The sequence below is a fragment of the Thiohalobacter thiocyanaticus genome, assembly GCF_003932505.1.
GTDB lineage: Bacteria > Pseudomonadota > Gammaproteobacteria > Thiohalobacterales > Thiohalobacteraceae > Thiohalobacter > Thiohalobacter thiocyanaticus.
In genome coordinates this window covers 1,029,630-1,084,191 of record NZ_QZMU01000001.1, presented here as the reverse complement: position 1 = coordinate 1,084,191, position 54,562 = coordinate 1,029,630, and the positions used below count along the sequence as shown (strand labels likewise).

Sequence of the window (54,562 nt, the reverse complement as noted above, 5' to 3'; positions counted from 1 at the left end):
GAAATGGCTGCCAAGCAAAAAGCAACGGCCGGCCCGCGCGGCGCGGGCCGGCCGTGCAGGGCCGGGGCTGTGGCCGTCAGGCCGCGGAGCGGTGCAGGTTGCTGAACGGGCTCTTGGGCACGGTGGTGATGCGCGGCGCGTCCTTGGTGGTCGCGACCTCGGCCAGGCTGACGTTGTCCAGATAGTCGTAGATCTGGTGGCTCAGCCGGTCCCACAGGCGCAGGCTCACCGGGCGGGCCTCGTCTTCCGGCATCAGCGGCTTGGAGGCGGTGGCCGCCACCGAGTCGTCAACCGCGCGCAGGATATCGGCGATGCTGACTTCGCTGGCCGGGCGCCGCAGGCAGTAGCCGCCGCCGGGCCCGCGCAGGCCGGTGACCAGGCCGTGCTTGCGCAGCTGGGCGAACAGCTGTTCCAGATAGGACACCGAGATCGACTGCTCCACGGAGATGTCGGCCAGGGTCACCGGACCCTGCTTGTGGCGCATGGCCAGCTCGATCATGGCGGTGATGGCGTAACGTCCCTTGGTTGAAATCTTCATGGCATACCTCTCAGCTTATCCAGTACGTTTTGTGTCTCGTTGCAATTGAAAGTCCGACTAACCTTGTCAGGAATCCTACTAATAACCTACTTGGATAGTCAAGAATTATAGCAAAAAAATTCCCTGTTGCGAGTGATAAATCTCTGTAACCTTTCTGTATAATGTGTCAATCAACTGAAAAATAAAAAGAAAATATATCGGCGGCGAGGCCGGGACGGAACCGGCGGGAATGTCGGCAGCAATGGCCGGACACAGGGTCGTTGACACAGAAAATCAAAAGGTTATAGATTCACCCCAACGGGGAGGAGAGTGAGCACACATGTCGAAGAATAAGGAAGCCGAGGATCTCAAGCCGGGCGAGGACCGGCGTCAGCGACGGCGCGAGCGTCTGCACGCCCTGGTCAATGCCCGTAATCAGACCCTGGTCGAGTATTCCAGCCTGGCGGGGATTCGTCCCTATACGCCCGAACACCGCACCGAGGACGCCCTGAAGCGTTTCTGTCAGACCCTGGTGGACTATGCCGCCACGGCGCACTTTCAGCTCTATCGCTATATCGCCGACGGCAAGGAACGGCGCCAGGCCGTGCGTGCCATCGCCGAGCAGATCTATCCCCAGATCGTTTCCAGCACCGATGCCATTCTGGATTTCAACGACCGCTACGATGTCGCTTCGCTCGACGACGGCCGGGTCGAACATCTGGCCGATGACCTGTCCCAGCTGGGCGAGATCCTCGCCGACCGGATTCAGCTGGAGGACCGGATCATCGAGGCTCTGGACGGCGGTCGTTCCGACGGGAAATAGCCGCCGTACATATATCCACCCGGTGTATCAGCCGCGCATGAACGCGAATTAACGCAACTGTATTCATTACCGGGCGCGTTGCGTCACAGCGGTGATGTAAATGAGTTATTCGCGTGTGTGTGCGTTCATTCGCGCGCGGCTTTCAGAATCAATCCCCGGCGCGACCCGGATCAGTGGGCAGGATCGCTCAACCGCCGGGCCGCCTCTGCCGTCAGCCGCCGCCAGGGCCGCGGAATAAGCGCCGGCACCCGCTGCCGGTATTCCCGGTAGCGCTGGCCGAATTCCGCCACCAGCTTGCGTTCCTCCAGCCGGATCCCCACCAGCAGATAGATCGTGATGCAGGCCGTCGTGACCAGCAGGGCCGGTGGCATGTCGCGCGTCCACAGGATCACCAGCCCCAGGCTGTACCAGGGGTGGCGCACGTAACGGTGCAGGAACGAGATCCGGAACCCCGTGACATTGGCGCTGCCGCTCTCGGTTTTCAGGCCCAGAAAGGCGGCCATGTCATAGGCACGCGTGGCATACAGAAATCCGGCCACGGCCAGCAGGGCCAGGGCGTCGGCCAGCCAGCCGGCCGCGCCGTGCCAGGCCCAGAGCGGCTCGCCGTGGCCGTACCAGAGCACCAGCAGGGCCAGCGGCGGCAGAATCAGAACCGTGGACTGCAGGGTGTAGAACAGGCGATAGCGCCGGCCCAGGCGCGGCCAGCGGGCCTGAATCCGCGCCCGCACCCCCGCGTCGGCCAGCAGTGAATGCAGGGCCAGGTACAGGGCCCAGGCCAGGGCGAGCAGGGTGGCATGCATCGGGCTGAAGGCGGGAGACGGCATGGGGCGGCTCGGTTAAATATTCATTAAATCAGTATATTCTGATATAATTGGAATATTTTGACTCTCCGGGCGTCCTCTCATGGGGCGAGAACAGATTAATCAGACACACAGCACGAGGTTCGATCATGGAACACGGCACCACCCTAACCCAGTTCATCATCGAGGAACAGCGCCAGGTCCCGGGCGCGACCGGTGATTTCACCTCCCTGCTCAACGACACCCTGACCGCCTGCAAGAAGATTGCCTGCGCGGTCAACCGCGGCGGCCTGATCGGCATCCTCGGTTCGGCCGAGACCGAGAACGTCCAGGGCGAGACCCAGAAGAAGCTGGACGTCATCTCCAACGACGTCATGGTCGATGCGCTGGAATGGACGGGTCACCTGGCCGGCATGGCCTCCGAGGAGATGGACGATCCGCTGCCCATCCCGACCCAGTACCCGAAGGGCAAGTACCTGATGCTGTTCGACCCGCTGGACGGTTCCAGCAACATCGACGTCAACGTTTCGGTCGGCACCATCTTCTCCATCCTGCGCGCCCCGGAAGGCTGCGAGAACCCCGCGGTGGAGGATTTCCTGCAGCCCGGCACGCAGCAGGTCTGCGCCGGCTATGCCATCTACGGCCCGGCCACCATGCTGGTACTGACCACCGGCCACGGCGTGAACGGCTTCACCCTGGACCGTTCCATCGGCGAGTTCATCCTGTCGCATCCGGACATGACCATCCCCGAGGAAACCGGCGAGTTCGCCATCAACATGTCCAACCAGCGCTTCTGGGAGGCGCCGGTCAAGCGTTACGTGGACGAGTGCATCGCCGGCAGCGAAGGCCCGCGCGGGCGTGACTTCAACATGCGCTGGATCGCCTCCATGGTCGCCGAGGTGCACCGCATCCTGACCCGCGGCGGTGTCTTCATGTACCCGCTCGACGAGAAGCTCAAGGCCAGGGGCCAGGACGGCAAGCTGCGTCTGATGTACGAGGCCAATCCCATGGGCTTCATCGTGGAGCAGGCCGGCGGTGCCGCCAGCACCGGGCGCGAGCGCATCATGGAGATCAAGCCGGACGATCTGCACCAGCGGGTGCCGGTGGTGCTGGGCTCGAAGCAGGAAGTCGAACGTGTGGTCGAGTACCACCGCGAGGCCGACGGCAAGCAGGCAGTGGCGTAAATCAGGTTCCAGGACCGAGGAAAAACCTGCTACCTGGATCCTTGAGGAACCTCTGATTTATTCGTCATTGCGAGGCGCATAGCGCCGTGGCAATCTCCAACCGGTTGATTCTGTAGTACGAGATTGCTTTGCCCCGTTTATGCTCTCTGGGTACTCGCAATGACAAGGGTGAGTGAATCAATCAGAGAAGCCTTGATTCAGAATTCGATATAGAAGCCGGCGCCGATTTCGAGCAGGTTTTCCAGCCTGGAGATCTCGCCGGCTTTCTTCTTCTCCAGCAGGTAGCGCCCCACCGGCAGGAACAGGGTCTCACCCGTGTCCGGGCCGGCCGGCTCGAAGCGTATGATCAGCGAACGGAAATACTCCGGCGGATCGGCGAACACCTCATCGAGGATCCCGATGGCCTCGGCCTGGTCCATGCCGCTGAGGTCGATGGCGGCGTCGGCGCTGTACTTGTCGCCGGCGTAACGCATGGCTTCGTCGATGTCGAAATGGGGCATGGTTCACTCCTTGCCGAAAGACTATAGCCACGGAAGACACGGAAAGCACGGACAATGATTATCGCAAAAAAAACTACAGCCCTGTAAGTCAGGTTAGCCCGATACGGACGGTAACCCGACGTTGCCGCCGCAAGTGTCGGGTTACGCTGCGCTAACCCGAGCTACGATGCTGCAATATTATGGGATTGTTCCGGTCCGTGCTTTCCGTGTTTTCCGTGGCCATCTCAATCATATTCAGTGTCCTTCCACCGCCGCAGGGTGATGAAGGTATCCTGCTCATTGCGCATGGCGCGTCCCGCATGGCGCTCGGCCATGGCGATCACCCCGGTATCATCGGTGCGCAGGAAGGGGTTGGTGGCCAGTTCCTCCCCGAGTTCCGCCGGCACGGTGGGCCGGTCGGCTTCGCGCATGCGGACGGCGTCCCGTTCGCGCGCCCGCAGCTGCGGATTGTCGGGTTCGACCCACTTGGCGAAACCGATGTTCTCCAGGGTATATTCATGCGCGCAATAGATGCGGGTATCCGCCGGCAGCCGTTTCAGGCGCTGCAGTGAGGCATGCAACTGCTCCACACTGCCGTCGAACACCCGGCCGCAGCCGCAGGTGAAGAGGGTGTCGCCGCAGAACAGGGCGGAGTCGGTGTAATAGGCGATATGCCCGGCGGTGTGGCCCGGGACCTCCAGCACCTCGAACTCGGCATCCAGGGCCTCCAGCCGCACCCGGTCCCCATCGATCAGTCGCCGGGTGATGTGCGGGATACGTTCTCCCCGCGGCCCGTAGACCGGCAGCGCCGGGTAGCGTTCAAGCAGGCGCCGGATGCCGCCGACGTGATCGCCATGATGGTGCGTGATCAGGATGGCAGCCGGTTCCAGGCCCTCGCGCTCCAGCGCCGCCAGCACCGGCGCGGCGTCGCCCGGATCGACAATGGCCACCTGCGGCCGCTCATCCCGGCGGATGAACCAGATATAGTTGTCGCTGAAAGCGGGAACGGGCGTTATCGTGAGCATGATTCAGTGCCGTGTGATGCTAGTGGTCCATGCGGGAAGTTCGGTAACGCTCAGAGTCTCGCAAATGGGCCAGGACAAGGCGCACTTCGCAGGGAATGGCGCGCCCTTTCCAAGAAGTGCAACGCTGGATTGGCCCATTTGCGAGGCTCCCTTCGGGCCGGCCCACAAGCCGGTTTGGCTGTGTTGCGCTCACTTGAATTGGCTACGGCCAGTCCTGCGCTCGCGCGCCTTGCCAAACCGGCTTGTGGGCCGGCTGAGCATTACCGAACTTCCCGCATGGACCACTAGCCGCATGATACCGCCTATGAACCGGCCAAAGCCACAGGGAGGAGCCCGATTGACTGCCGCCACCGGCGAGACACCGCTGCAGCGCTATCATGCCGAACTGGCCCGGCTGGGCTGGCGCGAGGACGCCGGCCAGGCGGCGGTCATGCAGCAACTGCAGCGCCTGCACCAGGCACTGCAGCGCGGGCGGCCGCGCCAGACCTGGTATGAGCGTCTGCGGCGGCGTCCCGTGCAGCCGGTGCGGGGCCTGTACCTGTGGGGCGGTACCGGCCGCGGGAAGACCTGGCTGATGGACATCTTCTTCGACTGCCTGCCGTTGGCGGAAAAGTCCCGGCTGCATTTCCATGCCTTCATGCAGGAGGTACACAGCCGTCTGCAGCAGCTGCCGAAGACGCCCGATCCCCTGCCGGTCATCGCCCGGGAGTGGTCGCGGCGGCTGCGGCTGCTGTGCCTGGACGAGTTTCATGTCGGCGACATCGGTGACGCCATGCTGCTGGGTGGCCTGCTCCAGGCGCTGTTCGACCGCGGCATCACCCTGGTGGCGACTTCGAACCTGCCGCCGGACGAACTCTACCTGGACGGGCTGCAGCGCGATCGCTTCCTGTTCGCCGTGGACCTGCTCAAGCGTCACACCGAGCCGGTGCATCTGCAGGGTGAGGCGGATTACCGCTGCGCCCACCTGGACAGCGCCGGAAGCTATCACATCGACGGCGACGACGGCGGTGCCGAGGCCCGCATGCACGAGCATCTGGCGCGGCTGACGCCGGAGCCGGCCGCAGAGGCGGTCGAGCTCGAACTCAACCGGCGCCGGGTGCGGGCGCGGGCGCTGGCAGGCGATCTGGCCTGGTTCGATTTCGCCGAGCTGTGCGAACGGCCGTTATGGGCGGCGGATTACCTGGAACTGGCACGGCGCTTCCACACCCTGCTGCTGTCCGGTGTGCCGGTCATGGACGAGACCCGGGACGATGCAGCCAAGCGCTTCATGCACCTGATCGACGCCCTCTACGATCACAACGTCAAGCTGGTGATCAGTGCCGCCGCAGCACCGGCGCAGCTCTATACCGGCCGCTATCTGCAGTTCGCCTTCCAGCGCACCGCCAGCCGGCTGACCGAGATGGCCGGGCACCGCTATCTGGCCCGCGCGCACCGGATCTGAAACCGCTGTAAGGGCCCCGGGGCCGGTTTGCGACAGTCCAGTGGATTTTGCCCGGTCCGGTCCGGATTAATTTACCCGCCAATACCAGTGCCCGCGGCCGGAACTCCCTTGCGGGCTTAGCGTGCAAACTGCGCACATGCGCGCGCAAACCCGGCCCGTCCGGCGCTGGCTCTGGCTCTGGCTGAACCCGGTATTGTTGGTTGCCGGGTTGATGAACCCTCCGGGTCAGACGCAGCCGGTGGGCTTGGGCAGACCGCCCCACTTGCAGATCAGCTTCATCGGTCCCTTCTTGAATACGTCATACAGGTGCTTGGTGCTGACGTCGGTGGACTTGGCGAACTTGCGGATCGGCGGCACCACGCCGTCGGCGTCGTACATGCTGCGGGCTTCCTTGATGTAGCCCATGATCTCGTCCGTCATTTCATAGCCTTCTGAACTGGCCAGCTCGCGTGCGACCTCTTCGTTCCAGTCGTCGCGGTTGATCAGAAAGCCCTCGTTGTCCAACTGCAGATTCATACGTGTGTTGCCTCGCCTGTTCTTGCTGTGAGTGTTACAGCCCCTGAACCTGCCAAAGCCGCATTCAGCGTGGCAGGTTCAGGGGCTGTATATCCTGACTAATTTTATCAGGAATAGGGCCGGGCTGCACAACACCCGTGGCGGGAAAAACCCTGGAATGGAGAAGGAATCTGGTGTCTGGCCGCCGGCAGGCGGCCGGGGACGGGATCAGTGCAGGAGGTCGGTGATCGCCTGTTGCCAGCCGGTGATGACCGTGCCCGGGCTGACCTGGGACTGGCTGAGCAGGTAGCTCAGGCCGGCGCCGGCCAGGGCGCTGATCAGCACCAGCGTCAGCAACCGGCCGCGGCTGCCGGAGCGTGACTGTGACTCGCGTCTGCCTGCGCGGCGCCGGGGTGCGGACTGGGCGGGCCTGGGTGTTTTCCGGTGCGCCGTGTCCGGAGACCGGCCCGGGCCGCGCCCGGGGCTGCCGCTTTCGATACTGAAATCACTGGTGCTGGCCTGCCAGCGCGAACTGCGGGTACCCAGCATCACGGACAGTTCGAAATCGCCCGGGGCGGCTGCGGCCGGTGCGGCCGTCTCCGCCGCCGGTGCGGGGCGCGGCTTGCGTCCCACCGGATCGCCCGGGGTCCAGACCTGGTTCACTTCCGGGTGTTCGCCGGCCAGCTCTGAACGCAGCTTGAGCAGTTCGCGTTCGACCTTGCGCTGCATGCGCGCGGCCGCGTCGCGGCGCTGTTCGGCCCGTTCCAGATTGCGGCCTTCCCGCAGCTCGGTTTCGGCCAGGCGTCGCACCTGGCAGGCGGTGGCGAGCAGCTGCTCCAGCTCGCGCAGACGCGCCATCCCGTCGCTGCCGGTATCCGCCAGCGGTCGGTTCGCGTCGTCCGGTGTAGAGGCCGGTATCCTTGCCATCTCTGCCTGTGCCCGTGATTGGTTCATGTCGGTGGTCTGTCTGTGACGGTTGCCGTCTCTGCGAGTATCGTCGTTCCGGGGCGTGGCGGCCCTGAACCCTGTCACATGTCGGCTCCGCCGGGTGGGCCGGCTGAGCGGCACGGGACATTGCCACGCTCGTCAGGTTTAGCGCCGCCGGCGGATCAATCTTGAGCCTAAGCCGCTGTTTTCGGGCGAAAGTGTGATGCATTTACGAAATGCGCGGGAATCGCCAGAGTATCCGGCCTGATTCGGGGATTCCCGCAACCCATCCGGAGTCGTGACATGGCATCGACGGTAGATGATCTGAGTATCGAGTACGAGGAAGACGGCATCACGCTGGTCAAGCAGCTGGACAAGGAGGTTCTGTCCAAGGGGGCCTGGTCCACCGTGATCTTCCGCTACCAGGACTGGGACCGGCAGAAGGAGCAGTACAGCAAGGACAAGTACACCATCCGCCGCTACCAGAAGCGCAATGGCGAGTATTTCCAGAAATCCAAGTTCAACATCTCCAGCCCCGACCAGGCCCGCAGCCTGATCGCCGCCCTGCAGCAGTGGCTCGACGAATAGTATTGGCAGGCTATATGCATCTGTGCGGGGCCTGTTAACACTACCGACGCGGCTGCTGCCGGCGCCGCGTTTTGTGCCTCCGCAAGGCGCCGTGAGCGCCGTGTAGCCCAGCTACATAAGCGAGCGGCAACGCCGCGGGACGCAAAACGCGGCCCGGCCCTGCGGGTTGGGTCTGAGAAGCCGTCACTCGGCGTTGCTCGTCGCTCGTTTGGAGCGACCAATCTTCGCTCCTCGCGCCTGGATTGACGGCTTCTCAGACCCAACAGCAGCCGCGTCGGTAGTGTTAACAGGCCCTGGTTCATGACGCCATTCCGGCGTGGAGGGGGCAGAGATGCGCAGCTATATCCGCCACCCGTGCGACATACCCATCGAGTTCAGCGAGGACACGGCCAGCTATCCCAGCCGTGAACGGCTGAACAATATCAGCCATGGCGGCCTGGCCTTCAGCGCCGCCCGACCGCAGCGCCGCGGTCATATCCTGTGGCTGCGCATTCCCGATGTGCATCCCCCGTTCGAGGCGCCGGCCCGGGTGAGCTGGTGCAACCGCGTCGGCGAAGGCTATGAAGTGGGCGTGGAATTCGTTATGCCGGAGGACGAGTACCGGGTGCGGATGGTGGAGCAGGTGTGCTACATCGAGCACTACAAGCGGCGGGTGCAGGCGCTGGAAGGGCGGGAGCTCACCGGTGAGCAGGCCGCGCGGGAGTGGATCGAGAAATACGCCGGCGGCTTTCCCGGCCTGGAGGACGAGTCCTGACAGCCATTCTGCCCGGAGCTGAGCCCTTGTTGTTCAGCCGCGAATGAACGCAAATTAACGCAAATGTTTTTTCATCGCCGTGGCGCTTTGCGCCCGGCAATGGCATGCATGATTTGTTCCCGTGTATTCGCATTCATTCTTAAACTCCCCGGCATTACCCGCCAGCCTGTGCATCAGCCAGCCAGTTACGCCAGGCGGCGAACAGTGCCGGGTCGGACGCCGAGACCACCGAGCGCGGCGCCAGGCGCGGGGCGAACACGGCCTCGCCTTCGAGGGTGCGGCAGGTGCCGCCGGCCTCGGTCAGGATCAGGCTGCCCGCGGCCAGATCCCACAGCTTCTGGCCGCCATGCAGGTACACATGGCCGCGTCCGGCCGCCATCCAGCCCCACTCCAGGGCGCAGGAGCCGAAGTTGCGCTGCGAGCTGTAGGGGGCGTTGTCCACCAGGCACTGGCGCAGCGGGGATCCCAGGCGCTTGAAATCCACCAGGGCCACGGCCTTGTCCAGCACGACGCCGGTGGCCCGGGCCTGCAGGCGCTGGTCGTTGAGCCGGGCCCCGGCGCCGCGCCGGGCGCTGAAGCACTCGTCGCGCAGCGGATCGTAGATGATCCCCAGTTCCACTTCGCCACCGCGGATCAGCGCCAGCGAGATCCCGAAGCAGGGAATGCCGGCGGCGAAGTTGCTGGTGCCATCCAGCGGGTCCAGGCACCACAGGGGCGTTCCGCTGTCGGCCAGCAGGGTTGCCTGCTCAGCCGTGGGCATCTCCTCGCTGAGAAAGGCGACATCAGGATGCAGCGCGTGGAGCTGTTCGCGCAGCCGGGCATCCACCGCCAGGTCGGCCTCGGTCAGCACGCTGCCGTCGGCCTTGTATTCATGGCCGATGCGCTGGAAGCGGGGGATGAGTTCCTCCTGACCGACCTGGCGGATCAGGGTGTTCAGTTGATTGATGTCCATAAAGTCAGGTTCTAGGTGCTAGGTACCAGGGCCGAGGAAAATCAAATCTCTCTTATCGTGGTTGCGTAGGTCGGGTTACGCTGTGGCTGACCCGGCCTACGATAGCATGAAGCTCTTATCTCCGACCCTAGAACCTGGAACCTTGTTTTATGATGAACAGCTTACCGTAATCGAGCGGGCCCAGTCCGGCGGTTCGGCGGCGTAGGCCTCATGTTCCGGCTGTTCGTCGAAGGGCCGCTGCAGGATGGCGTGCAGGCGCTCGAGCTCGCCGTAGCTGCCCGCCTCGGCCTGCTCGATGGCCTGCTGGGCCAGGTGATTGCGCAGGACATATTTGGGGTTGACCCGGTTCATCGCCGCCCGGCGTTCCGCGTCGTCGCTGCCTTCCCGGCGCAGCCGATCGCGGTAGCGTCGGGCCCAGACGTCGAAGGCCTCGCGGTTGATGAACTGGTCGCGCAGTCCGCTGTTGTCGGCATTCTCGCCGCTGTCGAACCCGGCCAGACGGCGGAAGCTCAGGGTGTAGTCGCGGGCGTCGGCGGCGAGCAGGGCGAGGAAGTCCTCTGCCAGCGCCCGGTCCCCGGCCTTCGTCTCGCGCAGCCCCAGCTTGGCGCGCAGTCCGGCTTCATAACATTGATTGAAGATTTCGTGATAATCCTCGAACCGGGCCGTGGCCAGCTCGGCGGCGGCCCCGGGGTCCTCGTCCAGCAGCGGCAGCAGGGCCTGGCCCAGGCAGCTCAGGTTCCACAGGCCGATGTCGGGCTGGCGCTCGAAGGCATAGCGGCCGGCGTGATCCGAATGGTTGCAGACGAAGCCCGGCTCGAAGGTGTCCATGAAGCCGAAGGGCCCATAGTCCAGGGTAAGTCCCAGGATGGACATGTTGTCGGTGTTCATCACGCCGTGGGCGAAGCCGACCAGCTGCCACTGCGCCAGCAGCCGGGCGGTGCGCTCGACCACTTCGCGGTATAGTGCCAGGCAGGGATTGTCGGCCTGCTGCAGCTCGGGATAGTGATGGGCGATGACATAATCGGCCAGACGCTGCAGCTGTGTGAACTGCCCGCGGTAGTAAAAGACCTCGAAGGAGCCGAAACGCACATGGCTGGGTGCGGCGCGCAGCAGCAGGGCGCCGGTTTCGATGCGCTCACGGTAGACCTCCTCACCGGACCCGGCCAGGCACAGGGCACGGGTGGTGGGCACGCCGAGGGCGTGCATGGCCTCGGAACACAGGTATTCGCGGATGCTGGAACGCAGTACGGCGCGGCCGTCGCCGTTGCGGGAGTAGGGCGTGGGGCCGGCGCCCTTGGACTGGAGCTCCCAGCGCCGGCCGTCCGCGTCCAGCACCTCGCCCAGGATGATGGCCCGACCGTCGCCCAGCTGCGGGACGAAGTGCCCGAACTGATGCCCGGCATAGAGCATGGCCACCGGCTCGCCGGCCGGCAGCCGGTATTCGCCGTTGAGCCAGGCGAGGAATTCCGGCCGCGCGGCCTCAGCGGGGTCCAGGCCGATCTGCCCGGCCAGCGCCGTATTGAAACTGATCAGGTGCGGCTCGCTCAGCGGCGTGGGTTCGACCGGGGTATGGAAGGCCGGCCCCAGGCGGGCGTAGCTGTTGGTGAAATCCAGGGATTCCAGCGAACGGAGCCTGGTCACGGATGCGGGAGAGGTGCTCATGACGGGATTCTGTCCGACCGGGTCGGATACCGCAACCCGCAGAATTGCAAGGATTTCCTTTATTGTCACTGCGGCGGGTGCAGGGCGGGCGCCGGATACGCTTGCATTGAACCGCCATGAAAATGATAATTGTTAACGTTTCCTTTTGTTGATGCTGTCGTACAGGGGTGATGAACATGTCCGTTGTCTCGTTCAAACATTGGTTGCTTCCGATGCTGTCCGCCTGGCTGCTGGCCGGGCCCGTGCTCGCCGCCGAGGTCAATCTCTACTCCGCGCGCCAGGAAAATCTGATCAAGCCCCTGCTGGAACGCTTTTCCGAGCAGACCGGGATCGAGGTCAATCTGGTCACCGGCAAGGCCGACGCCCTGCTGCAGCGGCTGAAGAGCGAGGGCCGCAACAGCCCCGCGGACCTGCTGCTGACCACGGATGCCGGCCGGTTGCACCGGGCCAGGGAAGCCGGCGTGCTGGCTCCGGTCGAATCAGACACCCTGCACGAGCGTATCCCCGCGCAATACCGCGATCCCGAGGGCTACTGGTTCGGCCTGTCGGTGCGGGCGCGCCCCATTGTCTATGTCACCGATCGGGTCGAGCCCGGGGAACTCTCGACCTACGAGGCGCTGGCCGATCCCAAGTGGAAAGGCCGTGTCTGCATCCGCTCCTCCAGCAATATCTACAATCAGTCGCTGGTCGCCTCCATGATTGCCCATCATGGGGTCGAGGCGACCGAGGCCTGGGCCCGGGATTTTGTCGCCAACTTCGCCCGTCCGCCCATCGGCGGCGACCGTGACCAGGTGCTGGCAGCTGCGGCCGGCCAGTGTGATGTCGCCGTGATCAATACCTACTACCTGGGCGTGATGATCAATGAGGACGATCAGGAGCAGCGTGAAGCCGCCGGGCGGGTGGCCGTGTTCTGGCCCAACCAGGAAGGGAGTGGAGACGGCCGCGGCACCCACGTCAACGTCAGCGGCATCGGCCTGACCGCCGCCGCCGGAAACCGGGACAACGCCGTGCAGTTGATGGAATTCCTCTCCAGTGACGAGTCCCAGGCCTGGTATGCCCAGGTCAATCACGAATACCCGGTGCGTGAGTCGGTGCCGGTCAGCGACACCCTCAAGGCCTGGGGCGGCTTCAAGGCCGATGATTTGGACCTGCATCTTCTGGGGAAATATAATGCCGAGGCAGTACGGCTGATGGACCGGGCGGGCTGGAAGTAGGGCCTGCCCCGAATGGTGCTTACTTAGCCGTCATTGCGAGCACCCGAAAGGGCATGAACGCAGCGTGGCAATCTCGTACTGCAGAATCGACCGGTTGGAGATTGCCGCGTCACTTCGTTCCTCGCAATGACGAGCGTTGTTCGGCTGAAGTAAGTGCGCCATTTGGTCCTGACCCAGGTTCTCATGGGTAAGCTTACCTCGATCCTCATCCGGGGATTTCTCCAAGGCGGGGTGCACGGCACCCCGCCGTTGTTTGCGGGCCACGCATTTGACTAGGGCCTGTTAACACTAATCTAATCGCCTCTGCTGGGGCTGATTTTTCGTCCAGCAAGGCAGAATGAGCGAGGTGTAGTCATTCTACATGAGCGAATGATAACGCCGCTGGGCGGAAAATCAGCCCCAGCCCGATGGGTTGCGCCTGAAAAAGCGCCACTCGGCGTTGCTCGTCGCTTATTTGGAGTGACCAAACTGCGCTCCTCGCGCCTCGATTGGCGCTTTTTCAGGCACAACAGAGACGATTAGATTAGTGTTAACAGGCCCTGGCACGACGACGCAGACTGTCCCGGCGACACCCTCCCGCCAGCACTGGCTGAGCAGCGGCTGGCGCGCGGGCGTGCTGCTGGTGGCGCTGATCGTCGCCCTGCCGGTGCTCACCGTGTTCAGCTTCGTGTTCGAGCCGGCCGGTGAGGTCTGGCGCCACCTGGCGGCCACCGTGCTGCAGGACTATGTGGTCAATTCCCTGCTGCTGATGCTCGGCGTCGGCGCCGGCACCCTGCTGCTGGGAGTATCCACGGCCTGGGTGACCACCACCTGCGAGTTTCCCGGGCGCAGAGTCTTCGAATGGGCGTTGCTGCTGCCCATGGCCATTCCGGCCTACATCATCGCCTACACCTACACCGGCCTGCTGGATTTCGCCGGGCCGGTACAGGGCACCCTGCGCGAGCTGACCGGCTGGGGCTACGGCGATTACTGGTTCCCCCAGGTGCGTTCGCTGGGCGGAGCGGTGGTGATGCTGTCGCTGGTGCTCTACCCCTATGTCTATCTGCTCACCCGGGCCGCCTTCCTGGAGCAGTCGGTGTGCGTGCTCGAGGTCAGCCGCACCCTCGGAGCCAGTCCCTGGCGCACCTTCAGCCGGGTGGCCCTGCCGCTGGCCCGCCCCGCGGTCATCACCGGTCTGTCGCTGGCACTGATGGAAACCCTGGCCGACTATGGCACGGTGCAGTATTTCGGCGTCAACACCTTCACCACCGGTATCTTCCGCACCTGGTTCGGGCTGGGGGATCCGGGCGCTGCGGCCCAGCTGTCGGCGCTGTTGATGAGTTTCGTTTTCATGCTGATTCTGCTCGAGCGCTGGTCGCGGCGTCAGGCCCGTTATCATCACACCACCAGCCGCTATCGCCGCTTGCCGCGCCACCGGCTGCAGGGCTGGCAGCTGCCGGTGGGACTGGCGGTGTGCCTGGTGCCGCTGCTGTTCGGTTTCCTGGTGCCGGCCTGGCAGCTGCTGGTCTGGGCGCTGCGCACCGCGCCCGAAATGCTCGGGACGGAATTCCTGCAACTGACCTGGCACAGCCTGATGCTGGCCGGCAGCGCGGCCCTCATCGCCCTGCTGCTGGGCCTGTTCATGGCCTACGGCAAACGCCTGCACGGCAATTGGCTGGTGCAGGGCGCGGTACGCGTCGCCGGCATGGGCTATGCCGTTCCCGGCACCGTGATCGCGGTGGGCGTGATGATCCCCTTCGCCGCCTTCGACAATACCCTGGACGGCTGGATGCGGGCGCGCTTCGGCGTTTCCACCGGCCTGCTGCTGTCCGGCACCCTGGCCGCGCTGCTGTTTGCCTACACGGTGCGCTTCCTGGCGGTATCGCTGCAGACGGTCGAGGCGGGGCTGGGCAAGATCCGGCTCAGCATGGACGATGCCGCCCGCTCCATGGGTTACCGCCCGGGCGAGGTGCTGCGCCGGGTGCACATGCCCATCATGCGCGGCAGCCTGCTCACCGCCCTGCTGCTGGTATTCGTCGATGTGCTCAAGGAGCTGCCGGCCACCCTGATCCTGCGCCCGTTCAACTTCAATACTCTGGCGGTGCGTGCCTATGAACTGGCCTCGGACGAGCGCCTGGCCGATGCCGCCAGCGCTTCCCTGGCCATCGTGCTGGCCGGTATCATTCCGGTCATCCTGCTCAGTCGCAGCATCGCTCACTCCCGACCCGGTCATGCCTGAACTGCTCGAAGTCGAAAACTGTGTCCTGGCCTATGACGACATCCCGGTCGTCAAGCAGGTCTCGTTTGCGCTGGAGACGGGCAGCATCGGCTGTCTGCTCGGCCCCAGCGGCTGCGGCAAGACCACGCTGCTGCGTGCCGTTGCCGGCTTCGAGCTGCTGAGCTCCGGCGAGATCCGGTTGCGCGGCCAGGTGGTCAGTCACAGCGGCTGGGCATTGCCGCCGGAACAGCGCCGGGTGGGCATGGTATTCCAGGACTTCGCCCTGTTCCCGCATCTGACCGTGGCCGGCAACATCGCCTTCGGCCTGCGGCACCTGTCCGAGCGCGAACGACGGACGCGGGTGCGCGAACTGCTGGAACTGGTCGGCATGCCCGGCTATGCCTCGGCCTGGCCGCACCAGTTATCGGGCGGGCAGCAGCAGCGCATCGCCGTGGCCCGGGCCATCGCCCCGCGGCCCGAACTGCTGCTGCTGGACGAGCCCTTCTCCAGCATGGACGCCGAACTGCGCGAGCAGCTGGCGCGCGAGGTGCGCGGCATTCTCAAGCAGGAGGCGATCACCGCGATCCTGGTCACCCATGACCAGTACGAGGCCTTCGCCATGGCCGACGAGATCGGGGTGATCAACCAGGGCCGGCTGATGCAGTGGGACAGCGGTTACAATCTCTATCACCGCCCGGCCAACCGTTTCGTGGCCGATTTCATCGGCCAGGGCGCGATTCTCACCGGTGAGGTGCTCAACGAGCAGCACGTGAACTCCGAGCTGGGCATCATTCCCGGGCGTATCCCCGAGGGCTGCGCGCCGGGCTGCAAGGTGGACCTGCTGGTGCGTCCCGACGACATCCAGCACGACGACGACAGCGAGCTGCGGGCGCGGGTGGTGGAGAAGGCCTTTCGTGGCGCCGAGTTTCTCTACACCCTGGAGCTGCATACCGGCACCCGGATACTGTGTTTCGCACCCAGTCATCACGATCACGCCATCGGCGAGGCCATCGGCATCCGGCTGGAGATCGATCATCTGGTCATGTTCCGACAGGAAAGGCAGACAACATGAGTGAGGATTCCAAGACCCTGCATTTCGTCAAGCGGCGTAACTACCAGAGTGTGGTGAAGGACAAGGTGGTGCGGCTGCGCTATGCGGTATTCGAGCAGGACTCGGAGCAGGCGCTGGCCTACGACGACGACCTCTATTACCTGCACGGCGGCTACGGCGGCGCCTTCCCGAAGGTGGAACAGGCGCTGGAAGGCCTCGGCGTGGATGCCAAGATGGAGGTGGAACTGACGGCCGACGAGGCCTACGGCCGCTACGACCCGGCCCTGTGCCTGGCCGTGCCGGCGACGGAAATCCCCGAGGAGGCGCGTTACGTCGGCGCGCGGCTGGAGGGCGAATCCCCCGAGGGCGGCAGCCTGGATTTCACCGTCACCGCAATGGAGGGCGACACCGTCACGGTCGAGGGCAATCACCCCCTGGCCGGACGCGACCTGCGCTTCGTGCTGGAGATACTGGATATCCGTGATGCCACGCCGGAGGAGCTGGAGGCCGGCTATGCCTTCCCGCCGGCGGAGGGGGACTGGTCAGGACGGTGATGGGAACGCAGAGGACAGAGGCGCAAAGATTCTGTAGGTTGGGTTAGGTGCGTGGCACCGTAACCCAACATGCCGCGGGCTGTCGGGTTACGCTACGCTAACCCGACCTACATTATACATCTCTGCGTCCTCTGCGTTAATTGCCGCAATGTCGAACTCAGCCGCCGCGCGGGCTGAAATCCAGCGAGGCAGAATTGATGCAGTAGCGCAGCCCCGTCGGCGGCGGGCCGTCGGGGAAGACATGGCCCAGGTGGGCCTGGCAGTTGCCGCAACGCACCTCGGTGCGGGCCATGCCGTGGCTGGTGTCGGTCAGTTCGGCGATGTCGGCGCCCTCGGCCGGCTGCCAGAAACTGGGCCAGCCGCTGCCCGAGTCGTACTTGTGGCGGGAATCGAACAGGGGGGCGCGGCAGCATACGCACACATAGGTGCCGTCGCCCTTGTGGTCCCAGTACTTGCCGGTGAAGGGGCGCTCGGTGCCGCCGCAGCGTGCCACCCGGTACTGCTCCTCATCCAGCTGTTGCCATTGGTCGCGGTTGGTCATGATCGGATTGCGGCGTGCGCTCAGGTTCCTGGTCTCTACACCGTCGAGTGTGCCGCGAAGCCGGACCGAATTCCAGTTTCAGAAAGCCCGGCAGGGGCCGATCAACCCATTGTCGGTGGGGTATTCCGGGACGAACCCGGCCACCCCGTCCGGCGCCGCTGGGGCAATGGGACAGGCATGAGATCGGAATGAAACGCGAACAGGGGCTGGTACGCACGTTGCGTATCTTCGTGTTGCTGGTGGTCCTGGCCGCCGTGGCCGGCGAGGCCTGGCTGGTCAGGCTGCGTACCACGGACTGGGATGCCCCCCTGTGGGTGGCGGTATATCCGATCAATGCCGATGGCCGACAACAGACTGCGGCTTACATCGCCGGGCTGGATGACGCCGCCTTTGCCGATATCGAGGCCTATTTCCGGCAGCAGGCGCAGCAACATGGTGTGAGGCTGCAACAGCCTTTCGTGGTGCGGCTGGCCGGCGCAATCGACGCGGTTCCGCCGCTGCCGCCGCAGGCGGAACAGCCCCTGCGGGTGATGTGGTGGAGCCTGCGGCTGCGGTTCTGGGCCTGGCGCGCGGCAGACAATCCCGCGGATCCACCGGCCGATATCCGTATGTTCGTCAACTATCACGATCCCGGCACGACACCGCGTCTGAGGCATTCCCTGGGACTGCAGAAGGGGTTGATCGGCGTGGTCAATGCCTATGCCGACCGAGATTACGCCGGACAGAACAATGTGGTGATCGCCCACGAGATGCTGCATACCCTGGGCGCGACCGACAAGTACGACCTGGCGACCAATCAGCCCCTGTTCCCCGCCGGCTATGCCGAACCGGAACGGGAACCGCGCTATCCCCAGCGCCTGGCCGAACTGATGGCGGGCCGCATCCCCGTTGCCCCCGCCGCGTCGCAGCCGCCGGGCGGGCTGCACCGCACCCTGATCGGCGAATTGACCGCCCGGGAAATCAACTGGCCGGGCGCCGCTGACTGACTGTCCGGCGCCGGCGCAGGATCAGGTAGAATGTCCGCTTTCCAAGGCGGACGAGTGACCCCCACCAGCCATGACCCAGCCAGTCCTGTTGTCCATCATCGAGCTTGGCGGCTACCCGAATTTCGCGCCCCTGTACCAGCGCCTGGGCTGCGAGGTGGTCGTGGAGGGCTCCATGCGCAAGGCGCTGGCCGCGGCGCGCAAGCGTCAGCCGCGGGTGATCGTGGCGGAGTTCAACTTCCAGTCCGATTTCCGCGACCGTACCAGCAGCCTGGAGACCCTGCTGGCCGTGGTACAACGGCTGCCGGATACGCGCGTGATTGTGTTCTATGAACAGGAATACGCCCATCAGCTGGCACGGGTGGAGGCGCGCTTTCCCATCTTCCGCACCCTGGCCTTTCCCATCGACGCGACCGAACTGGAAGCCGCAGTCAGCGCGGCGCTGGCTTCTGATTGATATTCAAAAGCGCCACGGAATACACGGAAAGCACGGACAAAGATAAACTGTCCCAGCATATGTAGGTCGGGTTAGCCCGAAGGGCTAACCCGACCTACGAGGTTCTGACCAGGCAATATGAAATTTTCCGTGCTTTCCGTGTATTCCGTGGCGTTCTTTATTTCTTATCTCCCCGCCGGCGGCTGCGGCCCTGGAACTGCTTGATGTCTTTCATGATCTCGTTGAAGGGGATGGCGTCGACGGCGCCGTAGCGCTGCTCGGCGCGGTTGATCACGTCGAAGGCGTTGTCCACCTTTCCGGCGCCGTCGCGTTCCGGTTGCACCAATGACTGGATGCCCAGCAGGCCGCCGACCTGGACCCGGATCTCCTTGTTGTGCGGCAGCGGGCCGCCGATATGGGTGAGTTGCAGGGCGAAGCGGGCATCACGCCGCATCCGCTCCAGCAGGGCAATGCAACGCTGGTTGGCGGCCTCGGACTGGCAGCCCACCCCCTCGCGGTCGGCCAGGTAGAAACGATGCATCTGGCCGCAGCCGACGTGGCGGGCATTGATGGCCTTCTCGAAGACACAGCGCCGCTGGTTGACGGCGTCGTAGGTGGAGCGGTATTCGTCCTCTTCCATAACGGCGGGTCGATCCCGGAAACCGTGATCGAAGCCGGTTTTCCCGGCTTATTTCTCCCATTCCATGACAACGGTCTTCTCGCGCTTCTCCATCAGCCGTTCCTCGGCCTCGAGCTGGTTCGGCGCGAACATGACCTTGACCATGATGTCCGTGTCCCGGCCCAGCTCGGCGCGGCGGTTGCGGGCGTATTTCTTCGCCTCCTGGAAGGAGTCGAATTCAGTCTGGTATTCCAGGTTCCTGGTGATCCCCGTCGTATCCTGGGTGATGTCATAGATGTAGTACGGCATCGGTCTCGCCCTCCCGGGTTGATCGTTTCTGGCTCTGCTCTGAAGTGTAACCCACGCTCCGGGCGTGCGCATTAACCCCGATAATGAAGCAGGTATTTGGGGTTCGTCGCCGCCGGGCATCCGTTACAATGATAGTCAGGCAATCAAGGGTGCATGAAGCATGGACAACAAACCCGACATCAAGACCGCCATTCCCCGGCAGCGCTATCAGCTGGGCCAGTTTTCGGTGACCATCCTGGGCGACATCGAGACCGGGGATGCCAACGACTATCGCTATATCCTGGCCGTGGTGCACGAGGGCAATCCCGAGCCGGGTCTGTACCTGACCTGCGAGCCGGCCCCGCAGGAGGCCCGTGACAAGGGCCACTGGGCCATGCGCCTGATTCTGCCCGACGGGGCGCAGGTGTTCGCCGCCAACGACGCCTGGGACGATATCGATGCCTTCGCCCGCGACGGCCTGGCCGCCGTCCAGCAGCTGCTGCAGCTGACCGACGAAGAACCCTTCCGGCTGTTGTGAGCGGCTGAGGCATCATGAGTCACCGGGTCGAGCTGCTGCCTTCCGGAAACGTCTTTCAGGCCGAGGTCGAAGAGACCCTGCTGGAGGCCGCGCTGCGCTCCGGGCTCAATCTCAAGTACAACTGCAACAGCGGCAGCTGCGGAGACTGCCAGGCGCGGCTGGTTTCCGGCGAGCTGGGACAGAGCAGGTATCACGACTATGTCTTCAGCCGCGAGGAGAAGGCCAACAACCACTTCCTGATGTGTCGAACCCATACCGCCGGCGACCTGGTCATCGAGGCGGTGGAGGCGCGCACGGCCGAGGACATTCCGCATCATCGCATCACCACCACGGTGGCACGGCTCAATCCGTTGTCGGAGACCGTGATGGAACTGCAGCTGCGTACGCCGCGCAGCCAGACCCTGTGGTTTCTGGCCGGCCAGTACGTGACGCTCAGCGGCGAAGGCCTGCCGGCGCGCAACAAGTCCATCGCCAGCTGCCCCTGCAACGGCATGGTGCTGCAGTTTCATGTCCAGTATGTCGATGGCGACCCCTTCGCCGAGTATGTGTTCAAGCAGATGAAGCCGCGCGAGAAGGTCGAGGTGGAAGGGCCCTACGGCCAGTTCATCCTGGACGAGGATTCGGGCCGTCCCTGCCTGTTCCTGGCCTGCGAGACCGGTTTCGCGCCGGTCAAGAGCCTGATCGAGCATGCCATTTCGCTGGAGTTCGATCAGCCGCTGCGGCTGTACTGGGCGGTGCCGCGGCCGGAGGATCTGTATCTGGCCAACTACTGCCGTTCCTGGCAGGACGCGCTGGATGACTTCCAGTTCATTCCGGTGGTGGGGCAGGGCGACAATCCGGACTGGACGTTTTCGGGGCTGCCGGATCTGACCGATATTCCCTCGCTGTCTCCCCGGGGCCGGCGTCTGCTGCACGCGGGTCTGCGCATCACGGGCGATTACCCGGACCTGTCCGGCTACGATGTCTATGTCAATGGTCCGGACGCGGACCTGGTGGCGCTGATCGAACTGCTGGTCCGGCACGGCCTGCCGCCCGAGAGGCTGTTCGTCGACCGCATCGCCCATATTGATTAAGCAAAGATGAAGAGCGCCACGGAATACACGGAAAGCACGGAAATATGCTCGAGTATTCCTTCCGCAGTCCGGCCTGACCCAGCCTGAGACGGGCTCCAGCAGGGGCTCGTTGACTGTGGCAGCTTATCTCTGGATCCCGGCCTGCGCCGGGATGAAAAATCTGGATGCAGGCCATGTAACGAGTCCTTGCCGAGCGCAAAGCGCCTCGGCAAGGACCATGAAACCTTTCGTGTTTTCCGTGTATTCCGTGGCGCTCTTTGAATTTTGTTGTCAGGCGATATCGTCAGCCAGCCCGATGGTCTCGATCCGGTGGCCGCGTAGCCGGATGAAGCCGGTCTGGCGGGTGGTGCCGTCGCGGCTGTATTCGAAGCGGTAGGTGCGGGCCAGGGTGGCATGGCCGCGCGGCGCCCGGGTCAGGCCCAGGCGGGTGAGGGTGACGGTGGCATCCAGCAGCTGCAGGCCCTGACGCTGGCAGGTATCGCGGGCAAAGGCGGCGGCCAGGTCGCGGGCCTTCATGCTGTCGAGCCAGAAGACGACCAGTACGGCCAGCAGGATGAGCAGTACCGGGGTCACGGGACCGGTCAGGCGTCCAGGTCGGGGATCAGGGCGCTTTCCAGGCGGTGGATCATGTCCTTGAGCAACAGCTTGCGCTTTTTCATCCGCTGCAGCGTCAACTGGTTCATGGCCGGATCCTGGTTCAGGCGCAGGATGGCTTCGTCCAGATCCCGATGCTCCAGGCGCAGGGCCTCCAGACGCTGACGCAGGCTTTCGTTGTCGGTGTGCTCCATGACCGGCCCGGGCCCTCGGCAAGCGGTTGAAAGATTATAAAAAAAAGGGTTTTGGCGCCGCGCCGTCCCGGCAAAGATGCTACAATTGTTTAATTCCGCCCGGTCCGGCCCGGGTATTGTCGATCCAAGTCCCGTCAATCTCAAGTACTAGTACTCTTCCCATGCACAGCGCCCCCGACATCTTCGCCTATCGGCCCTACTGGGCCAAACGCCTGGGCCCGGCCCCGGTGCTTCCCATGTCGCGCGCCGAGATGGACGACCTGGGCTGGGATGCCTGTGACATCATCCTGGTCACGGGCGATGCCTATGTCGATCATCCCAGCTTCGGCATGGCCGTGATCGGCCGGGTGCTGGAAGCGCAGGGTTTCCGGGTCGGGATCATCGCCCAGCCGGACTGGACCGGGGTCGACGATTTCATGCGTCTGGGCCGACCGAAACTCTTCTTCGGCGTGACCGGCGGCAACATGGATTCCATGGTCAACCGCTATACCGCCGACCGCAAGGTCCGCAGCAACGACGCCTATACCCCCGACGGCGCCGGCGGTCTGCGTCCGGATCGCGCCGTGCTGGTCTATTCCCAGCGTTGTCGCGAGGCCTACAGGGACGTGCCCCTGGTCATCGGTGGCATCGAGGCCAGCCTGCGCCGCATCGCCCATTTCGATTACTGGTCGGAGAAGCTCCGCCGCTCCATCCTGTTCGACGCCAAGGCCGACCTGCTGGTATACGGCAACGGCGAACGCCAGATCGTGGAAATCGCCCACCGCCTGGCGGAGGGGGCCTCGCTGCGCGAGCTGCGTGATATCCGCGGCACCGGCTATGTCTGCAAGCGCTTGCCGGAGGACTGGGAGGCGCTGGACTCCTCGCATGTGGACACGCCCGGCCGGCCGGCGATTCCCGAGGATCCCTATGCCGAGGCACCGGCCTGCGATAAACAGGCGGCCATTCCGGGTGCCGGGCAGAACGAAAAGGTGGTGCAGTTCCATCCGCGGCACCGGCGTCCGAAGTCCGACCGGGTCTACATCCGGCTGCCGTCCTATGAGGCGGTCAAGGACGACCGGGTGCTCTATGCCCACGCCTCGCGGGTGCTGCATCAGGAGACCAACCCCGGCAACGCCCGGCCGCTGGTGCAGCGCCATGGCGAGCGCGAACTGTGGCTGAATCCGCCGCCCATCCCGCTGACCACGCCGGAACTGGACGCGGTGTTCGAGCTGCCCTACACCCGCCGGCCGCACCCGGCCTACGGCAAGGCCAATATCCCGGCCTACGAGATGATCCGCTTCTCGGTGAACATCATGCGCGGCTGCTTCGGCGGTTGCACATTCTGCTCCATTACCGAGCACGAGGGGCGCATCATCCAGAACCGCTCGGAAGACTCCATCATCCGCGAGCTGGAAACCATCCGCGACACGGTGCCCGGTTTCACCGGCGCCATCTCCGATCTGGGCGGGCCGACCGCCAACATGTACCGCCTGGCCTGCAAGGACGAGGCGACCGAGGCGGCGTGCCGGCGGCTGTCCTGCGTCTATCCGAAGATCTGCAGCAACCTCAATACCAGTCACGATCCGCTGATCCGGCTGTATCGGCGGGCGCGGGCGCTGCCCGGCATCAAGCGCATCTCCATCGCCTCCGGCCTGCGCTACGACCTGGCGGTGGAATCGCCCGAGTACATCAGGGAACTGGTGACCCACCATGTCGGTGGCTATCTCAAGATCGCCCCGGAGCATACCGAGGCAGGACCGCTGTCGAAGATGATGAAGCCCGGCATGGGCAGCTACTATCGCTTCAAGAAGCTGTTCGAGCGCTATTCGAAGGCGGCCGGTAAGGAGCAGTATCTGATCCCCTATTTCATCGCCGCCCATCCCGGCACCATCGATGAGGACATGCTCAACCTGGCCCTGTGGTTGAAACAGAACGGTTTCCGCGCCGATCAGGTGCAGACCTTCCTGCCCTCGCCCATGGCCACGGCCACGGCCATGTACCACAGCGGCAGAAACCCGCTGCACCGGGTACGCCATGACAGTGAGACGCTGAGCATTCCGAAGGGGTTGAAGGTGCGTCGCCTGCACAAGGCCTTCCTGCGCTATCACGATCCGGACAACTGGCCGCTGCTGCGCGAGGCCTTGAAGCGCATGGGCCGGGAGGATCTGATCGGCAACGGCAAGCGCCACCTGGTGCCGCGCTGGCAGCCGGCCGGGACCGGCCGGACGGCGAAGGGAAGCGGTGCGGCAGGCAACAAGCCGGGCCGGGGCAAATCCTTTCTCACCCAGCACACCGGCCTGCCGCCGCAGGGAGCGGGCACACCGCCGCGGGGAGAAAAACGGAAAGGGCCGGCACGCCGTCGACGTGCCGACCGGAGCTAGGGTCAGTGTATGGCGGCGCCCGGATCGCCGGTCAGGCGGGCATCGATCTCCTGCTCCGCGGCGAGCCAGTCATGCACCGGGTCGCCTGGTGTGAAACCGCGCGCCTCGGCCCGCAGGTAGGCCGCTTCGGCAATCAGGTGGCGGCGTTGTTCGGGCGTGATTTCGGGAGTGGCGGTCTTGTTGCTGCGCTTGCCGCTGGCGGCTCGGGATGAGGGTTTTGCCGCGGCCTTGTCGGCCTTGGCGGAACTGGCTGGAGACTTGCGGCGGCTGGTGGACTTGCTGGCAGTCGTCATGTCGGTGTTCACTCCTTGGAACTGTGAGGCATTGAGGGGGTCTCCTGGGGCATGCATCCCCATTAAGCTCAAAGTCTAGTCCAGTCCCGACCCGCCGCAAGAAAAAACGCCTCCCGGCGGGAGGCGTTCAATGACCCGAACAGGCCACAAGTCCGCGACCGGTGCCCTCAGGCCGCTTCGGTGTCCTTCTTTCCCGTGATCATGACCTGACGGTCGTAGATGCTCTGGGTCTCGAACGGCCAGCTGCGGATACCGCCGTCCAGCGACAGCACCTCGAACTGGTTCTGGGCCAGGATCAGCGCGGCGACGGCGCTGCGGCTGCCGCCATGGCAATAGACGATGTACTGCCTGTTCTTGTCCAGCTCTTCCATGCGGTTGCGCAGCTCGAACAGTGGGATCAGGCGGGCGCCGGGGATGTGGTGGTCGTCGAACTCCTCCGGATAGCGCACGTCGATCAGTTCATGGCCGGTCTCGGCCATGGTGCGGGCGACACTCGGGTTGACCGTCTTGATCAGCGGATTGCTGATCAGTTCCTCGAAGGCGGCCTTGTCCAGCACCAGGACCTCGCCGTCCTCGGTCATCAGCACCGATTCATTGCGAATGCTGCCGGAGATCAGGGCTTCGCAGCCGAAGGCGTCGCCCTCGCCGATATCGGCGATCTTGTGTGGCTGGTCATCATAGATGCCGCGCTGGTAGACCTCGGCCCTGCCGTTGAGGATGATGTAATAGGCATCGCCTTCCTCTCCCTGCTGGATGACGTATTCGCCGGCCCTGACGGCCTGGGTCTGCATCTTCTGGAAGGCCAGCTCGACGGTCTCCAGTGGCAGCCGCCGGAACACCAGCGAGTTGCGCACCTTCTCCAGCAGTCGGGCGGACTCGGCGCCCGAGTCCTCCATCATGTGCACGACTTCGTCCCAGGAGATCAGGTTGTCCAGCATCTCGCGGTCGGCATGACAGATGATACTGTCGGCGCGTGCCACCAGGGTGCAGGTCGCCGGGGCCGACGGCAGCACCACGGGGCGCTTGCGGGTGTCGTCGGGGCCAGCGAGTGATGTGATGGTCCCGCTGCAGATGATCTCCAGCCGGCCCTCGACCACGAACAGGTAGTCATGGTCCTGGCCGCCGGCGATCTGGAATATCTCGCCCTCGCGCAGTTCGATGAAGCGGACGATGTTGACGACTTCGCGCAGGCGTTCCTCTGAGAGCAGGTTGAAGGGCTGGTAGTGCCGCGACAGCCGGTCGAGCACATGCTCCATCTTGATGCTGAACATGGGTGGGGGCCTCCCTTGGAGTTGTTCTTAAGGGCTGTGAACAGGATAACGGCGGCGGTCAGGCCGACTTGAGTGTTCACAGGGGGGGCAGGAAGAATTCCTGATGCACCGATGGAGACATAAAAAAACCCCGCAAAAGCGGGGTTTCTGCCGTCGGTATGGAACCGGCTCAGGAGGCCTGGCTGGTCGAGCCGGAGGTGTCCCAGGCGAAGGTGCAGTCCAGGTGGGTGCGCACCCGGACCATGCCGCTGAGGCCGTCCTCGATCATGCAGCTCATGGGCGTGCGCCGGCGCAGGTGCTTGTTGCGGCGCTGCATCCAGAGCGGGGCCATCTGCGGGTTGGAGGGGAAGGTGGTGCGCAGGGCATCGGCAATCCCGAGGATGTGTTCGACCGATTTGTTCACCCGCGGCTCATCCGGCAGCGGCTCGCCCATGTCACGATAGCGGTTGATCTTGCGCGAGGGGGTGCCGTCGGGCAGGCACAGGATCCTGACCTGGTCGGAGTTCTGCGCTCCCCAGTTGTCCAGCAGGTTGATCACCGCGCGGGTCAGCGCGATGCGTTCTTCGTTGGTGAGATCCATGGGTCGACTCCTGGTCTCCCCGGTGTCCGGGAGACGGTCGCAGGGTGAATTCAGTGGTCGCTGCCCGAAGGCTTGTTGCCGCGCAGGCTGGCGCTGTCCAGCGGTACGACCACCTCGCGCCGGGGTTCGTCGACGAAGCGCGGCCGCATGTTCATGGCACGGCCGAACTCCTCGGCCAGTTCCTGCTCGCGGGCGGCGATCAGTGCCAGGCAGTCGCGGATGCCCTCGATGGTATTGTCGGACAGCGGATGCCGGAAGCCGGGCTTGGCATGGGTGTCCTTGGCGACGTCGGTCAGCACCCGCTTCATCATGCGCAGGATGCGTTCTTCCTTGGACAGTTCGGGTTCGGTGGACATATCAACTACCTGCGGTGTCAGAAGGCACGCGGACGTACCTGATCGATTTGGTCGGACATTGTGCCATATCCCGGGCCGGGTTTCATCCGTCGCCGGCATTCAGGCCTGGGTATGGAAAAAGGACCAGGGGCAATCCGTAATAATTTCAAGACTATGCATAAACCCTTCAACGGGAGCGGCTTCTCCCGGATGGATGCCCCAGATTTCGATGAACAGGTTGCCGCAGCCGGCGTTGCCCTGCCAGTTCCAGTCCGTCACTGGTGCGGCATGGCCGCAGCGGGCGCAGGCGTGCACCGTGTCGGGCGGACCCGCCAGCAGCGCGGCGGCGACCGACTGCCGGCAGACCGGGCAGCGCACCCGGGCCTGCGGATTGGCCCGGAAGTGAGCCTGCGGCAGGGCAGGCGTCACATGGATGTGGCAGAAACCGCCGCGCTGCGCCGCGTCCTCGCATGCCCCGGGATCGGCCGGCGGCTCGGTCTCGATGAAGGGCGAGCAGCCCAGAAAGCTCAGCTGGTCGAGAAAGTGCTCACCGGTGGTGAAGTGTTCGCGCCCCTTCAGCGTGAAAGCCGTGCCCAGGAAGCCGGCTTCCTGCAACCGGGTCAGCAGTTGGTCGCGCTGGGTGTCGGTGATGGCGTCGTGTTGCGGGTACAGAATGAGCTGGTAGACGGGCATGCGGGGTGACGGTCGGCTTCAGGGTGTATTTCCGCCCTTGCCCAGCAGCAGGGCGGCGGCTTCGTTGATGGCCTGCAGGGTGGCGGTATCCCCGCCCCGGTCCGGGTGGTGGCGCATGGCCAGTCGCCGGTACTGGCTGCGGATGGCGGTCTCGTCGGCACCGGCATCGAGTTCGAGGATGCGCAGGGCCTCGCCCCGGCGGTCCTGGCGCACATAACGCTGCCAGAAGCGGCCCAGCATGGCCTCGACATCGGCGGCCGAGGTCCGTTCCAGGTTGGACCAGTCCAGGTAATAGTCGCGCAGCGGGTCGTGCGTCCCCAGGGCCTGGGTATCCTGTTCCCGCTGCGGCAGCAACTGGATCTTCAGTACATGGATCCGGAGCGTTTCATCCTTACCGGCCAGCAGGGTCTCGCGCAGCCGGTACAGGCCATGAAACAGGATGAAGTGGGTCTGAAACAGGTTGAGGCTGTCGTCGAGCCGGGCCTCGCCCACGGCCACGTCCTGCTGCTCGCGCAGTCGCTGCAGCAGTTCGTGTTCGCTCAGGCCCTGCGGATGTTGCTGCAGCAGGCCATGGAGCCGCTGGCCGAATTGGTCGATTGCCTGGGTGTCCATGTCCGCTCAGACCTGTGTAGCCCAGCCGGAAATCAAAAGCGCCACGGAAAACACGGACAATTGCATGTTGCTTGCTGCGGCATCCGTAGGTCGGGTTAGCGAAGCGTAACCCGGCGCTGGCCGCGGTTCTTGTGTCGGGTTACGCACTACGGGCTAACCCGACCTACATATCATTGAATTCATATTTTCCGTGCTTTCCGTGTATTCCGTGGCTATCGATTTGTAAATTGTAACCCCTCGAACCGGAGATAGACAGATTCCATCTCCCGGCTGCGAAACGCGGTGTTGACCCCGGCCGGCTTTGGGTTATGCTCTTTGGCCATGTCGAACCTGCGCCGTCATCTTGCAACCTCCCGGGGACGCCGTGTCCTGGCGGCGCTGTTGCTGCTGTTCGCCGGCATGCAGTTCGCGAGCCTGGCACACGCGGCCGAGCATGCCTTTACCGCGCACGAGCACTTCGGTCAGGCCTGCGATGTGCTGCACTTTGCCAAGCACGGCGGCGACGGCGTTGCCGCTGCGCTGCCTGCCGGCGCCTGCGACCTCATGCTGCAGGTCGCGCCGGCCCATGTACCCGCTGACGTTCATTCCGCAAGCCCCTTTTCGCCGGCACAGCCCCGCGCGCCGCCCCGTCTCCCGTTCGTCTGACAGCCCTTGAACGCGCCGCCGCCGTGTCTGTGTGCCGGTGGCAGTGAAACTGTACATAACGGGAGAATCTTCAATGCATACCTTCAAGCGTGCAGCGCTGGGCGCTGCAGCCATGATCGTGGTGACGCCGGCCGCCGCCACGGATGTCGAACAGGATGAACTGGCCGCCGTGCGGGCCGAGATCCGGGCCATGCGCCAGGCCTACGAGGCGCGTATCGCCGAGCTGGAAGGCAAGCTGGAACGACTGGAGACACGGTCGGAACAGCCGCCGGCTGCCGTCGCCGAACCCGCCGCGGCGGCCGGTGCGCCGGCCGCTCAGCGGCGCAGGGTCTACGGCAACGAGTTCAACCCCTCCATCGGTGTGATCCTCAACGGCCGCTTCTCGGCTTTTTCCGAGAGTGATAGTGAAATTGCCGGTTTCGGCACGGGCGAGGAGGGCGAGCGCGGCCGCGAGGGCCTGGCCGTTGACGAGTCCGAACTCAATGTCGCCGCCAGCGTCGATGACAAATTCTACGGCTCCATGACGGCAGCGATCGTGCGCGAGGAAGGCGAGGACAAGGTCGAACTCGAGGCGGCCTATTTCCAGACGCTGGGCGGTGCCGGCCTGCCGACCGGATTGAGCCTGAAGGCGGGCCGTGCCTTCTGGACCCTCGGCTATCTCAACGAACATCACTCACATGCGGACGACTTCGCCGACCGGCCCCTGCCGAACCGGGTGTTTCTCGACAATACCTATAATGACGACGGCGTGGAATTTTCCTATGTGTTGCCGACCGCGCTGTATTCGGAGATCGGCGGCGGCCTGTTCCGCGGCGACGATCTGCCCTTCGGCGAGACCGGCGGCAGCGGTCCGGAGGCCTGGTCGCTGTTCGGCCGCCTGGGCGGGGACATCGGTTTCAACCAGAGTTGGCGCATCGGGGCCTATGTGCTGTCGGGCGAGGCCGCCGGCCGGGTGACCAACGAAGGCGATGTCAGTTTCAGCGGTGACACCGATCTGTATGTGGCCGATCTGCGCTATACCTGGGCACCGACCGGCAATGCGCGCAACCAGGAACTGACCCTGCAGGGCGAGTTCTTCCGCCGGGACGAGGACGGCAGCTATGACGTCGGTGCCGGCCCCGTGCGCTTCGACGACGCGGTCAACGGGGGCTATGTCCAGGCGGTCTACAAATTCCGGCCGCAATGGCGCGTGGGTGCGCGTTACAGCCGGTTGCAGGCGCCGGAGGTGCCCGCCGGACTGGTCGGTAGCGCGCTGGACGGCGGTGGTCATGACCCCGAAGCCTATGCCCTGATGCTGGACTGGACCCACAGCGAGTTCAGTCGGGTCCGGCTGCAGTACAACCGCGAGGAGTTGAGCGATGGGCTGCAGGATGACCAGTTCATTCTGCAGTACATCATGAGCCTGGGGGCGCACGGGGCACATAAATATTGATTGGTCGGCGGCAAAAACGCAGAGAACGCGGAGACCAAAGATCTTTGAGGGCTGCACCGAAAGGCACTTATGCTGCGTCATCCCCGCGGAGGCGGGGATCCAGAGACCTCCGCGGTCACTGGATTCCCGCCTCCGCGTCTCTGTACCCACAGGGCATAAATGTCCTCTGCGTTGCTGTCGCGCTGTAAGGGAGAGTCTCAATGCGATATGTGTTCACAGTCGCAGCGGTATTGCTGCTCATGTCGGGCATGGCCCGTGCAGCGGACCCGGTGCAGGTGTTCGCCTGCGAGCCCGAATGGGCCGCGCTGGCGGAGGAGATCGGCGGCGAGGCGGTGACGGTCTTCGCCGCCACCCACGCCCGTCAGGACCCGCACTACATCCGTGCCCGACCCAGCCTGATCGCCGCCCTGCGCCGGGCCGATCTGCTGGTGTGCAGTGGCGGCGGGCTGGAGACGGGCTGGCTGCCGGTGCTGTTGCAGAAGGCGGGCAACCGCGCCATCAGTCCCGGAACAGACGGCTATCTGCTGGCGGCTTCGGTGATCGAGCTGCGTGATGTGCCTGAACGTGTCGACCGCAGCCAGGGTGATGTGCATCCCGAGGGCAATCCCCATCTGCATCTGGATCCACATAACATCGATCAGGTCGCCGGGGAGCTGGCTGCGCGGCTGCAGGCTGTCGACTCCACCCGGGCCGGCCTTTACCAGGACCGTCTGGAAGATTTCCGCCGACGCTGGCAGGTGGCCGTGGCGGATTGGGAGACGCGTGGCGCGCGGCTGCAGGGGCTGCCCGTGATCGTGCATCACCAGGCCTGGCACTATCTCATCGGCTGGCTGGGCCTGCGCGAGGTGGCGGCGCTGGAGCCGCGACCGGGCATCCCCCCCACCGGGGCGCATCTGGAGGGGCTGCTGCAGACAGTGCGCAGCCAGCCGGTGGCGGTGATCCTGCGCACGCCCTATGCGCCGCCGGACGCCGCCGACTGGCTGGCTGAAAGGACCGGACTGCCGGTGCGGGTGCTGCCCTACACGGTCGGTGGGGCCGAAGGGGTGGACGACCTGTTCACCCTGTTCGAACACACCCTGCAGCAGCTGGAGTCGGTGCGTGTTACTGAGACAATCACAAACTAAGCCTCATTCAGAGCCACACAAATGGCGTAGATCAAGGCGCAGTGCGCAGGCAATGGCCAGGCCCTTGGCAAGCGCTGTAACGCGGAGCTACGCCATTTGTGTGGCTCCCTGTGGGCGGGTCTCCGGGCGGCCATCCGCGGCGTTGCGCCGGCTTGACATAGAATGGCTATGCCGGCGCCGTCGCGCCTTGCGGGCTGACCGCCCAGAGACCCGCTGAAGGAGGCTTTGTTTGTGATTGTCTCAGTAAGCCCTGAAATGCTGGAGATCCTGCTGCCGGCACTGGTCGCGGGCCTGGCGATCGCCGTCACCCATGCCCCGCTGGGGCTGGAAGTGCTGCGCCGCGGCATCATCTTCATCGACCTGGCCATCGCCCAGATCGCCGGTCTGGGGCTGGTGGTGATGGAGCTGTACTGGCCGGGCGCGGCGGGCTGGATGCTGCAGGCGGTGGCGCTCGGCTGCGCGCTGGGCGCGTCGCTGCTGTTCCACTGGACCGAGCGCCGGCTGCCGGCACAGCAGGAGGCGTTGATCGGCAGCAGCTTCGTGCTGGCGGCCTCGCTGGCCCTGTTGCTGCTGGCCGACCACCCCCACGGCGGCGAGGCGATCCAGCACCTGCTGTCCGGCCAGTTGCTGTTCGTGGGCTGGAATGAGCTGGGCCTGGCCTTACCTGTGTATGGCCTGGTGCTGCTGGCCTGGTTCGCCCGGCCGCGCTGGCGCGGCGGCATGGGTTTCTATCTGCTGTTCGCCCTGGCCGTGACCGCCTCGGTGCAACTGGCCGGGGTCTATGTGGTCTTCGCCAGCCTGATCCTGCCGGCGCTGGCGGCGGCGGCCTGGCCCGGCCGCGCCCTGGCCGTGGCCTGGACCAGCGCGGCGGTGGCGATACTGGCCGGGTTGATGGCGGCGCTGTGGTACGACTGGCCGGCCGGGCCGGTATTGGTGGTCAGCTATGCACTGGTCGCACTGCTGGCGACGGTCCCGCGCTGGCGGCGAACCCGGCCGGCGCCATCCGCCCGCGCCCGTTGACGGGAACGACCACAACCTGTGAAATCGATCACAGTTCTCCAGTCGGTGCGTCATGATTTCGTCGCGGCGGAGCCGAACTGCGAGCCGGATCACGGTCCGTGACTGTGCTCCGGGCAAGGATGGCCGCAACACTTCAGGGAGGTGATCACGCCATGTACACAAGTCACCACGACAATCTCTACCGGGAACCGACCCTGTTCGATCTGGCCTTCGCCGCCCTGGCGCAGCGCCTGCAGGCCTGGCTGCCGGCCGGGGCTGAACAGCGCTGGAGGCTGGCATTTCGCTGCCAGGCCGCTGTGTTCGCGCTGCTCGGGCTCGGCGTGCTGCTGCATGGCCTGCAGGGCGGGACTGCCGGTGCCCAACTGGCGGCGGTGCTCGGCTCGGCGGGCCTGATGGCCACGGCGCATTTTCTGTTCAATATCGCCCGGCGCCCGCCGGCATCGGCGGTGTTCGCGCAGCCGGTTCCCGCTGTTACCGTGTCACCGGCGCCTGCGCGGCCCGCTGCGCCGCAGGCACGGCCGCAACCGCGGGTGTCACCCCGAGCATTCCTCAATGAGCTGCGCCAGGCCGGGGTGAACGTGCGCATCGCCCGGGCCCTTTACACCGCCGGCGTGCGCAGTCCGGACATCGTGCGCAACAGCGCCGATGAAACCCTGCTGGCCATCCGCGGTGTCGGCCCGGCCACCGTGCGGCGGCTGCGGGAGACGTTTGGAGAGTGAGGAGGCCGTAGGCCGGAATAAGGGCCATATGGCCCGTTTCCGGTGTTGACGACGATTGCCGGGAACGCTTCGCTTATCCCGGCCTACCATCTCTTGACCTGAAAAAGGCCACCCACCTCTCCCTTCCGTCATCCCGGCGAAAGCCGGGATGACGGATTAAGTCAGAGGCCCTCACTCCCTAGTCCCGGAATTTGTCCCGTCCTCCAGCTTGTTGCACACTGTCCGGCCGCGGAAATCACCGGAGCTGGAAATGTCATCCTCCCCCAATATCGAAACCGGCCGCCGCAAGCTGGCCTGGGCCCGGGCGCACATGCCGGTGCACGCCGAGCTGCGCCGTCGTTATGGCGGGACACGGCCCTTTGCCGGGCTGACCATCGCTGTCTGTTCCCATATCGAAGCCAAGACCGGCGTGTTTGTGGAGACCCTGGCGGCGGCCGGGGCGGGCGTGGTCTTTACCGGCAGCGAGCCCGGTTCGAGCCAGGACGACGTGGTCGCCGCGCTCAACGAACAGGACGGCATCAGCGGCTATGCCGAACGCGGGGTGAGCGAGGAACGGTTGCTGGAGCTGCATCTGGCCGCGCTGGAACACGGGCCCGACCTGATCCTGGACGACGCCGCCGAGCTGACGGCCTGCCTGGTGCACCGGCGTCCGGAGCTGCTGCCGGGGCTGCGCGGCATGTGTGAGCAGACCACCACCGGCGTGCAGCGCATGCAGGCCATGGCGCGCGAGGGGGCGGTGAGCTTTCCCGCCTATGCCGTCAACGACACGCCGATGAAACACGAGTTCGACAACATCCACGGCACCGGTGAATCCTCCCTGACCAACCTGCTGCTGACCACCAATCTGCTGCTGGCCGGCAAACAGCTGGTGGTGGCCGGCTACGGCGACTGCGGCCAGGGCATCGCCCACAAGGCCCGCGCCCTGGGCGCGCAGGTCACGGTGACCGAGATCGAGCCGCGCCAGGCCCTGCGCGCACACATGGCCGGCTTCCGGGTGGCCACCATGGCCGAGGCTGCGGCATGGGGCGAGATCTTCATCACCACCACCGGCAACCGCGAGGTGATCCGGCGCGAACATTTCGAGCGTATGCGCGACGGTGCCCTGCTGGCCAATGCCGGGCATTTCAACGTCGAGATCGATGCCCGCGCCCTGGCGGAACTGGCCGTGACACGGGAGGAGGTCCGGCCCGGCATCGAGGCCTTCCGCCTGGCCGACGGCCGTGAGCTGAACCTGGTCGCCGAGGGCCGGCTGGTGAACCTGGCCACCCCGACCGCCATGGGGCATCCGGTGGAAGTGATGGACCAGACCTTTGCCATGCAGTTCATGGCCGCGCTGCATCTGCACCAGCACGCCGACGAGCTGACGCCCGGTGTGCATGCGGTGCCGGACCTGGTGGATCGGCAGGTGGCGGAGATCAAGCTGCAGACGCTGGGCATCGGGATCGACGCGTTGACCGAGTCCCAGCAGCGCTTCCTGGATACCTGGCGGGTGGAGGAGATCAAGGGGTAGGGCGTGAGGAGGAATCCCGCGGAGTGGTCGTCATTTCCTCCTGGCCGTCATTCCCGCGCAGGCGGGAATCCACATACCTGCGCGGTCACTGGATCTCCGCCTGCGCGGGGATGACGGCTTCGTGGTTTGTGGGATAGTCGTTACCTTGACAGGTGTTGTTGCACGGACACACTTGTTCACGCTTCACGCTTCACGCTTCACGCTTCACGCTTCACGCTTCACGCTTCATGCTTCACGCCGTAATTCCGCTCCACATACGCCTCGATCAACGCCTGGAAGTCCTGCGCCAGGGTCTCGCCCTTGAGGGTGACGGTCTTCTCGCCGTCGACATAGACCGGGGCGACCGGGCGCTCGCCGGTGCCGGGCAGGCTGATGCCGATATTGGCCTGCCTGGATTCGCCGGGACCGTTGACCACGCAGCCCATCACCGCCACGGTCATGGCTTCCACGCCCGGGTACTGCTCGCGCCAGACCGGCATCTGTTCGCGCAGGTATGACTGGATGTCCTGCGACAGTTCCTGGAAGTAGGTGCTGGTGGTGCGGCCGCAGCCGGGGCAGGACACCACCTGCGGCAGGAAGCTGCGCAGGCCCATGGACTGCAGGATGGACTGGGCCACCTGTACCTCCCGGGTGCGGGAGGCGCCCGGCTCGGGGGTGAGGGAGATGCGGATGGTGTCGCCGATGCCCTCCTGCAGCAGCACGGCCAGCGCAGCGGTGGAGGAGACGATGCCCTTCACACCCATGCCGGCCTCGGTCAGGCCCAGGTGCAGCGGGTAGTCGCAGCGCCCGGCCAGGTCCCGGTAGACGGCGATCAGGTCCTGCACCCCGCTCATCTTCACCGACAGGATGATGCGGTCGTGGCCCAGCCCCAGGGCCTCGGCCTGCCGGGCGCTGTCCAGGGCGGAGACGATCAGCGCCTCGCGGGTGACCTCCTCGACCTCGCGCGGCTGCGGCAGGCGGGCGTTCTCGTCCATCATGCGCACCACCAGGGCCTGGTCCAGGCTGCCCCAGTTCACGCCGATGCGCACCGGCTTGTCGTATTTGCAGGCCAGCTCGATGATGGTGGCGAACTGCTCATCCTTTTTGCTGCCGTGGCCGACATTGCCGGGATTGATGCGGTACTTGGCCAGGGCCTCGGCGCACTCCGGGTACCTGCTCAGCAGCTTGTGGCCGTTGAAGTGGAAATCCCCGATCAGGGGCGTGGCCAGGCCCTGGCGATCCAGGCGCTCCCGGATCGCCGGTACGGCGGCCGCGGCGGCCTCGGAATTGACCGTGATGCGTACCAGTTCCGAGCCGGCGCGCGCCAGCTCCGCGACCTGGACCGCGGTGGCCTCGATGTCGGCGGTGTCGGTGTTGGTCATGGACTGGACCGCCACCGGCGCTTCGCCGCCGACCGTCACGGGGCCGACCTGGACGGGGATGCTGTGGCGGCGCTGGGGGATGGCTGGGTTCACTGGGATCGACCGGGCTGTTCGGGGCGGAACATTATGACAGGATTCGCGGTCGGATGAGAGACCCACGCCCGCCTCCGGCCGTGTAGAATATGCGGTTTTCCCGCGCCAGTCAGCGGCCGGACAGCCCCAAACCCTGATCCGGGTCAATGGCTGCCGGCACCGGCCGGGATAAGCTGGCAGCCACCCGTGAGCAGGAATATTCGATGCGTTTGACCACTTTCAGCGACTACACCCTGCGGGTGTTGATCTATCTCGCCGTGCAGGACCAGGCCGTCACCACCATCGCCGGGATCGCCGAGGCCTACGGCATCTCCAAGAATCACCTGATGAAGGTGGTCCATCAACTGGCCGGCGAAGGCTATGTGGAGACCACGCGCGGCAAGGGCGGCGGCGTGCGCCTGAAACGGGCGCCCGAGGATATCTCCATCGGCGCTGTGCTGCGCCGCACCGAGTCCGATTCGGCCCTGGTGGAGTGTTTCCGGCCGGAAGGATCGGAGTGCCGGATCGAGACCGCCTGCATGCTGCGGGGGGTGTTCCACCAGGCCGAAGAGGCCTTCTACGGGGTGCTGGACGACATCACCCTGGCGCAGGTGGTGGAGGACCGCGCGCGGCTGCAGGCGCTGCTGCCCGGCACGGCAGACTGAGTCCCGCCGCAGTCCGTCGGGTTACGCTACGCTAACCCGACCTGCGTCACTAGTGCTCGCCCTTCACCCGCAGCAGCCCTGCCAGCCGGTTGCCCTGTTTCTGCGGGCCACCGCGCGGGAACAGGTCGTGCAGGTAGCGGTTGCTGCTCCTGTCCTTGCCCCAGCGCTTGCGGAACTCCTTGATGATCTCGCGCACGTTGGCCTGCAGATGGTGCTGTTCATAGAAGTCCCGCAGATAACGGATGATCTCCCAGTGCTCCGGGGTCAGTTCCAGCCCTTCATAGGCGGCCTCGGCGCGCACGAAGCCTTCCGACCAGTCGTCCAGGTTGACCAGGTAGCCTTCGCTGTCGGTGACGATCTCCTGGCCGTCCACCTCCAGGGTGCGGGTCTTCATGTTGGGATAGGCGGTGCTGCCGCCCTTGGTGCCGCCCGGCGCGCCGCGGGTGTGGACGCTGTCGCCGTCGGTGGGCGACCAGATGCTGATCTCCACCCGGCCGTCCAGATGTCCGTGGTAGCGCACCGCACCCATGACGCTGATCTTGCCGCTGGCGGGCGGGATGTCGAACACCGCGACCCCCTCGCGGTCGGTGTTGGCGACCTGCGGGGCGTCCGGCTCATGGTCCAGATAGAGGGTGACCGGCGTGCGTTTCAGCGGCTGATTGCGAATCCGCATGGAGACATGAACTTCGAGCATGTGTCACTCCTGTTGCGACCGAGGATATATTAGATGTATTTAATATATATCTGATTAAATATCAGAACCAGTGGCTCGACAGGGGCTTTGGCGGGAAAATTTCGATACCAGATAACGGGCTTTCTGATAGGTTCAATCGCTGCCGCCGATTTCGACCGGCCGGGCGGGGTCGCGGATCCATTCGCTCCAGGAGCCGGGATAGAGGCGCGTGCCGGACAGCCCGGCCTGTTCCAGGGCGATCAGTGTCTGGCAGGCGGTCACGCCCGAGCCGCACATGACCACACAGTCCTTGGGAGGGTGATTGGCCAGGATGCGCTCGTACATCTTGCGCAGCGCCTCGGGCGGCAGGTAGCAGCCGGAAACGTCCAGGTTCTTGCCGAAGGGCAGATTGATCGCACCGGGAATATGCCCGGCCACCGGATCGATGGGTTCCTCCTCGCCGCTGAAACGGGTCTCGCCGCGGACATCGAGCAGGCACAGTTCGCCGTCGTCCAGGTCGTCGAAGATCTCGGCCGCGCTCGCGGTCATGGTCTCCTCCGGTTCACCCTGGAACGGGACCGGTGTCGGCGCCGGGGGCAGTGCCTCATCCAGCGGACGCTCCTCGGACTGCCATTTCTCCAGGCCACCGTCGAGCACGGCGACCCGTTCGTGTCCGAGCCAGCGCAGCAGCCACCACAGGCGGCCGGCATAGGCGTTGGTGCGGTGGTCGTAGCAGACGACCCGGGTGGTGGACGTAATGCCCCAGTCGGAGAAGGTGGCGCGCAGGACGGCCGGATCGGGCAGGGGATGGCGGCCGCTGGTCCCGGTGGCCGGACCGGACAGGTCCTGCTCCAGGTGGGCATAGAGGGCGCCGGGTATATGGCCTTCGCGGTAGGCCTCCAGGCCGGCATCGGGCTGGCCGAGGTCGAAACGGCAGTCGAAGATCCGCCAGTCGGGGTCGTCGAGATGTTCGGCGAGTTCCGCGGTGGAGACGATCGGGCTGGTCATGCTGCTCCCGGCTGGGTTCCAAACCTCCTAATTAACACCGAAGTGAGCGGGTATCAAGCGAAAGGCCGCCCTGCAGCCCCGATTGGCAGTTGTGGCCTTTCCGGCGGACCCCTACAATCCCGGAACTGAAACAGCTGCATTTCACGGACCCAGGTGGCTTCAATTATGGCGCAACAACACAAGATCTACCCCGGCATCGACAAGGATCACTGGGGCGGCATGACCGATATCGGCAAGATCATCCGCGACGCCTGGGTGTTCGGGCTGCTGCCCGAGGATCAGACCTGTGAGGGCTGGAACTACGGCCAGGTGGAAATGCTGTATGACCAGGTCTACCAGGCCTGGGAACCCTACGGCCACCTGGTCAGCAGGCTGCCGGACGAGTTGCGCGAGCGGCACGAGCGCATCCACGGCGAGGCCTTCCGGCGCGCGCGCGACCTGGGCTGGGACCCGTCGCTGGAAAACGAAAGCTGAAACCAATAAAAAGGAAGATGCATGGGCGTGGGTGATGTGATTCTGATCGTGCTGCTGGTGGCGGTGATCCTGCTGATCGTCTACGCCATCGTCATTTACAACCACCTGGTCGCGCTCAAGCACAATGTCGCCAAGGCCTGGTCCAATATCGACGTATTGTTGAAACAACGCCATGACGAGCTACCCAAGCTGGTCGAGGTGTGCAAGCAGTACATGGGTTACGAGCAGGAGACTTCTGGAGAAGGTCAGGCACGCGCGCAGGTCGCCGCCGCCCGCGAGGGTGGGGACGTGCCCGCCCTGGGGCAGGCCGAGACCCAGTTGCGCCTGGGCCTGGGCAACCTGTTCGCCCTGGCCGAGGCCTATCCCGACCTCAAGGCCAATACCAACTTCCAGCACCTGGCCGACCGGGTCACGGCGCTGGAGAACAGCATCGCCGACCGGCGCGAGTACTACAACGAAAGCGTGAACCTCAACAATGTGCGCATCGAGCAGTTCCCCGACGTGATCGTCGCCCGTAAATTCGGCTTCGGGCCCTTCGACCTGCTGGAATTCGCCGACGAGGAGAAGGCGGACGTGGACCTGAAAGGCCTGTTTGCCGGGTAATGTTTATTACGTGGGAATTGAGCCACGGATGAACACGGATCAACGCGACTAAAGACTGCTTCGTCATTGCGAGGCGCATAGCGCCACGGCAATCTCCTGATGCCTGCTTTGCTTCATGAGATTGCCACGCTACGCTCGCAATGACGTTGTATTATCCGTGTGCATCGGTGGCTGTAAACCGCCCAGCCTGATTCCCCGCCGGAGACCAACCTGTCATGCTCACCGACCTCGTCGCCGACATCCAGCGCATGTCCACCGGCGGTTTCGTGGTGGTCAGCATTATTGTCGGCGTCATCGTGCTGGTCGCCTTCCTTGCCATCTGGCGCAACTGGTCACGGGCGCGGCTGATCGAGGACATCCCCACGGCACGCATCCGTTCCGCTCCCCAGGGCTATGTGGAACTGGAGGGCGAGGCCGGGTTGCTGCCGGGACCGCCCATTGTCGCGCCGCTCACCGGGCGCCAGTGCGTCTGGTACCGCTACCGCATCGAGCATGAGGAATACAGCCACGACAGCAAGGGACGCGCACGCAGCCACTGGCGCACGCTGGATTCCGGAACCAGCGAGGGGCTGTTCGAGATCGATGACGGGACCGGACGCTGCGTGATCGACCCCGACGGGGCCGAGGTGCACCCGGACGACAAGGACGTCTGGCGCGGCCACAGCCGCTGGCCGTCGGCAGGCCCGCCACGCCGCCGTGGCGGACTGCGCTTCTCGGCCGGCGACTACCGTTACACCGAGGAGCGTCTGCTGCCCGGGCCGCTCTATGCCGTCGGCTGGTTCGAATCCATCCGCAGTGCCGACGGTGATCTCAGGGAGGCCACCGCTGCGCTGCTGCGCCACTGGAAGCAGGACCAGGCAACCCTGCGGGCGCGCTTCGACGCCGACGGTGACGGCCACATCGATGCCGCAGAATGGGGCCGGGCCCGGGACGCCGCACAGCAGGAGGTTATCCGGGAGCGCGCTCACAAGGCCAGCGAGCCCGCGGTCAACCTGCTGCGCCGCCCGGCGTCACGACAGCAACCCTACATCCTGTCCGCCCATCCCCAGGACCACCTCAGCCGCCGTTACCGACGCCGCGCCCTCGGCGGCCTCGCGGCGACCTTCATCGGGGTACTCGCGCTGGCCTTCCTGCTTGCTTCACGGTTCGGTAGCCAGCTTTACTAGCCCGCATTTCTCACCGCACATCTACTGCGGCCGCCGATGAGCCTGCATCTGCAGTGCGTACTCGCTACAGCCGGCTTGACGTAGTGTCGGCTACGCCGACGCCGTCTTGCACTGCGTGCGCCCTGCATCTACAGCCTCCTCGACGCCCTCGCGACGATCCGCGGTGAGAAATGCGGGCTGGCGCAGATTCTCAGGCTGCTGGTTTTTCATGCAACTGAGCTACTCCTCCAGATCCCGACGCAATTCCTGTTCCAGTCTTTTGGTCTCGGTGATGTCGACAAAGGTGATCACCACGCCATCTATGACATTATCCAGCCTGCGGTAAGGCATAATACGAACACTGAACCAACGGCCGTCGTTGGCTTGAATCTGCTTCTCGGAAAATGACAGGGTGCGCAGGGTTTCGAGCGCATCCTCGTGCAACTCCGGATATTGCAGATTGGTTGTAAGGTCGCTCAACGGCCGCCCAACATCGCTTTCCCGGATATTGACGATTTTTGTCGCCCGGTCGGTGTAGCGCCTGACATTCAGCCCCTGATCCAGAAACAGAATGGCGATATCGGTACTGTTGAGCAGGTTGCTCATATCGCTCTGGGCCAGAGCGAGGTCGTCCAGCTTGCTATGCAATTCCGCGTTGATGGTCTGCAGCTCCTCGTTCATCGACTGCATTTCCTCCTTGGAGGTCGTCAGCTCTTCATTGGTCGACTGCAGCTCCTCGTTGGTGGACTGAAGCTCTTCGTTGGCGGACTGCAATTCCTCCTTGGAGGCTCGCGCTTCCTCCCGCAGGGTCTGAATTTCATCGCGGTACTGCTGCAGCTCGGCCTCATGCGATGCTTCGACCGTGGTCTTGCCCTTGCGCTTGCCTCCGCCGGCCGGATCCGGTGCGATATCGCGAAATACGATCATGGTCGCGCCGCGCAGAGCGGCCGGCTCGCGAAGTGCCTGTACCGTGACATCGACGCGCTGCACGCCGCCGCCCGGCAGCTGCACTTTCAGCCCGTGCAAATGCTGCGGTTCGCTCTCGATTGTGGATTTCTTCAGGGCGGCACTGATCGGTACTCGCAGACCTTCACGCACCATGGCGTGGATATTCCAGTTGGCCTTGCCCGCGGCCGGCTCCAGGTACTTCCCTGTGCGCCCGCTGATATAGAGTATGTCACCGTCGCTATTGATCACGACCGCGGCGGGTGCATAGACCTGCAGCAAGACCTGGTCGGCGGCTGCCTGCAGGTTGTCGCTGGGGGTATGATCGGTGGTGGACACGGAATTCTCCCTGGCTACCTTCGATAGGGGTGGAAAGGATTTCATCATAAACTCAGCCCCGCCGCTGGGGGCGTCATCCCGGCGCTGATAAAGCCGCAGACTGGACTGAATGGGCGTGAACAGGTTGTTGAATCGACCCACCGTCTCCGCACTGCCCAGTAACAGCACACCACCTTCGCGCAGGCTGTAGTGAAACAGCGGTATCAACCTGCGCTGCAGGGTGGCGTCGTAGTAGATCAGCAGATTACGGCAGGCAATCAGGTCGAGTTTGGTAAAGGGGGGATCGAGTATCACATCCTGCTGGGCGAATAGCACCATGTCGCGGATTTCGGTGTTGATTTCGTAGCCACCGCCCTCCCGGGCCCTGAAAAAGCGTGCCAGACGCTCCGCGGAGACAGCTTCCTCGATTGACGCAGGGTAGCGACCGCGACGCGCCGTATCTATCGCCTCGGGGCTCAGGTCGGTGGCAAAGATCTGCAGGGTGACATCGCGGTATTCCCGTCGCTGATGGATCACCTCGTTGAAGACCATCGCCAGCGAGTAGGCCTCCTCGCCGGTGGAGCAGCCGACCACCCAGCCTCGCAGCATGCGCTCTGTCGTTCGCCGGGCCAGCAATTCCGGCAGCGTGACATTCGCCAAATGCTCCCAGACGGCGGGGTCGCGGAAGAAATTGGTCACCCCGATCAGCAGTTCCTTGAACAGCAGATCGATTTCGTGGGTATTGTCCTGCAGGAAATCCGCGTACTGAGCCAGTGTTGTAATATCGTGGATCGCCATGCGCCGCTCCACGCGCCGATGGAGGGTGCTGGGCTTGTAGAGGGAAAAATCGTGGCGGGTTCTCTTCTGAAGCAGATCGAGAATGCGCTGTAGCGGCTCGGGTTCCAGCGTCGGCTCCAGGTCGTCGCCGGCGGGAACGCCCGGGTCCGGGACCTGGGCGACGTAAGCCAGAATGCGCGCCGGCAACTCCGCCGGCGGTGCAATAATATCGGCACACTCCGCGGCGATGGCGCTTCTGGGCATCGCGTCGAACTGGGCCGTGTCCGGTTGCTGCACCGCCGTCAACCCACCCACGGCCTTGACCGCCTGCAGGCCCAGCGTGCCATCGGAGCCCATGCCGGAAAGCACCACGGCGATGGCGCGCTCCCCCTGAGTCCCGGCCAGCGAAGAGAACAGAACATTGATGGGCAGTCGCATGCCCCGCGGCTCGGCCGGGCTGGCCAGATGCAGCGTTGCGTTGACGATGCTGAGCTCGGTATTGGGAGGGATTACGTACACGCAGTCGGGTTCGATGCGCATATTCTGCTGCGCCTCGCGCACCGGCATGGCCGTGACGCGCTGCAGTAATTCCGACAGCAGCGCCTTGTGTGTGGGGTCGAGATGCTGCACCACGACATAGGCCATACCGCTGTGTGGCGGGATATTGCCAAGAAATTCTTCCAGCGGGGCAAGGCCGCCGGCCGAGGCGCCAATGCCCACGATACGTGTGGTAACCGCTGGTGTTGCGGGAGAGTTGGCGGCTGTCAGGGAAACCATCGGACAAAACGCTCTTTCTGAGTGTTATGTGAACTCGCAGCAGATTAACAGTGCACGGCGCTTGTCTGGAGAAGTTTTGGCAACCACCCGTAATGGTCGAGAAGTATTCGCTTCGCCATCTATGGTTACTTCACAGGTCAGTGTGGCACCGTCCTCTCCCACCCTTTTCAGCAGGCTCAGCAGTGCCGATCGGCTATCGGTGGTCAGGAAACGATCGATACGGTCGCCTGTCAATTCGTCCTGTCCCGCACCGAGCAGCTTGGCGGCGGCCCGGTTGCTTTCGATGATCTCGCCCTGAAGATTGACGAGGAAGTGGCCGAGTGGCGCGAACTCGTACAGCTCCTTGTAACGGGCAACCTCTTCGACAAGACGCTGCTCATTGGCGTGCATTTCCTCGTTTTGCAGATCCAGTTCCACCTGGTGGACCTGCAGTTCATGCAACAGCTTGAGTGCGTCGGCAGCGGTCTGGGGGTTGCTGGATAGCCGGTGGAGCAGGTGCAGGGCATCCGCGCCCAGGGACCAGTTGCTATTGGCCGCGGCGGTACCCGCTTCGAGCCGGGTTTCGGCTTCGCTTCGCAATTGCAGATAGATATTCGGTTCAGCTGTGGGCGTGTACATAGGGACTCCGGTTTTCCTGATCCTGGGGCTGCCACTCATCATAGCATGCCTGTAGCGATGTGGGGTTACTTGTCAGTATCGAGCCTCCCGACTCAAGTAAGTGTCCTTCGGAGAGCGCTCGGGGGAGCATTATGGTCCTGTTCGCGCCGGTAGCGGCCCGGATTTACGCCGGCCCCCTGGTGAAGGCGATGGCATTCGTCATGGGTTTCGACGTGGCCGATCAAAGAATCGTTGTCAGGCCTGAGTTGTCAGGGTGGCGTCGGCTTGAATGAAGGTCTGTCGTGTGTGCGCTGGCGTACAGATGCAATACTCGCAAGGTCCTACAGTTAGACAATCTGTAGCTGACAAAGAGCGGTTTGATATTCCGGTCGGGGCGGTATAGGTGTAATTCTGCCTGGAGGTCTCATGTTCTTTTCCGGTCGTTATCCGCGTCAGTTGTGTGGTTCGTCAGCGCATTGCGCTACCTGTGAGGATTGCAAAATGTATCAATCAACCAATAGAAGCTTCAGTGACAGCGTGTGCGGCGCCTTGAGTCTCATTGTGGCGTTCGTTCTGTTAAGTGCATGCGCTTCAGCGCCCCTGGCGCCTACCGCATCGCTGAACGCAGCCCGAGAGGCCATCGCCAGTGCCGAACAAGCCGGTGCGCGTCAGTATGCGGGCGCCGAACTCGATGAAGCACAGCAGAAACTGATAAAGGCAGAAGGTTACGTCAACAACGAGAAGATGATTGACGCAGAACGTTTCGCGCAGCAGTCGCTGGTCGCGGCGGAACTCGCATCGGCGAGAACTGAAGCCGCAAAAGCGGAGGAAATCAACAGAGAAATGGGCCGCGGCGCCGATGCCCTTATCGAAGAAATGCGACGTACAGGGGATCAGCAATGAAAACTTTTACAACTCAATATATCAAGCACGGAACCGTGTTTGCCGGGCTGGCATTCCTGTCGCTGGTGATCACGTCATGTGCCGTAGCGCCGGCAAGCCCCGAAGGTGCCACGCAGGTGCGCAGCAAACTGACTGCGCTGCAGAATGATCCGGACCTGGCCGATCGGGCCCGGGTCGAGATCAGGGAGGCGGAGGCAGCGGTGCGCATTGCCGAGCAGCCGTTGCCCGAAGCCGATGCGGCACTGGCCTCGCACCGTCTCTACATCGCGGATCGGAAGGTGGCGATTGCCGAGGCCAGGGCTGCCACCCGCTACGCCGAAGACCAGCGCGCCCAGCTTGGTGAGGAGCGTGATGAGGCGCGGCTGGAGGCACGCACTCGCGAAGTCGGGAAGGCCCGTGCTGATGCCTCCAGAGCGCGCAGCGCAGCTGAAGCCGCGCAGATTTCAGAACAGGAAGGGGTCGCTGTTGCGGCTCGGCAGGCGGAGGAGTATCAACGCAGGATCGATGCCCTGCAGGCAGAGATCACCGACCGTGGGGTGGTCCTGACGCTGGGTGATGTTCTGTTTGCGACCGGAAGTGCTGAGCTTCAGGCCGGCGCCAACAGCAATCTCAACAAGCTGGTGAACTTCCTGCGCCAGTATCCCGAGCGGCGTGTTCAGATTGAGGGACATACCGATAACGTCGGTAGCACCGAATACAACCAGGGGTTGTCCCAACGTCGTGCCGATTCGGTCAGGTATTACCTGGAGCAGCAGGGAATCGCCTCGCAGCGTCTCTCCGCATCAGGTATCGGTATGGACCGACCGGTCGCGAACAACGATACCGCAACGGGGCGTCAGCAGAACCGTCGTGTAGAGATTGTCATCGAGAACCCGCAACCCTAGTTGTCAGCCCGTGCGTCTGAAGGGCGATGGTGCACGGTTACAATACATTGCTGTCAGCTGGCTAGGCGATTTGTTCTTTGTTGATGCTGAACTTCATCCTGATTCCACGCCCAAGCTGGAGTGGGGACGTTGTGGCGGGTCGTGCTACCCCATCATCCGGGCATAGCCCGCCCTGTCGGCCGCGTAGCAGCTGCAGGAGGCGGCTTCCAGTCCGGCAGGGTCGAGAATCATGATTGTCCCGCGACGGTAACGGATCAGCCCGCGCTGCTGCAGTGAGCTGGCGGCGTGGGTCACGCCGACACGGCGTACGCCCAGCATGCAGGCCAGAAATTCATGGGTGATCTGGAATTCATTCGCGTGCGCCCGGTCCCGTGTCATCAGCAGCAAGCGCGCCAGTCGTGCCTCCAGCAGGTGGAAACGGGTGCAGGCCGCGGTCTGTGCCAGTTGTTCAATCACCACATAGAGGTAGCGCTGCAGCAGGCGGCGCAAGGCCGGGCTCAGATCGAGTTCCCGCAGGAATGCCGCGGTGTCCATGCGCAGTGCCGGGCCTGCGCCCTGTACCACGGCATGCAACGGTGCGAGCCTCACTCCGAGGAGGAGAGAGATACCCAGCATGCCCTCGTTGCCGATCAGGCCCACCTCCAGGCCGGCAGCGTGGTCGATCGGCGCCACCAGAGAGATGAATCCCCGGGTCGGGAAATACACCTGGCGAATGCGTTCACCGGGTTCGGCCAGGATGCCGGCAAACTCCAGTTCGACCGGTTGACAGCCTGCCAGAAAGCGCCGCCGGTCCCTGCGCGGCAGGATTTCAAGCAAACGATTGTTGGGGCCTGGCCCGGGTACGGTCATGTCGCCGCGGTTCAGGTCAGCCCGGACCGTGAAGCATGCCGATCAGTCCGACAATGGCTACGCCGAGTCCGTCGACCGTCAGCCAGACACCAATGTCAGCCGACATCCAGGCAAGCAGTTGCGGTATATCGGTACTGGCGGATGCCCAGGCACAGACGCCCCAGAAGGCCAGCATCAGTCCGATGGTGAGCATGGCAAGGGGAGTGCTTCTGGTCATGGCAGGGGTACCTCAATGTGGAACCTAAGGAACAGCTGATCAATTCAACTCCAGTCGGCTAAAGATTTTCGCGGCGTTGAACCCCAGGGGAGTTTGTCGCTTCGCTTGGGCACGCGCATCGCAATGACGAATTGTTCAGAGTTTCCCTGATCGATCAGCGGCTATCATCGCTGGGCCCATACACTGACGCAAAGCAGGGGGAGATGACTGTGCGGTATCGCACAGATCAGTCCGGCAACGCGAGAGAGAATCGGCGCGAAATTCAACGAACCCATTACCCAAACCAGGTTCGCTCCAAACAGTCCAAGGAGCATCGATAACGGATGGGTTCAAATCAAGATTTCGAATGGCAAACACAGGTTCTGTCAATTCCGCTAAACCTGTAAACAAAAGGGATTCAAGCAGATATGGACACACAACGTAAGGTTCTACTGGTCGACGATGACGAAGCTCCCCTCGGGTCTGCTGCAGCGCGGCTGCAGGCGGAAGGTTATGATGCGCTTCTGGTTTCCGACAGTCAGTCTGCAATCACCGGACTGGATGCGTTTAGGCCGGATCTGATCGTCGTCGGTCTGCGTCTGGACGGGCTGGACGGGATTGTCCTGTTTGGTGAAATCTTGAAGCGCGATCCATTTCTCCCCGTTATCATCCTTACCCGGCAAGGGGCCATGCCGGACTCCGTCGATACCATTCGACAGGGCAGTTACGAGTTCATGAAAAAACCCTGTGTCGTTGACGAACTGGTGGAACGGACAACGAACCTGCTGCAGACCGGGCGTGATTGTTCCGTTGCGGTCAAGCCAGGGAAGGTCGAGGCGTGGCGCAGCGGGATTATCAGCAGAAGCCCCGCAATGGAGGAGCTGCTGCAGCAGGCCAAACTCGTGGCCGACAGCGGCGCGACCGTCCTGATCCAGAGTGAAAGCGGTACCGGCAAGGAGCTGCTGGCGCGTGCCCTTCATAAGGTAAGCAACAGAAATGGCGGACCGTTCAATGCCGTCAACTGCAGCGCGATCCATGAGAACCTGCTGGAATCCGAGTTGTTCGGGCATGTCAAAGGTGCCTTTACCGGTGCCACGAACGACCACAAGGGGCTGTTGCAGGCTGCCGATGGCGGCACCCTGTTCCTGGACGAGGTCGGTGACATGCCGCTGGGTGTCCAGGCCAAGCTGCTGCGGTCGCTGGAGGAGCGCGAGGTCAGGCCGGTCGGGTCGATCAGAAGCATGCCTTTCGATGTCAGAATCATCGCTGCCACCAACCGGGATCTCGAGGCTGCGGTTGAGCAGGGCGAGTTTCGCGAGGATCTGTATTACAGGCTCAAGGTGATTTCCCTGGAGCTTCCGCCCTTGCGGGAGCGGCGGGAAGATATCCCGATGCTGGCGAATGCGTTCCTGGAAGAGTTTGCGCGGATGAACAACCGCAGTGCGAGAAGGTTTTCGCGCGAAGCGATGGATGCCCTGGTCAGTGCCGACTTTCCCGGCAACGTCCGCCAGTTGCGTAATGTCGTGCAGCAGGTGGTTGCGCTTTCGGCTGCGCACGTCATTCCGGGGGCGCTGGTGAAACGGGCCATCAAGGGCGATTCCGGGGACCTGCTCTCTCTTGCGGAGGAAAAAGTGCGCTTCGAAAGGAATTACCTGATACGGGTAATGAAGATTTCCAATGGCAACGTCAGCCATGCCGCCAGGCTGGCCAAGCGCAACAGGACCGAGTTCTACAAGCTGCTGGGGCGTTACGAACTCACTCCTCAGGAATTCCGCAGTGCCTCCTGACTGTTACTGATGAGAACGTTGGTCAGACGACACTCAGGGCTTCAATGGCCATGCCGAGTCCACCGACTGTCAGCCAGCACCAATGTCAGCCGACATCCAGGCACAGACGCCCCGGAAGGCCGACTTCAGTCCAATGACGGGCATGGCAAGGAGAGTGCCTCTGGTCATGGCCGGAATACCTCAATGCGGAACCAATCGACAAGCGGCTGTCATCGCCGGGACCGTACATTGTCGCAAAGCAGGGGGGAAGACTGTGCGGTATCGCACAGACCGGTCGAGCACCGCGAGAGAAAATCGGCTTGAAATTCAACGAACCCGATCATCCACACCAGGTTCGCGCCAAACAGATTCTGGAAAAGGATTTCAAATGCTATGAGCCTGTCATGGACACAGGTGCTACTGGTCGAAAACGATGCCGACGATGCTGGCCTGATCCGGGCGGCGCTCTCCGCCAGCCCGGGGAATGGGTCGTTCAACGTCAACTGGGTGAGGTGTCTCGCGGATGCGCTTGAACGGCTGGAACAGGAAGCCGTCGATGTCGTCCTGCTGGACCTGGTGCTGCCCGATGGCCAGGGTATCGACGTCTTCGACCGGATATTCCGTGCCGCTCCCGATGCCCTGATCCTGGTCCTGACAGCGGACAGCGATGAGGAAACCGCCCGTCGGGCGGTGCAGCACGGGGCTCACGATTATCTCCCCAAGGAGCATGCCGACGCTTACTGGTTGCCGCGTGCCCTGCGCTATGTCACCGACCGCAAGGCGGCTGAACAGGTGCTGCGTACCGCGGAAGAGACCCTGTTCGAGGAAAAGGAACGTTCCCGGGTCATGCTTGAATCCATTGGTGATGCCGTGCTGGCCACGGATCTGCAGGGCAATGTGACCTACCTGAATGCGATGGCGGAAGACTTGACCGGCTGGTCAAGGGGAGAGGCCCTGGGTCAGCCGCTGGCACAGGTGTTCAATATCATCGATGGCACGACACGGGAGGCCGCCGTGAACCCCGCCCTGCGCGCCATCGAGCAGGATCGGACCGTGGGGCTGGCGATGGATTGCGTGTTGATCCGTCGCGATGGCGTCGAGGCCGTGATCGAAGACTCCGCTGCGCCCATACACGACCGCCATGGCAAGGTCTCGGGCGCGGTGATCGTCTTCCATGACAGCAGCCAGTCGCGGGCCGTTACGGAAAGGATGGCCTATATGGCCCAGCATGATTATCTGACCGGACTGCCCAACCGGTTGCTGTTGATGGAGCGCCTTTCCCGCATGATTACCCTGGCTGACCGGCATCACAAACAGCTCGCTCTGCTTTTTCTGGATCTGAATGATTTCAAGGAAATAAATGACTCGTTGGGCCACATTGTGGGCGACCAGCTGTTGCAGTCGGTGGCCAAACGCCTGACGGAGTGTGTGCGCGCCTCGGATACGGTCAGCCGCCAGGGCGGTGACGAGTTCGTGATCCTGCTGGCCGAGATCGAGCAGCCGCAGGATGCGGTACGCGTTGCCGAGACGCTGCATACCGCGCTCGCCGAGCCACATCTGATCGACGGGCATGAAATACATATCGGCTTGAGCATTGGTATCAGTGTCTATCCGGATGACGGCAACAGCGTGACCACCCTGCTGCAGAAGGCGGATATGGCGATGTTTCACGCCAAGTCCGGCAGCCAGGACAAGCAGCGGCGTTTCCGCATCGGAATGAGCAGCCGTGCGGGCCTGCACTCCAGGTCTCCCCGGCAATGATTCACGGGGCCTGTCTCAGCGAGACAGGGAGTTCAGTGGTCGTGCCGGTACTGTGGCTTCCGGAGGGAGGGGGGACTGCAGGCGATCGGTTTCCTTCTTGACCACGGCGTAACACTCGCAACTCAGCCGCTCCATCGCAGGCCGGTCCAGCACCGTAATATGGCCGCGGTGATATTCGATCACGCCCAGCTTCTGCAGCTTGCCGGCCGCCTCGGTGACACCCTCGCGGCGTACCCCCAGCATGTTGGCGATCAGTTCCTGGGTCATGCTCAACCTGTTGTCCGGCAGACGGTCCAGGGACAGCAGGATCCAGCGACACAGTTGCTGATCGATGGTGTGGTGGCGATTACAGACCGCCGTCTGGGCCATCTGCGTGATCAGGGCCTGGGTGTAGCGCAGCATCAGCATCCGCATCGATGCGTCCTGATGATTGAACTCGTCCCTGAGCCGCTGCCCCGGCAGCCGGTAGGCGGAACCGCCACTCTGTATCATGGCCCGGCTCGGGGTGCTGCCGCCGCCCATGAACACGGCGATGCCGACCATGCCTTCCTTGCCCACTACGGATATCTCCGCCGATGCCCCGTTTTCCATCACGTAGAGCAGCGATACGATGCAATCGGTGGGGAAATAGACATACTCCAGGTTGTCTCCGGCTTCGTATATCACCTTGCCGAGCGGCATGGGAACCGGTGTCAGATGGGGGAGCAGGCGTTCCTGTGCCGCGGCCGGCAGGGCGGCCAGGATATGGTTCTGCCAGGGAGAGGGGTGTTCGGGCATGGATCACTTTCCTTTGCTGTGTTATGCCGGGTCAGCGTAGCGTACCTTGACCTGCGTGACCTGATTTTATTTGGCAGGATCAGTCCACGAAGGCGTTCGGTATGTGCGCTACCACACACATTGTAGATTATAGTGAATGTCGCTGGGTGGGCCGGAGCGCAGAGCCAGTGGGTGAGGGTCCGGGGTTGCGCGGCACCGCTTGCATGTTCTCGTTTTGTTCTCTATTCTGATCGCAGACGAGAACAGAGCGAGAACATTCATGCTGACCCCCCAGGAACACAGAACCCTGCAGTTCATCCGCCGTCACCTGGCCGAGCACGGCTATGCCCCCAGCCTGGAGGAGATCGGCGCCGCCATCGGGGTGCGCTCGCGCGGCAGCGTGCACCGCTATGTCAGCCGCCTGCAGGACAAGGGCTATCTGCGCCGGGCGCCGCACGGGGCGCGGGCGCTGGAGGTGCTGGACGGGCCCGGCGATCCGGCCGGCAGCCTGCCGCTGCTGGGGCGGATCGCCGCCGGCCGGCCGATCGAGGCCATCCCGGGACAGGACACCCTCAACCTGGCCGACTTCCTGCTGGGCCCGGACCGCTATGCCCTGCAGGTGGTGGGCGATTCCATGATCGAGGCCGGTATCCTGGACGGCGATACCGTGGTGGTGCGCCAGCAGGACCGGGCCGAGGACGGTGACATCGTGGTGGCCCTGATCGACGGCCAGGAGGCCACCCTCAAGCGCCTCAGGCGCTGCGGCGGCGGCATGATCGAACTGATCCCGGCCAACGCCGAACTGTCGTCCATGGTCTATTCGGCCGAGCGCGTGACCATCCAGGGCGTGGTGGTCGGCCAGCTGCGCAGTTACCGCTGATGCGGGAACGCCCTGCCTGGGCCTGGCCGCGGGCCATTATTCTGGTCGATATGGACGCCTTCTTCGCGGCCATCGAGCAGCGCGACAACCCGGTCTGGAACAAGCGCCCCCTGGGTATCACCAACGGTGTCCAGGGCACCTGCCTGATCACCTGTTCCTACGCGGCGCGCGCCTTCGGCGTACACACCGGCATGCGCCTGCCCGAGGCGCGCCGGCTGTGCCCGAACCTGATCCAGGTACCGGCCCGGCCGGAACGCTATGCCGCCGCTTCCACTGCCATAATGGCGGCCCTGCGTACCATCACGCCGGATATCGAGATCTTCTCGGTCGACGAGGCCTTCCTCGACGTTACCCGCTGCCAGCGCCTGCTGGGCCATCCCGAGGCCATCGCCCGGCGGGTGCGGGAGCTGGTGTTTGAGACCGCCGGCGTGACCTGCTCGGCGGGCCTGTCCGGCGACAAGACCACGGCCAAGTATGCCGCCAAGTTGAACAAGCCCGACGGTCTGACCGTGATCCCGCCCTGGGAGGCGCGCGAGCGGCTGCGCGAGGTGGCGGTGACCGAACTGTGCGGCATCAACCAGGGCATCGGCCGCTTCCTGGCCGAGCATGGCGTGCACCGCTGCGGCGACATGGCGCGCCTGCCCATCGGCGTGCTGGCGCGGCGCTTCGGCAACCCGGGCCGGCGTATCTGGTACATGTGCCAGGGCGCGGACCCCGAACCGGTGCTGACCCGCGAGGCGCCGCCCAAGAGCATCGGCCACGGCAAGGTGATGCCCCCGGCCACCCGCGACCGCGAGGTGATCCTGACCTTCCTGCTGCACATGAGCCAGAAGGTGGGGGCGCGTCTGCGCCGTCACGGCATGCAGGCGCAGACCTTCTTCGTCGGCCTGCGCGCCGATCCCGGCTGGCTCGGTGAAAAGCGCCGGCTGGTGCGGGCCACCGACGACAGCCGGGTGATCGCCGCGCTGGCACGGGCGGTGTTCACCGACGGCTGGCGGGGCGAGGGCGTGCATCAGGTCCAGATTACGGCGCTGGACCCGGCGCCGGCCGATTATCAGCTGGCGCTGTTCGATCCGGCGCCGGCGCGCGGTGAAGTGAACCGGGTGATGGATGCCGTCAACGGCCGTTACGGCGAGTTCGCCCTGGCCCCGGCGCGGCTGTTGCAGCGTTCGCAGATGCCCAATGTCATCTCCCCGGCCTGGCGGCCCTACGGGCATCGGGAGACGATCGGCTCGGGCTCGGGCTCGGGCTCGGGCTCGGGCTCGGGCTCGGGCTCGGGCTCGGGCTCGGGCGGCAATAACGCAGAGGACGCAGAGGCGCAGAGGCGCGAAGAGAATTATACGGACTGGCCGGCGGGTTGATTACGCCGCGGTCTGTTTTCTGTCCTCAATGATCAGTTCATGGCCCAACTCGGTCAGAGCCATGATCACGCCGTCCAGCCGGGAACTGTGATCGGGATCGACAAGGCGGCGTACGGCACCTTCCGAAAGGCCAAGGCGCTGCGCGAGTGCGACGTTCGAGATGCCTTGCTCACGCATCGCCGATCTCAGGGCCAGCTTTGCCGCCACGAGAGGCGCGACAGGTACCCAATGGACATCGGTACCGGTTGCCGAGGGGGCGGGAAGCGCCTGCCCCGCCTTGGCGTAGCCCGCCAGGGCCGCCCCGAGCGCGTCGCTCATCTCGCGCAGGGCCTGCTCCGGCGTCTCGCTGTCCGTGAGGGCTTCCGGGACGTCCGGAGCGACAGCGAGGTAGCGACCTTCCTCATCCTGTTCCACCGTCACGGGGTACATATAACGCATGATTTGATTACTCCTGCAGGTCGTCGGGGTGAATGCCGAGTTGCGTGCACATGGCCTTGAGCAGGCCCTTGCCGATTTCCTTCCGGCGGTCTTTCATGGTGGTAAACCGCTCCCCGAAGTACAGCCGGCCATGACTGCCCTTTCCATGCGGCTCGAAGCGAACAGCTTTCCCTTGCCTGCGACCGAGCCGCCTCAGTCGCTGCAGCAACTCATTCCCTGTCATGCAGACAATAATCGTACATATATGTACGAATTGCAAGAAGGATAATATCGGTATGGACAGGGGCGTGGCGATAACGCGAAGGACGCAGAGGCGCAAAGGGGGGGTATTTGGGAATGCTGCGCCGGAAGCGTGCATTGCGGCCGGACGGATCAGAGGATATTCAGAAAAGCTCCGCGTCTTTGCGCCTTTGCGAACTCTGCGTTGAATTCGCCACACTGAAGCGAAGAGGAGAAATGGTCGGGGTGACAGGATTCGAACCTACGACCCCCGCCTCCCGAAGGCGGTGCTCTACCAGGCTGAGCTACACCCCGATGAAAAAGGATCAGTGCGTGCGGTTGACGGCGAATTCGGCCAGCGCATAGAGGGCGTCTTTGTACTGCGACGTCGGGAGTCCCTCCAGCGCCTGGGCGGCCTTGTCGGCGGCCTCGCGCGCGGATTGCGCAGTGTACGCGATGGCCCCGGTGGATTCAATGGCCGCCTGCACCGCGGTGATGCTGTCGCGCCCGCCCTGCTCAATGGCGGTGCGGATCAGCTCGACCTGTTCGGGCGTGCCCTCGCGCATGACATGGATCAGCGGCAGGGTCGGTTTGCCCTCGGCCAGGTCGTC

The 54,562-nt window shown here is 64.1% G+C and carries 59 protein-coding genes and 1 tRNA gene (1 of these 60 running past the window's edge); 30 read left to right on the top strand and 30 right to left on the bottom strand.

Translation table 11 applies throughout. From position 1 onward, the window contains the following. Positions 1-76 precede the first annotated feature (76 nt). Positions 77-538, bottom strand: a complete 462-nt coding sequence (locus D6C00_RS05140) for an Rrf2 family transcriptional regulator (protein WP_125180642.1) — start codon at positions 536-538, stop codon at positions 77-79. A 319-nt stretch (positions 539-857) separates the two neighbouring features. Between D6C00_RS05140 and D6C00_RS05135 the strand changes: the two genes are divergently transcribed. Further along, positions 858-1,340, top strand: coding sequence for an Rsd/AlgQ family anti-sigma factor (locus tag D6C00_RS05135; RefSeq protein WP_125180641.1), 483 nt, complete (start codon positions 858-860; stop codon positions 1,338-1,340). A gap of 170 nt (positions 1,341-1,510) precedes the next feature. On the opposite strand, the gene D6C00_RS15430 is transcribed toward D6C00_RS05135, so the two are convergent. Then, positions 1,511-2,164, bottom strand: coding sequence for a methyltransferase family protein (locus D6C00_RS15430; protein ID WP_158675297.1), 654 nt, complete (start codon positions 2,162-2,164; stop codon positions 1,511-1,513). 125 nt (positions 2,165-2,289) lie between these two features. Between D6C00_RS15430 and D6C00_RS05125 the strand changes: the two genes are divergently transcribed. Further along, a complete protein-coding gene (locus tag D6C00_RS05125; protein ID WP_125180639.1) occupies positions 2,290-3,324 on the top strand; it encodes a class 1 fructose-bisphosphatase in 1,035 nt (344 codons plus the stop codon). Positions 3,325-3,521: 197 nt separating this feature from the next. Here D6C00_RS05125 and D6C00_RS05120 read toward each other — a convergent pair whose 3' ends face one another. Both D6C00_RS05120 and gloB read right to left on the bottom strand, forming a co-directional pair. Then, a complete protein-coding gene (locus tag D6C00_RS05120) occupies positions 3,522-3,824 on the bottom strand; it encodes a hypothetical protein (protein ID WP_125180638.1) in 303 nt (100 codons plus the stop codon). Positions 3,825-4,048: 224 nt separating this feature from the next. After that, positions 4,049-4,828: a hydroxyacylglutathione hydrolase gene (gloB, locus tag D6C00_RS05115; RefSeq protein WP_125180636.1), complete on the bottom strand. Its 780-nt coding sequence runs from the start codon at positions 4,826-4,828 to the stop codon at positions 4,049-4,051. Positions 4,829-5,165: 337 nt separating this feature from the next. Here gloB and zapE point away from each other — a divergent pair, with 337 nt between their 5' ends. After that, the gene (gene zapE / locus D6C00_RS05110) at positions 5,166-6,269 is read left to right on the top strand and encodes a cell division protein ZapE (RefSeq protein WP_241546802.1); all 1,104 of its coding nucleotides are present in this window, start codon (positions 5,166-5,168) and stop codon (positions 6,267-6,269) included. A gap of 225 nt (positions 6,270-6,494) precedes the next feature. On the opposite strand, the gene D6C00_RS05105 is transcribed toward zapE, so the two are convergent. Both D6C00_RS05105 and D6C00_RS05100 read right to left on the bottom strand, forming a co-directional pair. Continuing rightward, on the bottom strand, positions 6,495-6,785 hold the full coding sequence (locus tag D6C00_RS05105) for a TusE/DsrC/DsvC family sulfur relay protein (protein ID WP_125180633.1): 291 nt from the start codon (positions 6,783-6,785) through the stop codon (positions 6,495-6,497). Between the two features lie 207 nt (positions 6,786-6,992). Then, entirely contained in the window at positions 6,993-7,718 is a 726-nt protein-coding gene (locus D6C00_RS05100) for a hypothetical protein (protein WP_148098512.1), read from the bottom strand. 276 nt (positions 7,719-7,994) lie between these two features. On the opposite strand from D6C00_RS05100, the gene D6C00_RS05095 reads away from it, so the two are divergent. Continuing rightward, entirely contained in the window at positions 7,995-8,279 is a 285-nt protein-coding gene (locus D6C00_RS05095) for a hypothetical protein (RefSeq protein ID WP_125180629.1), read from the top strand. A 331-nt stretch (positions 8,280-8,610) separates the two neighbouring features. Continuing rightward, positions 8,611-9,033: a PilZ domain-containing protein gene (locus D6C00_RS05090; protein ID WP_125180628.1), complete on the top strand. Its 423-nt coding sequence runs from the start codon at positions 8,611-8,613 to the stop codon at positions 9,031-9,033. A gap of 154 nt (positions 9,034-9,187) precedes the next feature. Here the strand turns inward: D6C00_RS05090 and D6C00_RS05085 are convergent, their stop codons facing one another. Then, complete coding sequence (locus D6C00_RS05085; protein WP_125180626.1) at positions 9,188-9,985, bottom strand: inositol monophosphatase family protein; 798 nt, start codon at positions 9,983-9,985, stop codon at positions 9,188-9,190. A 147-nt stretch (positions 9,986-10,132) separates the two neighbouring features. Further along, on the bottom strand, positions 10,133-11,647 hold the full coding sequence (locus tag D6C00_RS05080) for a protein adenylyltransferase SelO (RefSeq protein WP_125180625.1): 1,515 nt from the start codon (positions 11,645-11,647) through the stop codon (positions 10,133-10,135). Between the two features lie 212 nt (positions 11,648-11,859). On the opposite strand from D6C00_RS05080, the gene D6C00_RS05075 reads away from it, so the two are divergent. The 4 genes from D6C00_RS05075 to D6C00_RS05060 all read left to right on the top strand — a co-directional run bounded on the left by D6C00_RS05075 (position 11,860) and on the right by D6C00_RS05060 (position 16,663). Continuing rightward, a complete protein-coding gene (locus D6C00_RS05075) occupies positions 11,860-12,861 on the top strand; it encodes a Fe(3+) ABC transporter substrate-binding protein (protein ID WP_241546801.1) in 1,002 nt (333 codons plus the stop codon). A gap of 589 nt (positions 12,862-13,450) precedes the next feature. Then, positions 13,451-15,079, top strand: a complete 1,629-nt coding sequence (locus tag D6C00_RS05070) for an ABC transporter permease (protein ID WP_241546903.1) — start codon at positions 13,451-13,453, stop codon at positions 15,077-15,079. After that, a complete protein-coding gene (locus D6C00_RS05065; RefSeq protein WP_125180621.1) occupies positions 15,072-16,130 on the top strand; it encodes an ABC transporter ATP-binding protein in 1,059 nt (352 codons plus the stop codon). Before D6C00_RS05070 ends, D6C00_RS05065 begins: the two co-directional genes overlap by 8 nt. After that, complete coding sequence (locus D6C00_RS05060; protein WP_125180619.1) at positions 16,127-16,663, top strand: FKBP-type peptidyl-prolyl cis-trans isomerase; 537 nt, start codon at positions 16,127-16,129, stop codon at positions 16,661-16,663. Before D6C00_RS05065 ends, D6C00_RS05060 begins: the two co-directional genes overlap by 4 nt. A gap of 157 nt (positions 16,664-16,820) precedes the next feature. Here D6C00_RS05060 and msrB read toward each other — a convergent pair whose 3' ends face one another. Next, positions 16,821-17,204, bottom strand: coding sequence for a peptide-methionine (R)-S-oxide reductase MsrB (msrB, locus tag D6C00_RS05055; protein ID WP_125180618.1), 384 nt, complete (start codon positions 17,202-17,204; stop codon positions 16,821-16,823). Positions 17,205-17,392: 188 nt separating this feature from the next. On the opposite strand from msrB, the gene D6C00_RS05050 reads away from it, so the two are divergent. Further along, positions 17,393-18,190 (top strand): hypothetical protein, encoded by a 798-nt coding sequence (locus D6C00_RS05050; protein WP_125180616.1) that lies wholly within the window; start codon positions 17,393-17,395, stop codon positions 18,188-18,190. A gap of 70 nt (positions 18,191-18,260) precedes the next feature. Next, positions 18,261-18,644, top strand: coding sequence for a DNA-binding transcriptional response regulator (locus D6C00_RS05045; RefSeq protein WP_125180615.1), 384 nt, complete (start codon positions 18,261-18,263; stop codon positions 18,642-18,644). A 157-nt stretch (positions 18,645-18,801) separates the two neighbouring features. On the opposite strand, the gene D6C00_RS05040 is transcribed toward D6C00_RS05045, so the two are convergent. Beyond that, on the bottom strand, positions 18,802-19,263 hold the full coding sequence (locus tag D6C00_RS05040; protein ID WP_125180613.1) for a hypothetical protein: 462 nt from the start codon (positions 19,261-19,263) through the stop codon (positions 18,802-18,804). 48 nt (positions 19,264-19,311) lie between these two features. Continuing rightward, positions 19,312-19,551: a hypothetical protein gene (locus D6C00_RS05035; RefSeq protein WP_125180612.1), complete on the bottom strand. Its 240-nt coding sequence runs from the start codon at positions 19,549-19,551 to the stop codon at positions 19,312-19,314. Between the two features lie 160 nt (positions 19,552-19,711). On the opposite strand from D6C00_RS05035, the gene D6C00_RS05030 reads away from it, so the two are divergent. Next, a complete protein-coding gene (locus tag D6C00_RS05030) occupies positions 19,712-20,068 on the top strand; it encodes a hypothetical protein (RefSeq protein WP_125180610.1) in 357 nt (118 codons plus the stop codon). A 14-nt stretch (positions 20,069-20,082) separates the two neighbouring features. Next, positions 20,083-21,141 (top strand): 2Fe-2S iron-sulfur cluster-binding protein, encoded by a 1,059-nt coding sequence (locus D6C00_RS05025; RefSeq protein WP_125180608.1) that lies wholly within the window; start codon positions 20,083-20,085, stop codon positions 21,139-21,141. Positions 21,142-21,411: 270 nt separating this feature from the next. Here the strand turns inward: D6C00_RS05025 and D6C00_RS05020 are convergent, their stop codons facing one another. Then, positions 21,412-21,714: a DUF3301 domain-containing protein gene (locus D6C00_RS05020; RefSeq protein ID WP_158675296.1), complete on the bottom strand. Its 303-nt coding sequence runs from the start codon at positions 21,712-21,714 to the stop codon at positions 21,412-21,414. A gap of 8 nt (positions 21,715-21,722) precedes the next feature. Then, positions 21,723-21,929: a YdcH family protein gene (locus D6C00_RS05015; RefSeq protein WP_125180606.1), complete on the bottom strand. Its 207-nt coding sequence runs from the start codon at positions 21,927-21,929 to the stop codon at positions 21,723-21,725. Positions 21,930-22,090: 161 nt separating this feature from the next. Between D6C00_RS05015 and D6C00_RS05010 the strand changes: the two genes are divergently transcribed. Next, positions 22,091-24,289, top strand: a complete 2,199-nt coding sequence (locus tag D6C00_RS05010; protein ID WP_125180605.1) for a YgiQ family radical SAM protein — start codon at positions 22,091-22,093, stop codon at positions 24,287-24,289. Positions 24,290-24,291: 2 nt separating this feature from the next. Here the strand turns inward: D6C00_RS05010 and D6C00_RS05005 are convergent, their stop codons facing one another. From D6C00_RS05005 to D6C00_RS04980, 6 genes are all read right to left on the bottom strand, one after another. Further along, positions 24,292-24,582 carry a DUF2934 domain-containing protein gene (locus tag D6C00_RS05005; RefSeq protein WP_170165443.1) on the bottom strand — a complete coding sequence of 97 codons (291 nt, stop codon included), beginning with the start codon at positions 24,580-24,582 and terminating at the stop codon, positions 24,292-24,294. 167 nt (positions 24,583-24,749) lie between these two features. After that, positions 24,750-25,853, bottom strand: a complete 1,104-nt coding sequence (locus D6C00_RS05000; protein WP_125180601.1) for a cyclic nucleotide-binding domain-containing protein — start codon at positions 25,851-25,853, stop codon at positions 24,750-24,752. Positions 25,854-26,022: 169 nt separating this feature from the next. Continuing rightward, complete coding sequence (locus tag D6C00_RS04995; RefSeq protein WP_125180599.1) at positions 26,023-26,433, bottom strand: antitoxin Xre/MbcA/ParS toxin-binding domain-containing protein; 411 nt, start codon at positions 26,431-26,433, stop codon at positions 26,023-26,025. A gap of 50 nt (positions 26,434-26,483) precedes the next feature. Then, complete coding sequence (locus D6C00_RS04990; RefSeq protein WP_125180597.1) at positions 26,484-26,789, bottom strand: segregation and condensation protein A; 306 nt, start codon at positions 26,787-26,789, stop codon at positions 26,484-26,486. Between the two features lie 99 nt (positions 26,790-26,888). After that, positions 26,889-27,461, bottom strand: coding sequence for a hypothetical protein (locus D6C00_RS04985; protein ID WP_125180595.1), 573 nt, complete (start codon positions 27,459-27,461; stop codon positions 26,889-26,891). A gap of 18 nt (positions 27,462-27,479) precedes the next feature. Continuing rightward, the gene (locus D6C00_RS04980) at positions 27,480-28,073 is read right to left on the bottom strand and encodes a DNA-J related domain-containing protein (protein WP_125180593.1); all 594 of its coding nucleotides are present in this window, start codon (positions 28,071-28,073) and stop codon (positions 27,480-27,482) included. 321 nt (positions 28,074-28,394) lie between these two features. On the opposite strand from D6C00_RS04980, the gene D6C00_RS04975 reads away from it, so the two are divergent. The 6 genes from D6C00_RS04975 (at position 28,395) to D6C00_RS04950 (ending at position 34,523) form a co-directional block, all read left to right on the top strand. Beyond that, positions 28,395-28,718 carry a hypothetical protein gene (locus D6C00_RS04975; RefSeq protein WP_125180591.1) on the top strand — a complete coding sequence of 108 codons (324 nt, stop codon included), beginning with the start codon at positions 28,395-28,397 and terminating at the stop codon, positions 28,716-28,718. 73 nt (positions 28,719-28,791) lie between these two features. Beyond that, positions 28,792-30,150, top strand: a complete 1,359-nt coding sequence (locus D6C00_RS04970; RefSeq protein ID WP_125180590.1) for a hypothetical protein — start codon at positions 28,792-28,794, stop codon at positions 30,148-30,150. A gap of 200 nt (positions 30,151-30,350) precedes the next feature. Continuing rightward, entirely contained in the window at positions 30,351-31,274 is a 924-nt protein-coding gene (locus D6C00_RS04965; RefSeq protein ID WP_125180589.1) for a metal ABC transporter substrate-binding protein, read from the top strand. A gap of 231 nt (positions 31,275-31,505) precedes the next feature. Continuing rightward, positions 31,506-32,294: a metal ABC transporter permease gene (locus D6C00_RS04960; RefSeq protein WP_206609508.1), complete on the top strand. Its 789-nt coding sequence runs from the start codon at positions 31,506-31,508 to the stop codon at positions 32,292-32,294. A gap of 152 nt (positions 32,295-32,446) precedes the next feature. Beyond that, the gene (locus tag D6C00_RS04955) at positions 32,447-33,013 is read left to right on the top strand and encodes a helix-hairpin-helix domain-containing protein (RefSeq protein WP_158675295.1); all 567 of its coding nucleotides are present in this window, start codon (positions 32,447-32,449) and stop codon (positions 33,011-33,013) included. A gap of 250 nt (positions 33,014-33,263) precedes the next feature. Further along, positions 33,264-34,523: an adenosylhomocysteinase gene (locus tag D6C00_RS04950; RefSeq protein WP_125180585.1), complete on the top strand. Its 1,260-nt coding sequence runs from the start codon at positions 33,264-33,266 to the stop codon at positions 34,521-34,523. Between the two features lie 218 nt (positions 34,524-34,741). Here D6C00_RS04950 and ispG read toward each other — a convergent pair whose 3' ends face one another. Next, the gene (gene ispG / locus D6C00_RS04945) at positions 34,742-35,977 is read right to left on the bottom strand and encodes a flavodoxin-dependent (E)-4-hydroxy-3-methylbut-2-enyl-diphosphate synthase (RefSeq protein ID WP_125180583.1); all 1,236 of its coding nucleotides are present in this window, start codon (positions 35,975-35,977) and stop codon (positions 34,742-34,744) included. 203 nt (positions 35,978-36,180) lie between these two features. Between ispG and D6C00_RS04940 the strand changes: the two genes are divergently transcribed. Then, entirely contained in the window at positions 36,181-36,621 is a 441-nt protein-coding gene (locus D6C00_RS04940) for an RrF2 family transcriptional regulator (protein ID WP_125180581.1), read from the top strand. A gap of 49 nt (positions 36,622-36,670) precedes the next feature. Here the strand turns inward: D6C00_RS04940 and D6C00_RS04935 are convergent, their stop codons facing one another. After that, positions 36,671-37,315, bottom strand: coding sequence for a TusE/DsrC/DsvC family sulfur relay protein (locus D6C00_RS04935; RefSeq protein WP_125180579.1), 645 nt, complete (start codon positions 37,313-37,315; stop codon positions 36,671-36,673). 132 nt (positions 37,316-37,447) lie between these two features. Further along, on the bottom strand, positions 37,448-38,302 hold the full coding sequence (locus D6C00_RS04930) for a sulfurtransferase (RefSeq protein ID WP_125180578.1): 855 nt from the start codon (positions 38,300-38,302) through the stop codon (positions 37,448-37,450). 165 nt (positions 38,303-38,467) lie between these two features. On the opposite strand from D6C00_RS04930, the gene D6C00_RS04925 reads away from it, so the two are divergent. The 3 genes from D6C00_RS04925 to D6C00_RS04915 all read left to right on the top strand — a co-directional run bounded on the left by D6C00_RS04925 (position 38,468) and on the right by D6C00_RS04915 (position 40,545). Then, positions 38,468-38,776 (top strand): hypothetical protein, encoded by a 309-nt coding sequence (locus tag D6C00_RS04925; protein WP_125180576.1) that lies wholly within the window; start codon positions 38,468-38,470, stop codon positions 38,774-38,776. A 21-nt stretch (positions 38,777-38,797) separates the two neighbouring features. Beyond that, the gene (locus D6C00_RS04920) at positions 38,798-39,379 is read left to right on the top strand and encodes a LemA family protein (protein ID WP_125180574.1); all 582 of its coding nucleotides are present in this window, start codon (positions 38,798-38,800) and stop codon (positions 39,377-39,379) included. 215 nt (positions 39,380-39,594) lie between these two features. Then, entirely contained in the window at positions 39,595-40,545 is a 951-nt protein-coding gene (locus D6C00_RS04915; protein WP_125180572.1) for a GIDE domain-containing protein, read from the top strand. Positions 40,546-40,764: 219 nt separating this feature from the next. Here the strand turns inward: D6C00_RS04915 and D6C00_RS04910 are convergent, their stop codons facing one another. Both D6C00_RS04910 and D6C00_RS04905 read right to left on the bottom strand, forming a co-directional pair. Beyond that, entirely contained in the window at positions 40,765-43,341 is a 2,577-nt protein-coding gene (locus tag D6C00_RS04910; RefSeq protein ID WP_125180570.1) for a chemotaxis protein CheB, read from the bottom strand. Between the two features lie 24 nt (positions 43,342-43,365). Continuing rightward, entirely contained in the window at positions 43,366-43,959 is a 594-nt protein-coding gene (locus tag D6C00_RS04905) for a PAS domain-containing protein (RefSeq protein WP_158675294.1), read from the bottom strand. A gap of 480 nt (positions 43,960-44,439) precedes the next feature. Here D6C00_RS04905 and D6C00_RS04900 point away from each other — a divergent pair, with 480 nt between their 5' ends. Continuing rightward, on the top strand, positions 44,440-44,841 hold the full coding sequence (locus tag D6C00_RS04900) for a DUF4398 domain-containing protein (RefSeq protein ID WP_125180567.1): 402 nt from the start codon (positions 44,440-44,442) through the stop codon (positions 44,839-44,841). After that, the gene (locus D6C00_RS04895) at positions 44,838-45,725 is read left to right on the top strand and encodes an OmpA family protein (protein ID WP_125180565.1); all 888 of its coding nucleotides are present in this window, start codon (positions 44,838-44,840) and stop codon (positions 45,723-45,725) included. The genes D6C00_RS04900 and D6C00_RS04895 overlap by 4 nt, the downstream gene beginning before the upstream one ends. Before the next feature lie 144 nt (positions 45,726-45,869). On the opposite strand, the gene D6C00_RS04890 is transcribed toward D6C00_RS04895, so the two are convergent. Together D6C00_RS04890 and D6C00_RS04885 are read right to left on the bottom strand one after the other, a co-directional pair. Next, positions 45,870-46,574 carry a Crp/Fnr family transcriptional regulator gene (locus D6C00_RS04890; RefSeq protein ID WP_125180563.1) on the bottom strand — a complete coding sequence of 235 codons (705 nt, stop codon included), beginning with the start codon at positions 46,572-46,574 and terminating at the stop codon, positions 45,870-45,872. A gap of 16 nt (positions 46,575-46,590) precedes the next feature. After that, positions 46,591-46,791: a hypothetical protein gene (locus D6C00_RS04885; RefSeq protein ID WP_125180561.1), complete on the bottom strand. Its 201-nt coding sequence runs from the start codon at positions 46,789-46,791 to the stop codon at positions 46,591-46,593. A gap of 407 nt (positions 46,792-47,198) precedes the next feature. Between D6C00_RS04885 and D6C00_RS04880 the strand changes: the two genes are divergently transcribed. After that, positions 47,199-48,557 carry a sigma 54-interacting transcriptional regulator gene (locus D6C00_RS04880; protein WP_125180559.1) on the top strand — a complete coding sequence of 453 codons (1,359 nt, stop codon included), beginning with the start codon at positions 47,199-47,201 and terminating at the stop codon, positions 48,555-48,557. Between the two features lie 372 nt (positions 48,558-48,929). Then, positions 48,930-50,297, top strand: coding sequence for a diguanylate cyclase domain-containing protein (locus D6C00_RS04875; RefSeq protein ID WP_125180557.1), 1,368 nt, complete (start codon positions 48,930-48,932; stop codon positions 50,295-50,297). Between the two features lie 15 nt (positions 50,298-50,312). Here D6C00_RS04875 and D6C00_RS04870 read toward each other — a convergent pair whose 3' ends face one another. After that, positions 50,313-51,074 carry a Crp/Fnr family transcriptional regulator gene (locus D6C00_RS04870; protein WP_125180555.1) on the bottom strand — a complete coding sequence of 254 codons (762 nt, stop codon included), beginning with the start codon at positions 51,072-51,074 and terminating at the stop codon, positions 50,313-50,315. Positions 51,075-51,333: 259 nt separating this feature from the next. On the opposite strand from D6C00_RS04870, the gene lexA reads away from it, so the two are divergent. Both lexA and D6C00_RS04860 read left to right on the top strand, forming a co-directional pair. Continuing rightward, entirely contained in the window at positions 51,334-51,933 is a 600-nt protein-coding gene (lexA, locus tag D6C00_RS04865; protein ID WP_125180553.1) for a transcriptional repressor LexA, read from the top strand. Beyond that, positions 51,933-53,294: a DNA polymerase Y family protein gene (locus tag D6C00_RS04860; RefSeq protein WP_125180551.1), complete on the top strand. Its 1,362-nt coding sequence runs from the start codon at positions 51,933-51,935 to the stop codon at positions 53,292-53,294. The genes lexA and D6C00_RS04860 overlap by 1 nt, the downstream gene beginning before the upstream one ends. Here D6C00_RS04860 and D6C00_RS04855 read toward each other — a convergent pair whose 3' ends face one another. From D6C00_RS04855 to ispB, 3 genes are all read right to left on the bottom strand, one after another. Further along, positions 53,295-53,732, bottom strand: coding sequence for a type II toxin-antitoxin system HicB family antitoxin (locus D6C00_RS04855; RefSeq protein WP_125180549.1), 438 nt, complete (start codon positions 53,730-53,732; stop codon positions 53,295-53,297). Positions 53,733-54,189: 457 nt separating this feature from the next. Next, positions 54,190-54,266 (bottom strand) — tRNA-Pro (locus tag D6C00_RS04845). 11 nt (positions 54,267-54,277) lie between these two features. Next, positions 54,278-54,562, bottom strand: the final stretch of a protein-coding gene (ispB, locus tag D6C00_RS04840; RefSeq protein WP_125182378.1) for an octaprenyl diphosphate synthase. The gene runs 684 nt beyond the window's last position; the window shows 285 of its 969 coding nt (coding positions 685-969); its start codon lies off the right edge, out of view — the gene reads right to left on this strand; it ends in the stop codon at positions 54,278-54,280.

Excerpts from the sequence above, each read along its gene's own strand:
- gloB (WP_125180636.1), bottom strand. The coding sequence starts at position 4,828 with ATGCTCACGATAACGCCCGTTCCCGCTTTCAGCGACAACTATATCTGG.
- D6C00_RS04905 (WP_158675294.1), bottom strand. The coding sequence starts at position 43,959 with ATGTACACGCCCACAGCTGAACCGAATATCTATCTGCAATTGCGAAGC.
- D6C00_RS04975 (WP_125180591.1), top strand. The coding sequence starts at position 28,395 with ATGTCGAACCTGCGCCGTCATCTTGCAACCTCCCGGGGACGCCGTGTC.
- D6C00_RS04915 (WP_125180572.1), top strand. The coding sequence starts at position 39,595 with ATGCTCACCGACCTCGTCGCCGACATCCAGCGCATGTCCACCGGCGGT.
- D6C00_RS05095 (WP_125180629.1), top strand. The coding sequence starts at position 7,995 with ATGGCATCGACGGTAGATGATCTGAGTATCGAGTACGAGGAAGACGGC.
- D6C00_RS04940 (WP_125180581.1), top strand. The coding sequence starts at position 36,181 with ATGCGTTTGACCACTTTCAGCGACTACACCCTGCGGGTGTTGATCTAT.
- D6C00_RS04995 (WP_125180599.1), bottom strand. The coding sequence starts at position 26,433 with ATGGATCTCACCAACGAAGAACGCATCGCGCTGACCCGCGCGGTGATC.
- D6C00_RS04880 (WP_125180559.1), top strand. The coding sequence starts at position 47,199 with ATGGACACACAACGTAAGGTTCTACTGGTCGACGATGACGAAGCTCCC.
- D6C00_RS05060 (WP_125180619.1), top strand. The coding sequence starts at position 16,127 with ATGAGTGAGGATTCCAAGACCCTGCATTTCGTCAAGCGGCGTAACTAC.
- D6C00_RS05100 (WP_148098512.1), bottom strand. The coding sequence starts at position 7,718 with ATGAACCAATCACGGGCACAGGCAGAGATGGCAAGGATACCGGCCTCT.
- D6C00_RS04970 (WP_125180590.1), top strand. The coding sequence starts at position 28,792 with ATGCATACCTTCAAGCGTGCAGCGCTGGGCGCTGCAGCCATGATCGTG.
- D6C00_RS15430 (WP_158675297.1), bottom strand. The coding sequence starts at position 2,164 with ATGCCGTCTCCCGCCTTCAGCCCGATGCATGCCACCCTGCTCGCCCTG.
- D6C00_RS04965 (WP_125180589.1), top strand. The coding sequence starts at position 30,351 with ATGCGATATGTGTTCACAGTCGCAGCGGTATTGCTGCTCATGTCGGGC.
- D6C00_RS04980 (WP_125180593.1), bottom strand. The coding sequence starts at position 28,073 with ATGGACACCCAGGCAATCGACCAATTCGGCCAGCGGCTCCATGGCCTG.
- D6C00_RS05025 (WP_125180608.1), top strand. The coding sequence starts at position 20,083 with ATGAGTCACCGGGTCGAGCTGCTGCCTTCCGGAAACGTCTTTCAGGCC.
- D6C00_RS05080 (WP_125180625.1), bottom strand. The coding sequence starts at position 11,647 with ATGAGCACCTCTCCCGCATCCGTGACCAGGCTCCGTTCGCTGGAATCC.
- D6C00_RS04950 (WP_125180585.1), top strand. The coding sequence starts at position 33,264 with ATGTCATCCTCCCCCAATATCGAAACCGGCCGCCGCAAGCTGGCCTGG.
- D6C00_RS05105 (WP_125180633.1), bottom strand. The coding sequence starts at position 6,785 with ATGAATCTGCAGTTGGACAACGAGGGCTTTCTGATCAACCGCGACGAC.
- D6C00_RS05090 (WP_125180628.1), top strand. The coding sequence starts at position 8,611 with ATGCGCAGCTATATCCGCCACCCGTGCGACATACCCATCGAGTTCAGC.
- D6C00_RS04990 (WP_125180597.1), bottom strand. The coding sequence starts at position 26,789 with ATGTCCACCGAACCCGAACTGTCCAAGGAAGAACGCATCCTGCGCATG.
- D6C00_RS04900 (WP_125180567.1), top strand. The coding sequence starts at position 44,440 with ATGTATCAATCAACCAATAGAAGCTTCAGTGACAGCGTGTGCGGCGCC.
- D6C00_RS04955 (WP_158675295.1), top strand. The coding sequence starts at position 32,447 with ATGTACACAAGTCACCACGACAATCTCTACCGGGAACCGACCCTGTTC.
- D6C00_RS05045 (WP_125180615.1), top strand. The coding sequence starts at position 18,261 with ATGACCCAGCCAGTCCTGTTGTCCATCATCGAGCTTGGCGGCTACCCG.
- D6C00_RS05140 (WP_125180642.1), bottom strand. The coding sequence starts at position 538 with ATGAAGATTTCAACCAAGGGACGTTACGCCATCACCGCCATGATCGAG.
- D6C00_RS05010 (WP_125180605.1), top strand. The coding sequence starts at position 22,091 with ATGCACAGCGCCCCCGACATCTTCGCCTATCGGCCCTACTGGGCCAAA.
- D6C00_RS04985 (WP_125180595.1), bottom strand. The coding sequence starts at position 27,461 with ATGCCCGTCTACCAGCTCATTCTGTACCCGCAACACGACGCCATCACC.
- D6C00_RS04930 (WP_125180578.1), bottom strand. The coding sequence starts at position 38,302 with ATGACCAGCCCGATCGTCTCCACCGCGGAACTCGCCGAACATCTCGAC.
- D6C00_RS05035 (WP_125180612.1), bottom strand. The coding sequence starts at position 19,551 with ATGCCGTACTACATCTATGACATCACCCAGGATACGACGGGGATCACC.
- lexA (WP_125180553.1), top strand. The coding sequence starts at position 51,334 with ATGCTGACCCCCCAGGAACACAGAACCCTGCAGTTCATCCGCCGTCAC.
- D6C00_RS04920 (WP_125180574.1), top strand. The coding sequence starts at position 38,798 with ATGGGCGTGGGTGATGTGATTCTGATCGTGCTGCTGGTGGCGGTGATC.
- D6C00_RS04890 (WP_125180563.1), bottom strand. The coding sequence starts at position 46,574 with ATGACCGTACCCGGGCCAGGCCCCAACAATCGTTTGCTTGAAATCCTG.
- D6C00_RS05135 (WP_125180641.1), top strand. The coding sequence starts at position 858 with ATGTCGAAGAATAAGGAAGCCGAGGATCTCAAGCCGGGCGAGGACCGG.
- D6C00_RS05120 (WP_125180638.1), bottom strand. The coding sequence starts at position 3,824 with ATGCCCCATTTCGACATCGACGAAGCCATGCGTTACGCCGGCGACAAG.
- D6C00_RS04870 (WP_125180555.1), bottom strand. The coding sequence starts at position 51,074 with ATGCCCGAACACCCCTCTCCCTGGCAGAACCATATCCTGGCCGCCCTG.
- D6C00_RS05000 (WP_125180601.1), bottom strand. The coding sequence starts at position 25,853 with ATGTTCAGCATCAAGATGGAGCATGTGCTCGACCGGCTGTCGCGGCAC.
- D6C00_RS04855 (WP_125180549.1), bottom strand. The coding sequence starts at position 53,732 with ATGCGTTATATGTACCCCGTGACGGTGGAACAGGATGAGGAAGGTCGC.
- D6C00_RS05085 (WP_125180626.1), bottom strand. The coding sequence starts at position 9,985 with ATGGACATCAATCAACTGAACACCCTGATCCGCCAGGTCGGTCAGGAG.
- D6C00_RS04895 (WP_125180565.1), top strand. The coding sequence starts at position 44,838 with ATGAAAACTTTTACAACTCAATATATCAAGCACGGAACCGTGTTTGCC.
- D6C00_RS05040 (WP_125180613.1), bottom strand. The coding sequence starts at position 19,263 with ATGGAAGAGGACGAATACCGCTCCACCTACGACGCCGTCAACCAGCGG.
- D6C00_RS05075 (WP_241546801.1), top strand. The coding sequence starts at position 11,860 with ATGCTGTCCGCCTGGCTGCTGGCCGGGCCCGTGCTCGCCGCCGAGGTC.
- D6C00_RS04935 (WP_125180579.1), bottom strand. The coding sequence starts at position 37,315 with ATGCTCGAAGTTCATGTCTCCATGCGGATTCGCAATCAGCCGCTGAAA.
- msrB (WP_125180618.1), bottom strand. The coding sequence starts at position 17,204 with ATGACCAACCGCGACCAATGGCAACAGCTGGATGAGGAGCAGTACCGG.
- D6C00_RS05005 (WP_170165443.1), bottom strand. The coding sequence starts at position 24,582 with ATGACGACTGCCAGCAAGTCCACCAGCCGCCGCAAGTCTCCAGCCAGT.
- D6C00_RS04925 (WP_125180576.1), top strand. The coding sequence starts at position 38,468 with ATGGCGCAACAACACAAGATCTACCCCGGCATCGACAAGGATCACTGG.
- D6C00_RS05065 (WP_125180621.1), top strand. The coding sequence starts at position 15,072 with ATGCCTGAACTGCTCGAAGTCGAAAACTGTGTCCTGGCCTATGACGAC.
- D6C00_RS05050 (WP_125180616.1), top strand. The coding sequence starts at position 17,393 with ATGAAACGCGAACAGGGGCTGGTACGCACGTTGCGTATCTTCGTGTTG.
- D6C00_RS05125 (WP_125180639.1), top strand. The coding sequence starts at position 2,290 with ATGGAACACGGCACCACCCTAACCCAGTTCATCATCGAGGAACAGCGC.
- D6C00_RS04875 (WP_125180557.1), top strand. The coding sequence starts at position 48,930 with ATGAGCCTGTCATGGACACAGGTGCTACTGGTCGAAAACGATGCCGAC.
- D6C00_RS04860 (WP_125180551.1), top strand. The coding sequence starts at position 51,933 with ATGCGGGAACGCCCTGCCTGGGCCTGGCCGCGGGCCATTATTCTGGTC.
- D6C00_RS05030 (WP_125180610.1), top strand. The coding sequence starts at position 19,712 with ATGGACAACAAACCCGACATCAAGACCGCCATTCCCCGGCAGCGCTAT.
- D6C00_RS05015 (WP_125180606.1), bottom strand. The coding sequence starts at position 21,929 with ATGGAGCACACCGACAACGAAAGCCTGCGTCAGCGTCTGGAGGCCCTG.
- D6C00_RS04885 (WP_125180561.1), bottom strand. The coding sequence starts at position 46,791 with ATGACCAGAAGCACTCCCCTTGCCATGCTCACCATCGGACTGATGCTG.
- D6C00_RS04910 (WP_125180570.1), bottom strand. The coding sequence starts at position 43,341 with ATGGTTTCCCTGACAGCCGCCAACTCTCCCGCAACACCAGCGGTTACC.